Origin of the sequence: Latilactobacillus sp. VITA-14, from assembly GCF_046580785.1 — a bacterium.
Lineage (GTDB): Bacteria > Bacillota > Bacilli > Lactobacillales > Lactobacillaceae > Latilactobacillus > Latilactobacillus curvatus.
Genome location: NZ_JBJKTM010000008.1, coordinates 1 through 57,671 on the forward strand (window position 1 = coordinate 1; position 57,671 = coordinate 57,671).

Genomic DNA, 57,671 nt, shown 5'->3' on the forward strand with positions numbered 1-57,671 from the left:
CAAAAGGTTTCGATTTTAATTCGTTCGGAATAGGTTATACTAGACAAAAGATCAGCTCCTAAAAGATGGGTTTGTGGTAAACACCATTTTAAAGGAAGCTGATCTTTTTTGTCCGAACAGCGTTCGGATTAATTTTACAATCTACCCTAATGGTTTAATTCCTTAAAATTGATGCAACTTTTTTTGAATAGTGCTAATAATTGTCGCTAATCCATTGGCTAAACCAGTCGTAATGAGGTAAATAATCAATAATCGATGTACTTTTTGAACAAAAAAAGACCGCTATCTAAAGTGATAGCGATCCTTTTTTAATCCATAATGCCCGTGGCAGGATTCGAACCTGTACTTGGTTACCCAAACAGCGACCTGAACGCTGCGCGTCTGCCAGTTCCGCCACACGGGCGATTGTGCTACAAGACTATTGTACCAGTGTTACAGAGCCCTGCCAATACCCATTTATTAATATTTCGCTTATAATAATAGTTGATAAGGGAGGGATTCAGATGCAAGTCATCACAAATTCAACCGTTCGTGCGGTCCTGCAGGCACGGCCTGCCATCAGTCATAAAGGCGATTTTGGCCGCGTCTTAATCATTGGTGGTAGTCAGCAATACGGCGGTGCTGCGATTATGAGTGCCTCTGCGGCTGTCTATGCTGGTGCTGGATTAGTTTCCGTTGCTAGTGACTTAAGTGTTCTCAGCGGACTGCATGCGCGCTTACCAGAAGCCATGTTCATTGATTATCAACAACCCTTCGTGCAGTGGTCGTCTGCAGTCCAGGCTGCTGATGTCGTTGTTGTCGGACCTGGTCTTGGCATTACTTCGTTTGCCGTTGAACTGCTGAGAAAAATCTTACAAACCATCCAACCAACACAAACACTGATTATCGATGGTTCAGCACTATCAATCATCGCACATGAAAAACTGACGATCCCGAATACGCAACTCATTTTAACCCCGCATCAAATGGAATGGGCGCGCCTCAGCGGTGTTGCAATCGAGCAGCAAACGGTTGCTGCTAATCAAGCCGCACTCGCTGCTTATCCAAACGCGACTTTAGTGCTTAAAAAACATCACACTGAGGTCTATCATCAGCAACAGGTTCAGCAACTAACCATCGGTGGGCCTTCCATGGCAACTGGCGGTAGCGGCGATACACTGACTGGTATTATTGCCGCATTCTGTGGTCAATTTGGCACCCACTATCAGACGATTTGTGCCGCTGTTTATACCCACAGTGCGATTGCTGATGAACTCGCCAAAACCCAATACGTCACACTTCCTAGCCAAGTGATTCAGACCTTACCACACTATATGGCTAAAATGATTCATCAATCTTAAAAAAACAGCAGTCCTTTTGAAAGGGCTGCTGTTTATTAATTCGCTTTAAGTAATGCAAGTTCTGCATCTGTCAACGCACGGTATTGGCCACGGTCTAAATCATCTGGCAATGCCAGTGGTCCCATCTTAAGCCGTTCTAGCGTCAAGACTTCCTTGCCGACCGCATGAAACATCCGCTTCACTTGATGGAATTTACCTTCATGAATCTCAACGGTAATCTGACTTTCTTGTTGCGCCTCATCAACACTCAGAATTTCAAGCTGTGCTGGTTGTGCAGTAAAATCACTCAACACGAGCCCCGCTTCAAACCGTGCTTGATCCTCTGCCGTGACAATCCCGGCAATCGTGGCGCGATAAACCTTGCTGACGTGTTTTTTAGGACTTAACAAGGCATGGCTTAAATCGCCGTCATTCGTCAACAATAATAAGCCGGTTGTATCTTTATCCAATCGCCCCACTGGAAACAGATCATCCCGCAAGTCCGCTGGTGCCAACAAATCCAACACCGTTTTCTGTGGGTCAGTCGTCGCCGAAATCACACCCGCCGGTTTGTTCATCAGCCAATAAAAATAGGTTTGATAACGCACGGGTTCGTCGTCAACATAGACAACGGTCGCCTCGTTCACTTTGAACTTCGCATCTTTGACCACAGTCCCATCAACGCGCACGCGTCCCGCTTTAAAAAGTACCTTTAATTCTTTGCGTGAAGCCACATTCATATGACTTAAAAAGCGATCAATTCTCATTTGATTCTCAGCTTTCTTCTAAACCGATCCAAGTTACTCCCAATGACATAGTCCGCTAAGCGCGATTTAAGCACCAATGCGGCGTAAACAGCCACACCTAGGCCAACGCTAATCATTAAGACTAGAACGCTCTGAAGACGGCTGTACGGGTTAAAGACAAGGTATAACCCCTTGACTGCCCCCGCCGTTATCAAATACATCACCAATGAGAAGCCTAAAACGCCGATTAAGCGCCGAATGGTTTTGCGTAATGCAAAGTGATAATAGCGATGCAGTGCTGCAATCATTAAAACCGAACTTGTCGCAAAGGCTAAGCCGGTCGATACTAGCGGGCCATAGACCCGGAAAAAATAAATCGCTGGGTACTGCGCCACAATTTTGACGATGAATCCGATGAATAAGTAAAACAATGCCAAGCGGTTCTGATAGAGGCCTTGTAAGACAGCGCCTAAAACCGTAAAGAGGCCGAGCATAATAGAAATGTAAGATGAGAATTGTAAGACACTAATCCCAAGCGTATCATGCGCGTAGAATAACGTGTAAAGCGGACCGGCAACCGCCGCCATCCCAAATGCCGCTGGAATCATCACTAAGTTGAATAATTGCAAAGTACTGCCGATTTGATGTTGCAATTCTTTTTGATTGCCCCGCACATGCGCAGCTGACATCAATGGAATCGCCGTGACCGCCATGGCAGCAGCGAGTGAAACGGTGATTGAAATCAGTTTATTCGCATTAGCTGCAAATAAAGCATACAAGTTATACAACTGATGATCACTGGCAACCACGAAATCATGCATCATCGGATTAAACGTGTATTGGTCGATGATATAGACCAAGTTGACACTTGCGTCGATTACGATGAATGGAATTGATTGGCGCACAATCCCTTTTAACAAGTCAGTCGTTGACACTTCTAATTCGTTGTTACTATTGGCCACTAACTCTGAAATGCGACCGCGTTGTTTCAAATAATAGAAAATCAGTAATAACAAGCCGGCAGCAGCCCCAATGAATGCGGCAAATGTCGCCTGCGTCACAGCATCCACGTAGCTGCCTTTAAACACTTGCATAATCATAAAAGCGGTCACGGTCATGTACAGCACGCGGGCTGCTTGTTCAATAAATTGCGAAATCGCAGACGGCGCCATTTCGGCATAGCCTTGGAAAAAGCCCCGCATAATACTGAGCAATGGAATAATCAATAGCGGCCAGCTTAATGACCGGAAGACCGGTACCATCCGCGGATCACCCGCTGCTAGAACGGGCGCTAACGCAAAGAGTGCGAGCGCTGATAAAACACCCATTGCCAACATTAAAATCAGCGACTTTCTGAAAAGACGCTGACCAATGCCATACTCATTCATTTCGTTATAGCGTGCAATTTGTTTCGATAGCGCCCCTGGAATCCCAGCCGTCGAGATCACTAAAAAGACACTATAAATTTGGTATCCTTTTGCAAATAATGTGTTGGCTTGTAAGAAATTCGCGCCAAACCAGATTGGCCACGGAATTACATAGACGGCGCCCAGAATTCGCGAGAAAATACTCCCAGCAGTCATCCAAGCGGAGCCCCGTAACATCTTACTTTGTGAAGATCTATCCGTCGCCTTTGTTTCAGGTGAATTGGTCATTTCCCATAACTCCCTTATTAAACGTCAAAAAGCATCTTCCTACCATTTTAGAGGATTGCCCTAAGCCTTGCAATTCCTTTAACAAAACTTTATGAAAAAGAGTGCTTCTGATGACGGTTAGCAACTGAGCATTAATACAAAATTCCCAATAATCCAGGTTTTAAGATTATTGGGAATTTTAGATTAAGCGGAAGTTGTTGTCATCAGAAGCACGTTTCAATAAGAGTGCTATTAGCGCTTGCCCAGATTTTGAGCACTAAACTAAAAACGGGAATTATGGCGTACTCGGCCATGATTTCCGTTTTGTAGTTAGGCGCAGAAATCTAGCGCCAATAGCACGTTTCAAAAAAAGAGCCCCGCCTTCGCGGAGCCCTCTGCCATCTCATTATTTAGCTTGTTTATTTTGTTGAATGGCAAATTACAAGTTTAATCCGAACAAGCCCGGAATCTTTCAATGGCAGTCTGTTGATGATGTATTTTTAATGGTCGTTGATTAATTAGTTCAAGTGCTGCTAGGATCTCATCAGTCGTTACTTGGCTAAAATTGGTCTTTTTCGGGAAGAACCAGCGTAACCGTCTATTAAAATATTCATTGGAACCTCGCTCCCATGGTGAATATGGATGGCAAAAATAAACTTTGATCTGATAATCCTGTTCTAAGGCCTGATAATTGGCAAACTCTTTACCATGATCAACAGTAATGGATTTTACTTGGGGACCGAAGGCCCCCATAAACTTGCCAAAGGCGGTGTTTAGAGCCTTAGCCGTTCTATTAGGGGCTTTGATGGCCCATAGAAGTCGGGTCTTACGTTCTACGAATGTAACCAGACATGATCGTGACTCACTTCGACTAGAAAGCACCGTATCTACTTCCCAATGACCAAAAGCTAACCGTTGATTAACAGTTGTTGGCCGTTGTTCGATGGAAGTCCCACTTGTAAATTTCCCACGATTTTCGCTCACTCGGTGCTGGCGGACATTCCGATTGGGTAGATCAGTCAATTTGAAGGGGAGCCAGCCACGATTAAGCCAATTATAAATTGACGCAGTGCTCAAGTTATAAGCGGCTGCAATGGTTTCTGGTGACCAGGTTAATCGTAAGTGATTGGTAATTAAAGTCGCTAATGCTGCCGTCAGCATCGAACGACGACCGCAATTCCGCCTTTTGCGATCTGCATCTCGCTGAGCTAATTCTGGATCATAAGGTTTAACTCGGTCCAACTCATAGCTAATCGTAGCTTTGGCGACGCCTAAGGCGTCAGCCATTACTTGGTAAGATTTATTCCCCTCATTGACCAGTTGTGCTAGTGCGCCACGTTGAAAACGTGATAAAGTAGATGTACCCAAAGTAATCACTCCCTATATTGGTTGGAATTAGCTACTACCATTGTAAGTGATTGCTTTGGGCTTTTTAATTTCTGTTCGGATTAATTATAGAATTTTCCGAATCAAATACCACGTCAACAGGATGCTGACAAAAACCATGATACCGCCAAAGATTGGTGTGCTGCCTAAGCCCCAAGCCGCCGATGCTTGTCCGCCAACTAATGAGCCTATCGTAATGCCGATATTAAAGGCTGAGATATTCAAAGCCGAAGCCAATGGAATATCATTTGGCGTGATTTTTTCAGCCAACTGCACAATGTATAATTGGAGCCCTGGAACGTTCATGAAGGCGAAAAAGCCCATCAATAAAACGTTAATTAAACCGAACCAATGGGCATTTAACGTTAATATGAATAGCAACAAGGTTACTAACAAGCCAACAAACATTTTCAATAGCGCCATCAACGGTTGGTGATTTGACCATTTGCCACCCAACGTATTTCCAAAAGCCACCATCAGACCATAAATAATTAAGATGATCACAACGGCCCTTGGTGACCAACCCATTTTTGATTCTAAAATCGGCGTTACAAAGGTATAAACCGTAAACGTTCCGCCATAACCAAGCGCTGTGATTAATAAGGCTACCACAATTGCTTTATTTTTAAGTACGCGAATGATCCCGCTGAATTGACTGGGTTGTCCCAATAGTAAATCATTAGGCACTAAGAACCAGTTCGCAACAAGGCCTAAGACACCGATTGCTGCGATAAAAATAAACGACATGTACCAAGTTGAAACCTGACCGATGAACGTTCCCAGTGGTACCCCAGTCACGGTCGCCACCGTCAAGCCGGTGAACATCACCGCAATCGCGCTAGCGCGTCGTTCTGGTTCAACAACATCGGCGGCAACCACGGATGCGATTGACATAAAAATCCCATGTGCTAATGATGAAATAATCCGTCCCACCAAGACGACGGCGAAGACTGGCGCAAAAGCGACCGTCAAGTTACCAATGATAAAGACAACCATAATCCCCAACAATAAATTTTTCCGTGGCCAACGACTTGTTAAAATCGCCAAAATCGGTGCCCCAATCGTAATTCCCAAAGCATACATCGATACGGTTAGTCCTGCTTGACTCATCGTAATCCCAAAATCCTTAATCATCAATGGCATTAAGCCGACACTGATGAATTCTGTCGAACCAATCGCAAAAGCACTGATTGCCAATGCTAGTAATGTGAGGTTCGCCCGTTGTTTACTACTCATACTGCCACACTCCTATTAGACTTTTTTTACTGATGTACTATATTATTCAATAGGAGCGTTATTTTCACAATCACGCACTTTTTAGTCAGTAGGTTACTGAAAAGTAATAATTGAGTCTTATCACAATGAAAAGGTGAATCAAAATTAGAAATGAATGAGAAAACATATAACATTGGCGTTGAAGCTACGATGGAAATTATCGGCGGTAAATGGAAACCCGTTATTCTTTGTCATTTGCGCAACCAACCACGGCGATCAAGCGAGCTCTTACAACGCATCCCTAAGATTTCGCAAAAGGTACTCACCGCACAGTTACGTGAACTCGAAAACGATGGCATCATCAATCGTAAAATTTATCAAGAAATTCCGCCCCGCGTTGAATACAGCCTCTCTGAATACGGTCAGTCACTCAATAAAATCTTAAATCTCCTCTGTTTATGGGGCGAAGATAACATTGATCGCCGCCAAACAGCGGGTGAATCAATCACTGTTTTACATCGCGATCAAATCAATCCAATCGAATAAAAAAAAGACAGCCAACTAGGCTGCCTTTTTGCTTGTCATGATTCTTGCCGACCAAATTTCACGAAATAAATAACCACCATAATCATTAAGAAAATTAAACCAACAATGATTGAAATCCGCGTTTCCGGATTAATGAACATGAAGATTAAGGTGATGGCTAGCATCGCCAATGTAATGTAGTTCGAATAAGGTGACCAAGGCATCTTAAATGGATGTTGTGCCATCTTGTCAGCGTGTTGCTTTCTAAAGGCAATTTGGCTGATTAAAATGACGAACCATGGCACCATCCCTGGTAAGACACTTGAGCTATACACGAGCACGAAGACATTGCCGGCTTTAGGATAAACGAGTGGTAAAATGGCGTTTAAAATCACCCCAATTAAAATCCCTAATGAAATCGCACCGACCGCATAAAATGGGACACCGTGGCGGTTTAATTTTAAGAATCGTTTTGGTAACTGCCCATTATTGGCCAACGTAAACGTCATTCGACTGGCACTGTAAATCCCTGAGTTAGCACCCGATAAGGCTGCTGTAATCACTACGAAGTTAATGATTGATGCTGCAGCGGTAATCCCAATTTTAGCAAAGGTTTGCACAAACGGTGACCCGACCTGACTCAATTCGTTCCAAGGATAAATACTCAAGATCACGAAAATCGCCCCAATATAGAAAATCAAAATCCGTGCAACCGTTGATTGAATTGCTTTGACCAATGTTGATTGTGGATTTTCAGCCTCGCCAGCCGTAATTCCAATCAATTCAATCCCTTGGTATGATGCCAAGACAATTGCCAAGGCAAAGATGAAGCCTTTAAAGCCCCCCGTAAAGAAGCCGTGCGTCCATAAATTACTAATGCCGACTGGATGCATATGGTTCCCAATCCCAAAAACAATGAGACCCAGGCCTACCACAATCATCAGAATAATCGTGACGACTTTAATCAGCGCAAACCAAAATTCCAATTCACCAAACATGCTGACTGAAATTAAGTTAGCCGCACATAAGAACGTAATCGCGACCAGTCCCGGTACCCAGCCCGGCAAGTTCGGCCACCAGAATTCTAAGTAACCGCCGATGGCAATCATTTCACTCATCCCCACGACAACGAATTGGAAGACGTTGCTCCACGCTGTTAAGTAACCAAAAATCGGATGCATATATTCCGTTGCAAACTTGGCAAAGGACCCCGTATCTGGATCAACATACAGCATTTCTCCAAGTGCACGCATAATGAGATACAACAATAAACCAGCAATCCCATACGCAATCAGCACAGACGGCCCCGTCCATTTAATTGTCGTGTTGGCCCCCATAAAAAGCCCAACCCCAATTGTCCCGCCAAGTGCAATCATCTGCATCTGACGGGCAGTTAAATTTCGTTTCATAGTCCTCAAACCCCTCTATTTTAGCATCATCATTATTGGTTAACCCCAAAATCTAAATTTACTTATCATCGTATAATAAAAAACACCCAAAAGCAATAGTCGCTCTCATCTTTTTATCATCTTAAAAGCGCTTTAGAATAACCCTTATATTAATTGAAGGATAATTAGGCCCCTAAATATTAATTTTAAATAAGAAAAAGCAGTTACTACGAGAAACAGTAACTGCTTTTTTGAAACATGCTTTTTGGTTGCAACAACCAAACGCACTCTTGTTTGAAACGTGCTTTTCAAGCTAACTTTCTGCGCTTATCCCAGTGAATCAAACAATCGACTACGTCGCTTATTCGCTTCCCTCTGATAATGCTCAAAAGTTGACCGAGCTTGAACCCACTCTTTTTGAAACGCACTCTAATTGGCGACGATATTGACCAATTTATTTGGAATGGCAATCACTTTGCGCACCGTCTTGTCAGCAATGAATTCAGCTACTTTTTCATTTGCCTTAGCCATCGCTTCTAATTCTTCCTTCGGTGTGTCTTTAGCCACTGTTACTTTGGCCTTTAACTTACCGTTAACTTGGAAGATCACTTCTACTTCGTTAGCGACCAATGCTGCTGGGTCAAATGTTGGCCAGTCCACGTAACTGATTGAGTCATCATGACCAAGCATTGCCCATAATTCTTCCATCATATGTGGTGCGATTGGGGCTAGTAACTTCACGAAGCCTTCAGCGTATTCACGTGGTAGTGTGTCAGCCTTATAAGCATCATTGATGAAGACCATCAATTGTGAAATGGCCACGTTAAAGTGCATGCTTTCGAAGTCTTCTGTCACTTTCTTAACAGTTTCGTTGTAACTCTTCTTCAATTGTTCATCATTTTCAGCGACAATCTTGCTTGAAAGTTGGTCGTTTTCGTCGGTATCTTCTTCTGTATATAGACGCCATACCCGGTCCAAGAATTTACGCGCGCCGGCTAAGCCCTTTTCACTCCATGAAATGGAAGCATCTAATGGGCCCATGAACATTTCGTATAAACGTAATGTATCAGCGCCAAAGCGATTGACAACATCATCAGGGTTAACAACGTTCCCTTTTGATTTCGACATTTTTTCGTGGTTATCGCCTAAAATCATGCCTTGGTTATATAGGTGTTGGAATGGTTCCTTCGTTGGCACGACCCCGATATCATACAAGAACTTGTGCCAGAAACGAACATATAATAAATGAAGCACGGCATGTTCAGCACCACCGATGTACATATCAACTGGTAACCAGTCTTTCAACTTATCAAAGTCAGCCAATTTGTCTGGGTTCTTAGGATCGATATAACGAAGGTAATACCATGAGCTACCAGCCCATTGTGGCATTGTATTCGTTTCACGACGGCCTTTGCGCCCATTTTCGTCGGTTACGTTTAACCAGTCCGTTAAGTTCGCAAGTGGACTTTCACCAGTCCCTGAAGGCTTGATATCACTTGTTAATGGTAATTCAAGTGGTAATTGAGCTTCTGGCACCACTGATGTTGTGCCATCTTCCCAATGAATAATTGGAATCGGTTCACCCCAGTAGCGTTGACGTGAGAATAACCAGTCACGCAACTTATAGCTCACTTGTTCATGACCAGCATTATGCGCTACTAACCAATCAATCATCTTGTCGATTGCTGCTTGTTTGTCTAAACCATCAAGGAAATCTGAATTAATCATCACACCAGGTTCTGTGTGAACAGCTTCTTCAGGATTACCACCAGCCACAACCGGTTTCAATGGTAAGTCAAATTTCTTCGCAAATTCCCAATCACGAGGGTCATGTGCAGGGACAGCCATCACAGCACCAGTCCCGTATGAGGCTAGAACGTAATCTGAAATCCAGATTGGTAACCGTTCGCCATTGACTGGATTAATGGCGTAAGCACCTGTAAAGGCCCCTGTTTTATCTTTCGCCAAATCAGTCCGTTCAAGATCACTCTTGTGTTCGATTTCTTTTAAATAAGCATCAACAGCTGCTTTTTGTTCAGGCGTTGTGATATCGGCCACTAATTTATGTTCTGGGGCCATCACGATATAGCTGACACCAAACATTGTGTCGGCACGCGTGGTGAAGACATCAATCTGAGCGTCGTGGTTTTCAACAGCAAATGATACTTCAGCGCCTTTTGAGCGGCCAATCCAGTTGCGTTGCATATCTTTGACACTTTCAGGCCAATCAACTAGGTCTAAGTCGTCGATTAAACGATCAGCATAAGCCGTAATCTTCAACATCCATTGACGCATTGGTTTCCGGTAAACAGGATAGCCACCGCGTTCTGTTTTGCCGTCAATGACTTCTTCATTTGCGACAACGGTCCCTAAATCAGGGCTCCAGTTAACAGCCACTTCAGCTTCATAAGCTAAGCCCTTTTCGTACATTTTTTCAAAAATCCATTGGGTCCATTTGTAGAAATCAGGATCCGTTGTATTCACTTCACGATCCCAATCGTATGAGAAGCCTAATGAATTGATTTGGCGTTTGAACGTATTAATATTGGTTTGCGTGAAATCAGCAGGATTGTTCCCAGTATCCAACGCATATTGTTCAGCAGGTAAGCCGAATGCATCCCAACCCATTGGGTGCAACACGTTGAAGCCTTGCATCCGTTTCATCCGGGCCAAGATATCAGTTGCCGTATAACCTTCAGGATGGCCAACGTGTAAGCCTTGACCTGACGGATATGGGAACATATCTAATGCATAGAAATTTTTCTTATTTTTATCTTCTGTTGTTTTGAACGATTTGTGTGATTGCCAGTAAGCTTGCCACTTTTGTTCAACTGCGCGATGATCATAAGTCATATCAAACACTCCTTTTTTTACGTGCTTTCAAAAGCATGGACACTTTTGACGCACTCTTTTTTAATTCACTTAACGCCAATAAAAAAGTCCTATGGTATTTATACCATAGGACGAATTGACCGCGATGCCACCTAAGTTCTGTCCAATCTATATTGGACAACTCTCTGGCCTTAACGCGGCAGACGTTTCTATCTACTATCAGTTCAATAGAAAACTCAAAGGCGAGTTCGTTATGTTAAACGACGTGTTCACACTAACCACACGCTCTCTAAACGCTTAACGATAACTACTAATCCTTCTCAACGTTAAATAATTGTTCTTAGCATACCAAACTCTTACTTCAATTTCAAGACTTGGCCGACTAAGATTAAATCAGAATGTAAATTGTTCGCTGATTTTAATTGTGCGATACTGGTATTATTTTTTTGTGCGATTGACCAAAGACTATCGCCTGATTTAACCGTATAAGTCTTCCCAGAATTCGTGTTAGGCATCGTTGGCGTTGTAGCGCCAGCCGTTAATTTTAAGACTTGACCTGGGTAGATAAAGTTATTCTTAATATTATTAGCCTTGATTAATTGCGCCATCGAAATACCGTTACGGTTAGCAATTCCCCAGACAGAATCGCCGGCCTTAACCGTATAAGTCTTCCCAGAAGCTTGCCCTGGATTTGTACTATTTGTATTATTGTTGTTTGAATTACCAGTTGTTGCACCTTGGCTAACCACTAATTTTTGACCAGGATAGATAAAGTTGTTCCGGATGTTATTCCATTTAACCAAGTCAGCCATTGAGATGCCGTAACGGTTTGAAATTGCCCAGACAGAATCCCCTGATTTAACCGTATACGTCTTGTTTGAAGTCTGATTACCGTTATTGCTGTTTGAATTATTGTTATTTGTATTGCCAGTTGCGGTTTTTGAAACTGTTAGAACATCGCCAGGGTGAATCATATTATTCTTGATGTTATTCCAACTAATTAAATCGTTCATTGAAATCCCATATTTGTTGGCAATCGCCCAAACAGAGTCGCCGGCTTTAACGGTATACTTATCACCATTAGCTGGTGTTGTTGGATTCGTTGGTGTTGTAGGGTCTGTTGGCGTTGTTGGGTTTGTCGTCCCACCATTGTTGTTGCCAGCTGCACTACTTGAAACAATCAAGACTTGGCCTGGGTGAATCATATTGTTCTTGATGTTATTCCAGCTAATCAAGTCATTTATTGAAATCCCATACCGATTAGCAATCGCCCAAACAGAGTCGCCGGCTTTAACGGTATACTTATTACCATTAGCTGGTGTTGTTGGATTCGTTGGTGTTGTAGGGTCTGTTGGCGTTGTTGGGTTTGTCGTCCCACCATTGTTGTTGCCAGCTGCACTACTTGAAACAATCAAGACTTGGCCTGGGTGAATCATATTGTTCTTGATGTTATTCCAGCTAATCAAGTCATTCATTGAAATCCCATACCGATTAGCAATCGCCCAAACAGAGTCGCCGGCTTTAACGGTGTATTTTGTCCCATTTTCAGGTGTCGTTGGAGTCGTTGGAGTCGTTGTTCCCCCATTATTGTTACCAGTATTGGTCCCTGACGTGTCATATTGCGTTAAATTGTATTGTTGAATCAAACGGTTCAAACTTGACGCATAATTGGTTGCTGTTGCATAACGTCCTTGTAAGTATTGTGTGGCTTGTTGATAGCTACTTGTATGGCTCTTAAATGCCCCTTGATAATAAGGCGTTGCACCAAATGAAGTATTCCGTAGCACATGCACATAATCTTGTAACGATTGGTAGTATGAAGGATATTTTCTAAATGCAGCTTGGATCTGATACATGTTCCCATGACCATCATCTTCCCAAGTCCACATATAAACAGAACTACCATTGTAAGTCCCTTTTACCCCAAACAAGTTATAATTAGGGGCAGAACCTAAACCACTGCTCCCAAATCCTGATTCTAATGATGCTTGGGCAATCATAACAGAGGCGTACAAATCGTTATCACCCGCTAATTGTTGAGCTGAACTAGCAATTGAATTGATGAAATTTTGTGCGCTTGAATTAGCTACTGCCATAACAACGCCAGCGGTTGCGATATTGGCACTCGTACTTTGCACTCCAGAAATTGGTTGCGCTTGAGATGGTGCCGGTTGTGGCGTAGCCACCTTTGTCGCTTCATTTTCAGTCAATTTAGGTTTTACAACAGGTTGTTGTGTTGATTGGGATTCAGTTGTCGTTGTGCTTGAACTAGTTGTTGATGATGTTGCACTACTTGCTGTATTAGCTGTTGTAGCTTGGTCATCATTGTTTGCACTATTTAACACATCTTCAGTGGCTGCTTTGGCCCGATTCGAAAAACTAGGTGCAATTGCTGAACCCATCAAGACGGTTGCCCCTGCAAAAGTCGTCACATTACGAACTTTCTTAATTCTAATTTCCCGCTTCTGCTTATGTAAGCTTACCTTTTGAGCTGCAATTCGCTGTTTTCTAGTTTCTTTCAATTCTAACGCCTCCGAATTTCCATTATTATTGTCTGTGGCACAATTAACTTGAGCTTCACCTGAGCTTTATTATAATATTAATAAAGGAGGAAAACAATCCTATCACGCAACTACTTTTATTAGTTGTCTTATGCTTAATAATTATTGTATCATTTAATAATCTTCTTTGTCTTTAATTACAGCTTATTTTGAAAGGATTTCTTAAAAATGACCAAACGATTTTCGGCTAGTTTATTCATTCTTGGCACAATCAGTTTTCTAATCATTTTAATCAGCGTTGTGCACCATGCCACTTGGGTTATACATTTTGATACCCTTATCAGAACTGGCATCCGGTCGCTTTCCTCCCCATTGATGGATACTGTAAGCATTGCGATTACGTCGATCGGCAATCCCTATAGTATAATGACTTTGACCACCATTGTAACGCTTGGTTTGCTGGGCTTTAAACAGTGGTCAGCAGCTAGCTTTTTAGTCATTAACATGGTCCTTTTTTCAACGCTTAACCACTTTATTAAGATGAGCGTCCAACGACCACGGCCCCCATTTCACCATCTTGTCTACGCAGGCGGCTACAGCTTCCCTAGCGGTCATGCTTCGGGGGCGCTTCTTTTTTTCGGAACTTTAAGCATCCTAGTTTACTACTTAATTCGTCAACGCGTTTGGCGAAAAATAGCGATTGGCACCTGTTTAATATTGGCACTATGCATCGGCCTTAGTCGGATTTACGTACTTGTTCATTATCCGAGTGATGTCTTAGCTGGCTTTTTATTAGCAACGGCGTGTCTCGGCGGTTCATGGTACTGTTTTATTCATTTTAAATTATTGCATCTGAAGGAGTCCTAACACATGATACTTGATCATCCCACTAAATTTGCACATTTTCTATTAGACCAGGCAATTCGGCCCGGCGATGTCGTAATTGATGCCACCGTGGGGCATGGCGATGATACCTTATTTTTAGCAGAACGCGTTGCTGATTTTGGTCAGGTTTACGGTTTCGAAATTCAAAAAGAAGCCATCGAAACCTGCGCGGATCGTCTTACAAAAGCAAACCAAGCAAACCAGGTTACTTTGCTTAATCAAGGACACGAGCGGATTATCACTGCCTTACCACCCGAGTTAAAAGTGCAAGCCGCCATTTTTAGCTTAGGCGCACTCAGTCCTGATTCTTTTGAACACGTGACATTGCCTAACACGACAATCTCTGCCTATCATCAAATTCTCTCACGGCTTAATCGCGGTGGCTTACTGGTATTCGTTGTTGATCCTCGGTTCAATGAAACTCAAGAAGAAATCGACTATCTAATCGCCGACTTAAGTCGCCTAGAACCAACCAATTACCAAGTAACCCACTACAAGGCAATCAACGCCGACCAAGGACAAGTCCTAGCGATAGAAAAAATTTAGAGGGCGTCGTAAGGCGGATGCCTTATAGAGCACGTTTAGAGTGCGTCGTCAGTCGATTATCTCCTATTCAAACATTAAAAAAAGGCCCAGTCATCATTGATGACTGGGCCTTTTACTATCTTATACTGTCCCGACCACTTTTGTACCGTGTGCTTCGGAAATTTGTAAACGTTCTGTTAACGCGTCGACATTGTCGGCTGTAATGCCACCGCCAGGTAAAATCACAATCCGCCCATCAGCAGCTTGAATTAACGTTTTTAAACGGGCTTCGTCGATGGGCGCGTCTAACGGCCCCCCATGCGTTAAAATCCGTTTAACATCATGATCAATCAGCCATTCCATTGCTGCAGCTTGTTGATCAGCCGCAATTTCATCGAAAGCCATATGGAAAATAACTTGCATCCCATTGGCAGCACCAATCAACATTTCCATCGCTTCTTCGTCGATTTGATTGTCAGGTGTTAGGCAACCAAGGACGATGCCGTCAGCGCCTAATTCTTGCGCTGAAAAGATATCAGCTTCCATAATTTTTAATTCTTGATCGTTATAAACAAAGTTGCCGCCACGCGGACGAATCATGACCATCACTGGTACATCGTGTTCATGCGCATAACGCACTGATTCAGCCATCACACCCCGGCTAACCGTTGTGCCTCCGACAGCCAAGTTGTCGTTCAACTCAATTCGTTTAGCACCATTGCGGATTGCTGCCGGAATTTTAGTGAAATTTTCAACACAAACTTCTTTGATTAACATGGATGAACCCTCCAAATTTTAATTTAATCCTTTATGCAAATAGCATTGCACCTAAGACAAGTAGGCCCAAGATAATCCGGTACCAACCGAAGACCTTGAAATCATGTTTCTTGATGTAATCCATCAAGAATTTGATTGAAATAATTGAAACGATGAATGAAACCAACATCCCGACTAATAAAATGATTGATTGATCGCCCGTAAACGTATTGCCTTGGTACAAGAATTTACCAATCTTCAAGATTGCCACGCCAACCATCGTTGGAATCGCCATGAAGAACGAGAATTCCGCACCCACAAACCGTGATGTCCCTAAAATAATTGCCCCTAAAATCGTAGCGCCTGAACGGGATGTCCCAGGAATAATTGATAAGGCTTGGAAACAGCCAATCCAAAAGGCCGTCAACCAAGGTAACGTATTTAAATCAGCAAATTTCGGTGTGGTATGCTTGTTGCGATTTTCGATGACGATGAACAAAACCCCGTATAAAATCAACATGCTGGCCACAATCCAGTTTTTCATCAGATGTTCATCCATCCAGTCATTCAATGGGAATCCAATAATGACTGATGGAATCACCGCCACAATTACCTTAAACCATAACGTCCACGTTTGTTTTTGTTCGAGCTGGTTCTTACGTGGTGAGAAAGGATTCAATTTATGGAAGTATAGAATCACAACCGCCATAATCGCTCCAAATTGAATCACATAATTAAACATATCGATGAATGCTTTTGATTCATCAAGTTTCAAAACACTACCGACCAACACTAAATGGCCGGTTGAACTAATTGGTAGCCATTCTGTAAAACCTTCGACAATTCCTAAAAGGATTGTCTTAATCATATTTAAAGTTAACACAATACTAATCCCTCCGTAATCCATAATCGTTTATTAGTATACTCATTCTAAAGTTAGATTGCGACTCAAATTGAAAGCTTAATCAAATTTTATTCAATTCGCCCGCAGGAAAAGCCAAATGACGTTGATCCATCACTGCTTGAAAATCGGCTGGTAGTTCGCTTTGAACCGTGACATACCGTTCTTCAAATGGATGATAGAACGTTAACTCGCGACAGTGCAATGCTTGACGCGGTAATAAATCATCGGCCACACCGTATAAATTATCACCAATTAAGGGATGCCCCAGTGATGCAAAATGAACCCGAATCTGATGTGTCCGACCTGTTAGTAACTTCAACTTAACTAACGTGGCATCGGTGCCATGGGCTTCTTGCCAATATTCCGTTAATGAGCGTTTGCCACCAACCCCAACGACCCGCCGCATGTAAAAATCATCCGACCGTTTGATTGGCCGATCAATCCACGCATGTTGCGGATAGTCTAACCGCATATCACCACTGGCAATCGCAACATATGTTTTTTGCAATTCTTTAGATTGGAGTTGCTTATCCAACAAACTATGCGCGAAGCCGTGCTTGGTGAACATCATCAAACCACTTGTATCGCGATCGAGGCGCGTTACTACGTGCACTGCCTGGCTCTCAGCATTTTGGTCAATCAAGTATTGTTTGACGAAATTGGCCATTGTGTTGTGCGGATGGTTCGGTGCCGGTAACGACGCCACAAACGCCGGTTTATCGACCACTAAAAAATGGTCGTCTTCAAAAACCACTTTCAAGTCCCCTTTAACTGGGATGACGTGTTCGACGGCCACTTCCGGTGCGAGGTAAACAGTCACCACATCGTTTTGAACCAGTTGGGCATTGGTATGTGCCTCCTGGCCGTTGACGAGGATTGTGCCACCTGCAAATTTAATTTTAGTTAACTGACTGCGAGAAAGCTTATGCCGCCGTAAAAAATTCCGCAACACACAGCCTTCTGCATCTTGATATTGCCATTCAAATTTCATGTTTTGACCCAATAAATGCATCTTCGACACGGTTCCAGAAATGGGTGTGTCGATAACGTGCAAACTGTATTCTTTCCTTTGCAATTTTAAATTGCATCGAGGCAATTGGTCGATCCTTAAATGTGAATTGATCAATTGTCACAACGTAATCACTTGTCTTAGAAGGCTTCAGGAGCAACCATTCATCCGATGGTAACACGATTGGTGCCGATAGTGTTCGATATACGCGATTATTAATCGACGCAATTTCGGTCATCTGCATCGCGTCTAAGCGTGGATGTAAAACCGCGCCACCAATCGACTTACTATAAGCTGTCGACCCAGTTGGTGTGGAAATACAGAGCCCATCGCCCCTAAAACTTTCAAAAAAATTCTCTTTAATGTAAACGTCCGTCCGCAAAGTCGCTGCATACCGACGTAACGTCACTTCATTGAGCGCCAAACTGCGACTGATTTCGTGCGTATCCGCATATTCGATTTTAATTTCTAATAACGGATAGCTAATACTCTGCCCGAGATCTTCTTGCAAGGCGACGACTAGATCATCGACTTCAAAATCGCGCCAGTCAGTGTAAAACCCTAAATGTCCCGTGTGCACGCCAATAAACCGGATGTGCGCTAAATCGTGGGCGTACCGATGAAAGGCAGATAAAAGCGTCCCATCTCCACCAACTGAAATGACCACATCGGGCGTTTGATCATCAATGACAAACCCCGTATTGATCAATTTTTGCGTTAAGCGATTGGCAACTTGAATGGAAGAACTACCGTCATTGCTAAATACCGTTACTTTCAATCTGGCGTCTCTCCTTCAGAATCATTTTCAGTTGCCTTTTCAAGTGCGTTTTGCCATTTTCCATATGAGAAGAGTTGTTGTGCTTCTTGAATTTCTTCACGAATTTCAGACATTTCTTTATCTAACATAAAGGATGCTTCGGCCGCTCTTTTAAGCCGCGCCTTCAGCGTTTCAGGAAATTCCCCTTGATATTTATAATTTAATGAATGTTCAATGGTTGCCCAAAAGTTCATCGACATTGTTCGAATCTGAATCTCGGCCAAAATCAATTTTTCACCACTGATTAGTTGGACTGGATATTCAATTACAATATGATATGACCGGTAACCACTTGGTTTAACATTTGAAACGTAATCCCGTTCTTCAACAATTTTCATATCAGTCCGTTGGTGCAAAAGGCCCACAATTTCATGGATATCTTCCACAAACTGACACATAATCCGCAAACCAGCGATATCTTGCATATCTTGTTCGAGTAAATCTTCTGTAATGTAGCGGCGTTGCATCTTTTCTTTGATACTATCGATTGGTTTAACGCGCCCAGTTACAAATTCGATGGGTGCATGTTCATTATTTTGTTGGTATTGCTTGCGCATCCCACGTAATTTAATTTTTAATTCGCTAACGGCCTGTTCATAAGGCATTAAAAACTTCTTCCAATTTTCGACCATTATAAACCCCTCATTCACTCTGTCACATACAGCACTATTTTAACATAGATTAGAATTGAATAAATAATAATCGTCTGAAATACAAATTTCATTACAAGTCTGCTTTTTTGTGCTAGGATAATAACATTGCTTTTTTAAAAAGGAGCTCAACCGATGTCACAAACGATTGAACGCGAATTTAAGACGATGCTAACGGCGGCGCAATTCTCGCAACTAAAAGCGGACTATCCATTTGCAGCGCCGTTTGTGCAAACCAATTATTACTTCGAACTGCCTAACCAGAGATTGGCTAAACGTCACTGGGGGTTGCGTATTCGACTCTTTGACACCTATGCCGAACAGACGCTAAAGGTGCCAACCGTAGAAAATGCTCATAGTCTGATTGAAATCACTGATCGCCTAACACTTGAGCAGGCTACTCACTTAATTGAGCACCAAACCGTATTATCGTCTGGTCAGATCGCTGTCTATTTTGCAGCACAAGCCGTGATTATCAAAGAATTGTTCATCTGGGGACAGGCAACAACGCACCGCCAGACCGCGTCTTTAGTTGCTGGCCTGTTAACGCTTGATGTTACCCAATACCCTGACGAAACCCAGGATTATGAAGTCGAAATTGAAGTCACCAACGTCCAAGAAGGGGCAACTTGGTTTAAATCATTTGTCACCCGCTATCAATTAAGTGAACAAATACCACCCAATAAAATTGTGCGCGCCCTTATCCATCAAGCTTAAACTTTGTCAAGCTAACTTATTGCATAATTTTAAAATTTTGTTAGAGTAGACAGTACAAGCGCGTCGAGCAGTATATACAATTATAGAAAGTTTGGAGGAACCAACTTGTTAGAAGTGTTTTTATTTATCAACCCAATCGGGCAACTTTGTTTACGTTCCGAAGAGGCACTTTTAAAGATTATCGGCGAAACCGATGCAAATATTCATTTTAAGTTTATTCCAGTCTTAAACTTAAAAAACGTCGAGCATTACATGCAGTTTCAGCAACAAAATAGTCATGATTTAAACTTACGTAATCACGTTTTCAGCACCATTTATGAAGCAGTACTCGCTTATAAGGCAGCAACGTTCCAGGGGGGCAAGAAGAGCCAATCATTTTTAATGCAACTGCAACAAGCATTCCGTGAACCAGATATGGAACTTAACAACGAATTAGTCCTTACAATTGCTAAACGCGTAGGACTTGATACCGAAATGTTACTTGAAGATTGGCACAGTCCACTTACTAAACAGGCATTTGATTCAGATCAACAATTATCTTGTGAGATGAACATTCAGATGACCCCTTCAGCAGTAGTCTTCAACTATTCAAAAGGTGAAAGCGAATCAGGCTTATTGATTGAAAATTGCGATTCCTATGAACTCTTGAAACAAGCCTGTTGTGCTGGAACAACACCTGAACAGACTTTCCAAGCACTTCAAAAACAAAAAAGCACCCTCTCACGGGTTGCTTTGCATGTTATTTCTTAATCTTAGAACCGGTGGTCAACCGACCCCCGGTTCTTTTTTAATGCTTGTTTCAAAGCTATTTGCCCCCATTGTGCAAATAAGGATTGCTTTAGTAGTGGTTGTTGGAGTAAGGGCGTTACCGCTAAAAAAAGATCAATTGGTTGGGCACTCAACCACCACGTTACCCGACTTTCAAACTGACTGAGCTGATAAATGGGTGGTACATTACGTGTGCAGTAACACCAGTCCGGAACGGCTTGCAAGCGTTCATGGTGTGCATAACAATCCGCCTGTAACGCAACATAATGTGCGTCTTGCAGCCCTAATCGACGGTCAATAATTTGTTGCTGCATAGGCTGTGACTTGCCCTTATAATGATTGGCTGGCAGTCTTGTTTGTGCTACAAGCAAGCGCACAAACGCCTTAGTTGTCAATCGCAGGGTTTGCCAAGCATAACCAGCAAAATCACGGGCGACAATATGGTGATATAACACCCATTGCCCCCACTTTGGCAAATAACTTACCACATAAAAGCCCCACTGCCGCCGATAGTTGATAAACCCCAACTGTTGCTGGCTTAAATAATGGTTAGTAAAACAATACCGTTCACCAACCACCCATAATACAGGTAATCGGTGCTGCTGATAGCCGATTGTTCGTTGGTTTAACTTATCTGGCGTCAATGGGCTGCATTGGTATTCAATAATTAATGGTTGCTGATTCCGCGTTAACCATACATCAGCGCGCTGTGTCTCGCCGACAGGTACTTCAAAGGTAGCATGCCAGCCCAACGCATGTGCTAATTCAGCAATCGCCTGTTTTCCCGCCAGATGGGCTGGACTCTCACCACCACCAGATACACGTTCTGCGATATGTGCGAAATATGGTGCTTTATGCACCCCACGATGCAACTGAACCAGTTGTTGACAATGTGGACAGAAATACCGCGCTACTTGCTGTTGTTTGGCTGCTTGATCGGCGCGAATTAAGCACCCGTTAGTGGTCTGTGCAACTTTCATTATTTATCACCCCACCGAAAATACGCAAAAAAATAACGGGTTCTCCTAAATTTAGGAAAACCCGTTATTTTTAATGTTTGAAGTAGTAGCGTGTTAACTCAAGCGCACTATTATCCATGACTTTTTCACCGAATTCACTTAAAAAAGCTGCTGTGTATTCTGACTTCTGCCCGTATTCATTAGCGACCGCTAAATCATCCCGTGCGAACGCTTCGGTCGTATTCTCCATAAAAATAATAATCTGTGCATAGTACTGATGTTTGTAAAGAAATAGGTTCGACACACCACTTTCGATGTGTAGCTGTTGTGCCAAAGCAATCCAATCGTCAAATGACTTAAACGATAACACAATCTGTTTCATTGGATTGTCCGCTTGATTCATATAAGCGGTCATTTCATCCTCTTCCTCAGTCGCATCATCTTGGACCGTATCTCGTTTCAACAGTTGTTCTTTAATGTATTCAGTAATACCGTCTTTGCCTTGCACCATTTCTGATTGACCTTTACCACCGTCAAAGTTTGGCATATTCTTACTAATCAGTAATTCTAACCCTTGATCGTTAGGCAACACTTGGAACGTTACTGCATCGTTGTTCGCAAATGTGTGTTCACTGTCCACTTCTTCCAGAATTGAATAGAAGAACCGCTCAATCTTTTTATGATTGCTCAACAAATCAAGTCCAGTAATCCCGCGTTCTTCTAAATCATCATTTTCTAATAGAACCCGAATTGTGTTCTCGTCGATTTTTTCCATTCTCATGGGACAACGCCCCTTTCTAACGCGCTTCTTATAGCGTCGTAATTCACTTTCTTTGACCTACCATACCAGTATCTGGCGTAATATTCAAGTATCTACATCGCAGCAATTAATTTTTTAACCCATCAAAAAAGTCGAGGCTGTTAACAGCCCCGACTCTCCTCTAGAATCCTGCTAGTAATTGTGCTTGTTGTAATTCCAATGCCCGTACTTCACGTGGTAAGAAACGACGAATTTCATCTTCGTTATAACCAACCTGAAGTCGTTTTTCATCCAAAATAATTGGACGACGTAATAGCCCTGGGTTCTTTTGAACTAAATCTAATAATTCGTTGATTGATAAGTCATCAATTTTAATGTTTAATTCTTGGAAAACCTTAGAACGCGTTGAGATAATTTCTTCCGTGCCATCTTCGGTCATGCGTAAGATTGTTTTAATTTCATTTTTATTGAGAGGCTCCGAAAAGATATTGCGTTCTTGGTATGGAATATTGTGTTCCTCTAACCACGCCCGGGCTTTACGACAAGATGTACAACTTGGTGATGTATATAACGTAACCATATGTCTCTCTCCTTTATTAACATGACACCTTACTTAACAATAAGACAATCATTTTCTCTCTTACAAATTTTATTATACGCGAGTCAGCACTAGAAAACTACCCTAAAATTAAATTTATTAATTATTTTTTAATAATTAATAAATAGACATTTGAACATAAAACGTATAATTAAAACGGTTTATTGTTAAATTTTCCCACTCACCATTAATTTTTATGTTTTTAAATTTATATTTATCATTCAAAAAAATTATAGTAGTTTCTACTTTCTAATGAAAATTCACTTATTTTTTGTAAGTTTCATCAACGCCGCCTATATTACACGCTCCGACATCAATTATCAAATCCTGTTGGGCAACTATCACGGGTACGTCCCCAACAGTCGCTTGTGCTTGTGCCTGTAGCGTTTCTGCCGAAACCCCTTGTGGTAAATGCGTTAATAGAATTTTAGCTGCGCCACTTTCTTGTGCCAAGTTACCGGATTGCGTTGTTGTCATATGCGCCATTTTACCAGTGCGATCTTCAAGAAAATTCGTATCAGTCATCAGTAAATCTGCAGACTGACAAAAAGCAGCTAATTCTGGGAAATACGCCGTATCTGCAGTAAAGACCAAGACCTGCCCCGTCGTTTGTTCTTCAATTCGAACAGCGAATGCTGGGACAGGATGCACTGTCCGTTTGAAAGTTACTTTCAACGGCCCCAGGGTCAGCTCTGTGTCTTCTTGATAACCAAAGCCCTGCGTCACACCCGGTTGTGTCAAACTGCCAAAGTGGAGTGGATCTTGCAGATGCCCGTAAATAGGTAAAATGGGTTCCTTTTTGGTTCCTTGATGCAGTTGCCAATAATATTGTAAAACCCCCACATCAGCAATGTGATCGTGATGATAGTGCGTGAGAAGGACCACATCTAGTTGCAATGGGTCAAATTGTTTCTCAAGCGCTAATAAAGCGCCACTCCCACAATCTAGCAATAAATGATACGCCCCACTTGTTAATAAATAACTACTAGTCCCAACACCGGCATATGGATATCCACCGTAATAACCTAAGACTGTTAATTGCATTTTTAAATGACCACCTTTCTAATTTCTATAGTAGCGCATTCCGGGTATCGCGCGCACTATATTTACTAACTAAATAAAAAAAGACCGCCACCCAAATGGATGACGGCCCTAATGCTATTGAATGACTTGGACTTTCTTAGCTTTAACTTCTTGATAGAAAATCGTAACGCTCATAATTAAGTATGGATAGAACCACAAGAGACCTAGTCCAGCAGTCATATAGACGACCAGTTCCCATCCGATAAATGATAAAGTAAGCCCGAGTAATTTCAGCCAGTTCCCTTTTAAAATCACCCATGAAAGGCTAAAGATTAATTTGAGTGGTGCTTGTGGTAAATCAAACTTCAACAGTACTAAAATCTGATAATACGTTAAAATCACGGGTTGCAGCAGTGACAAAACCAACATCACCGTCACAAACAATAAGACAGTTTCAGAAATTGTCCCCTGCTGGCTAATGTTTAGCAAATAAGGCGCAACGGAATCTAATCCATTAAAAGTGAATTGAAATACACGATCCCAACCGAGTAACCGATAAAACGGCGCCAACCCAATTAATAGTAAGATCCAGTTTAACACTTGTTGAATAAGATTCAATACCACAAGATGGGTATACAACGGTTGCCGGAATAACAATAAGGTATCCCGGTAATAGCTGGGCTTATTCTGGCTAACTTTATAAACACCTAAGAAAACAGCATTTAAAAAGATAAAGTATAAGAAATAATTGGCAAAGGTGTTGAGCATTTGATAACCAAATGAACTGGCGCCAAACACGCCTTCAATCATCGAGTCGACTACTATCTCAACTAACAACCAAAGCGCGACTAAAGCGGCCATTTTCTGCCAGTTTCCTTTTAATAATTGACGCGCTTTTGCGCGGTACATAGCTAATTGCAAAAACTTTCCCTCCGAGTTTAGTAGAACACATCACTATTGAGCGGTGCATTCACAATTCGATTGTAGATATTGGCCGTAATTAGATAGAAAACAAAGTAAATGATGATAAACAGGCCGCAAACGATATAGGCTAATTGTAACCCAGGATTATCTAAAAACAAACCCAATAACCGAATTGCAAAGAAGGCGTGCATCGATCCCAAAATAATTGGCAGTAAAAAGAGCATCAAAATTTGGAAATAAATCGTGCGCTTAATCTCACCGTCACTCATCCCAATTTTTTTCAATGTTTTATACTGCAAAATCTCTTCTTGTGCTTCTGACAATTGTTTCAACATGATGATACTACCAGTGGCTAACATGAAGATTAACGCAATAAAAATGGCGACATACATATAAAATCCGAAGTTTGCGTTAGCAATATCTCGGTTAGGTTTTTTCAAAAGCACAGAATAGCGGCTTAACTCTTCTAGCCGTTGATCAGTGGTTTTAATTTCATAATGGGTTTGCCCGGCTTTTTTGTGCGTCATTAAATAATCCCATTGTTTGGGCTTTTGAGATAGACGGAATAAATCGCGCATTAATCGTTTTTGCTTTTGTTGGGCAGCGGAGAGCTGAACTGCATAGATTTGATCAACTGAAGTTGCTTGGACTTGTTGATATTCAGCATCATTGGCCACAATCACGTTTAAGTCACCATCAAAGAAGACATCAGAACCGTTGGGAAATAGCTTACGAATGTGTACAATCCGAAAATCTGAAAGCCCAGACTGTTTTAATTGCAACGGGATTCCAGCTCTTTTCGGTGGCAAACCTGCACCTGCTCTGCGAGGCATCTTCAGCATTGTTAATGGCAAGTTAATGATGGTCACCACAGTATTTTTCTTCAATTTAGTTGCTGGTGACTTAAATTGTTGCGCCATTACTTGGTTGTATTGGGATAATGGCATGACAACAGCTGCTCCATCCATTTTGATGCCTTCCCGATTTAACGGTGAATTGACCTTAAATCGAGCATCCACCAATTTAAACGAAGACATTGTTTGACTCACCGGCTGAACATGATATTGCGTTAAAATTTTGTCGACCGCTGCTTTTTGACTTTGTGTATAAACCAAATCCACCGGAATGTTCTGCCGTAATGTATCTTGACCGTGCGTATAAATCATCGCCGCACTTCCGATTGCGGTAATAGTGACTGCACTTAAAATCGTAATCATCCACAACATCTTTGCATTCTTTTTAAAACGAAAACTCAAATTCGTAACGTTTAACAAATGTGTCCCACGATAATAAAGCCGTTTCCAGTGCCGTTCTAACTGTAGCCAAATTTGCGTATAGGCCTGAAAAAAAGCCAGTGTGCCAAAAATTTCAAGTAATAAAATGGTTAGTAAATAAACCAAATCAATCCCAAAACCATAACGCCGCTCTAAGCTCGGCATCAAAGCCAGTGTTTGGTCTGCCAAATAATAGCCGCTGATAATCAATACAGGTGCAATAATCCCCCATAAATAAGTCAGCCAGTTCGGTCGGCGCACTTTCCGACTGACTGCAGATGGTTGCAGCAATGTCACTAATTGATACCGATAAATCATCGTACTGTTTAAAAAACCAGTTAATAGGAACAACCCGCCAAAGGTGAATGTCGTTTGTTCAATGGCCCGCCATGATATTAAAAACGGCATGGCAACCGCAATCCCCATCATGCGTAATAATAACATCGCGAATAATTTCGAAAAAAGAATCCCGAATAACAACCCGATAATCAGGGCAATCACACCGATAATCAAACTTTCAAAGAAGAAGAGTAAGCTAATCTGAAATTTAGTCACCCCGATGACACTTAAAACACCAATCTCCCGCCGACGCCTTTTAATGAAAAATAAATTAGCATATGCCAAGAAAAAAGCGGCAAACAGCAAAATAATTAAACCTGCTACTTGGATCATCCGGCCAAAAGCTAAAGATTCACCAGCCATCTTGAGGTGCCTAAAGATTGGCGCAGTTTGAATCGACGTAAAGCAGAAATAAACCACAATCGCGGCAACACAGGCAATCACATAAGCCGCATAGTCGCGCGCATGATTAATCGCATTTCTAACGGTTAGGTGTAACAGCATTGAAACGGCCTCCTCCACCTATGGTTGCTTGCATATCAATAATTTGATTGAAGAATTGTTGCCGATCACCATTGCGAACAATTTCCGAGAATAATTGACCATCTTTAATGAAAAGAATTCGCCGACAGTAACTAGCTGTAAAGGCATCATGCGTGACCAATAAAATTGTCGTCTTTTCCTGACGATTAATCACGGTTAAATATTGTAAAAGCTCCGTAGCTGATTTTGAATCTAAACTTCCAGTTGGTTCGTCGGCCAATAACAAAGTGGGATTGGTAATCATTGCGCGCCCACATGCCACTCGTTGGCGCTGTCCAATTGAAACTTCATCCGGATAACGATCCAACAAACTACTAATGCCCAAGACTCGGCTAACTTTATCCAACCGTTTTTCAATCACTGGCACACTTAACTTATCAAGCGCTAATGGCAGTAACATGTTTTCGCGAACCGTCAGTGAATCTAGTAAGTTAAAATCTTGAAAAATAAAGCCCAAATCTTGCCGCCTAAAATTAGCAAGCTTAGCTTCCCGCATCCGACTCACAACTTGATCCTTAATTAACACTTGACCATGCGTCGGCCGATCAATGGTCGCAATCATATTTAATAAGGTCGTTTTCCCAGCGCCTGAAGGGCCCATAATACCGACAAACTCCCACGGTTCAATATCAAATGAAATATTATTAAGCGCATTGACCAGACTAAACCGATGCCCGTAGACTTTCGAAACTTGTTGGACTGATACGACTGCCATTTTTTCACATCCCTTAACTAATTGGTATTCATTTTAGCAGAGTTGACCGCAAAAGCCCATTTTATAACTACGACCTTAGTTGGTTGTCTTTTCTAGTGAAAGTGGTTAATATTAGTCTATCTATGTATGAGGAGAATTCATTATGTTTGAAATTATGATTGTTGAAGACGATCCAACGATTGCCAACTTAATCGCTGAGAACTTAAATAAGTGGCAATTACACGCAAATATTACGACCGATTTCGATACCATTTTCGACCAATTTTTAACCAATAAACCCCATCTGATTTTACTCGATATCAACCTGCCCGTTTATGACGGGTTCTACTGGTGTCGCAAAATTCGTGAAGTATCTAAAGTCCCCATAATCTTCATTTCTAGTCGCAGTACCAACATGGACATGGTGATGTCGATGAACATGGGCGGCGATGACTTCGTCAATAAGCCTTTTTCGATGGAAGTTTTAATTGCCAAAATTAACGCCCTCTTACGACGGACTTACAACTACGTCGACCAAAATGCCGATATCATCGAACATAACGACCTAATGATTAACCTCCAAAGCGGCGGAGCTCAGGTGGGTGAGACTACCATTGATCTTTCCAAAAACGAATATAAGCTCCTCCAATTTCTGATGCGTCAACACGGCCAGATTGTCAGTCGCGAAAAGTTATTGCGTGCCCTCTGGGACGATGAACGGTTTGTCGACGACAACACACTAACCGTTAACATCAATCGGCTTCGCAAAAAAATTGAAAGTGCTGGTTTAGAAGACTACATTCAGACGAAAATTGGCCAAGGCTATATCATCCCCTAAGGAGTTATTATGACGTTTAAAAAATTCTTACGTGATCATTTATTTCATATCGCTTTTTTCTTCGGCGGTATGATTGTTCTGGATATCGTCCTATGGCTCGACCCTAGTATGCGCTTTGCTAAGGCGACACTTTTATACCTCGATTTATTGCTGGCGCTTTTTTTCTGCGCCTTTTTGGTTGGCTTATACGTCTACCATCTCAAGTGGTACCGCACAATCCAAACACGCTTAGATGCTAAAGAAGATAGCCTCAACTGGCCACTTACAGGCGCTACCTCGGCTGAAAAACAATTCATTCAACACTACGTGAATCAACTGCTAGCCTATCATCAACAAAGCATCGAGCGACTAATCTCAGCGCAACAAGATCAAAAGAATTTCATTGATGGCTGGGTGCACGAAAGCAAGGTCCCCCTGGCAGCTACTCAATTGCTCATTGAATCCATCGAAGACCAGATTCCAGAAGACAAATTCAATCAATTAACCGATGAACTGATTCAAATTGAACACTACGTTGAACAAGTGCTCTACTACTCGCGTCTCGATAGTTTTTCTAAGGATTACTTGGTGCAGGAATACGATTTAAAACCTTTAGTCAACCAAATCATCCGCCAAAATCGCAATTATTTTATTCAAAAACACATCCAATTTAAACTGCTTGGTGCCGATCAAACCGTCTTAACCGATGCTAAATGGCTGGCTTTTATTTTGAATCAAATCATTTCCAATGCGTTAAAGTATACCCCCGACGGCGCACAAATTACGGTACAGATTGAACGTGACGAACAAGGCGTTTGGTTAAGTGTCATCGATACAGGGATTGGGATTCCGGCTGAAGACCTACCCCGGATTTTTGATAAAGGGTTCACCGGTCAAAATGGGCGCTATTCTAACCAACGTTCAACCGGTTTAGGGCTCTACCTTGCACGTGTCTTAAGTGAAAAGCTCGGTCACGAACTCACCGTTAGCTCCCAACAAGGCAGTGGTTCCACTTTTAAATTACTCTTTCCTTTTTTAAGTTACTACAACACGGATGACGATGACGGCTTATTCGGCAAAACCCATCCTGCAGACAAATGAAACGGAGCTTCAAAATGCGTAAAACACTTTTAATCACTACCCTTTTAACAATAACACTCCTAGCAGGTTGCCAAGCTAAAAAACCGGCTTCATCAACCACATCCCGCGCGTAGCCAACTACGACGACCTACGCCAACCCGACAACAACTAAAAAAGCCCTCGCGGCCGATTCACAGACTTGGTTGTTTAACAAACAACTCCTTTCTAAGCAAACTAAAAACGGTCTTTCTGATGACATCACCGTTTCAAATATTGCTCAAATGACCACTCCTAAAAGTTGGCTGACCTCTAAAAGCACCTTCACAAGTCAGCCGATTAATTATCAACAAATTTCGTTTAAAAAATGGCAACAAGATAGCCGCAGTCATCTGATGAAGAGCTATCAAAAGACACTCCATCTGATGACTGTGGCACAAGTCAACGCTGCATTACACAAATTGGGGGCTGACTTTAAGATTAAACACCTCTCAGATCTCGTCTTTCTTGAGACTAAGACTGGGAAAAATACAATTGACCAAGGATTCGTTGCCAAAGGAAATCATCTATACGCAATTACAGCTCATTACAGAGATCTACAAGAACCCACCAATTTTGACCGCGGACAGTTATTCGTCAGTTAAAAAGCAACCGCCAAAACAACCGCCAGTCCTGTTGCCCTCGACCAACTCAATGGCACTTGGATTGCGGCCGTAACAACGACGAGTGCTAATGACACCGGAAAACTGATGGTCAAAGATGGCTTCATGTACCAAAAATGTTATGATAGTATTGAACGTTCTGCCATTCAAGATCTTGCCAAATACACTTTAGTAACGCTCAATCAAAACACAATCTATGCTGCTCAAAAAAGGGATGCAGCACAAGCTGGTTATCAATTAACCCCTAAGTCGATTGCTAGTGGTGATAGTATCGGTTATCTCTACCTCTTCATGAATGATCATGAACTGCTACGCATCGGTGCTGGTCAAGTAACAAGCTATCAAAAGACGGATTCACTAGTAGCTGCTGCCGATTTATCACAGACTGATCAAACCATTTTTGAGCAACTTGATCAACAAAAGACTGGTGAATCAGCTTCAACCATTACGGTCAAAGCAGGTCCCGCTGTTGTCGGGATGAGTGATAGTGTCAACTATCTAACCGATGCAACCGCTGACCAGATTTCGAACAATATCGTCATTGGTAGCGTTCAAAACGGGCACGTCACCATTGCAAGTGAGTCAACTCATTAATTATAGGCACAAAAAAAGTCCGACATTCATGTCGGACCTTTTTTTGTGCTTAAGCCGCTTGATCGCGGGCTGCTTCTTCTTTTAAAGCCATGTCTGTGGCGATCTTGATGAATGGTAGGTAAATGAGCACTGAAACAAGTAAGTTCACTGCTGCTAATACCCCACCTTGCCAACTAACCGTTGCGATGACCCCACCGATAATTGGTGGTGTTACCCAAGGTGGCATAACCGTTGCAGCGGGCACTAACCCGGTGCTAGTTGCAAAGTATGCAATTGTAACGATCACCATTGGTGTGGCAATATATGGGATGAATAAAATTGGGTTCAATACGATTGCAAGCCAAATGTTAATGGTTCGTTAATATTGAAGACCCCAGGAGCGGCACTCAAATTCCCAACGATTAAATATTGTTTATTCTTTCGACCCACTAACCAGATTGCAATGATTAAGCCTAAAGTAGCACCAGTCCCACCTAAGTTAACAAATGAATCAAAGAATGGTTTGTTAACAATATATGGTGCTGCTTTACCAGCTTTAATCGCATTTAAGTTAGCTGTAATTGCAGGTGCATTGATTGTTTGCATGAATGGTTCGATCATGTTAGCACCGTGTAACCCGAAGAACCATAAGAATGGTGTGATGAATGCTAATAATAATGCTGAAGGATAGCTGTTTGCAAGTCCTTGGAATGGTTCTTGGACAGCTTTGTAGAATGATGTCACAATATTTTCAACACCAAAGCCTAATAGAATTGTTGCAAATAATGAGAAGACTGCGATGGTAATCATTGATGGCAATAATGCCGCGAATGATTGTGAAACTGCAGGTGGTACCCCATCAGGCATCTTAATGACTAAGTGTTTATTACCCAATAAACGTCTGAGAATTTCTGTTGAAATCATCGCAACGATTAAAGCAACGAACAAGCCCATTGAGTCCATCCCTGCAAGACCGCCAGCAGCAAAGAATGACCCTAATGCTGTTACGCCGACTGCTAGTGGATTGATATTATATGACTTACCTAAATTGTAAGCAACTAGGAAGACGATAAACACAGAAAGAATCGCAAATGTCCCGCTCCAAGCATTGCCCCCGAATTTAGTCCAGATATAAGCCTTTTCAGCGCCCTTACCAACTGTCTTTGAGAACACACTATCCATGAAATTGGTATATGCCGGAATTGGTAAATTATTAATCAAGGTTGCAAAAGCACCCAAGATCATCAATGGCATCGTTGTTACGAAGGCGTCACGAATGGCAAATGTCGTTGATTCCCAACTTTTGCCGCAACTGGTAAAAAGCGTTTCTCCATGAAACTGATAAATGAATCCATTAACCTCACTCCTTTTCCTGAATCATAATTAAAAAATAATTGCTATTACAAGTATTATGTTACAGAAAGCGTTGTCAAACGATAACCCCGTTCATTACCTATGAATGTCCAGTTTTTCACAAAAACTAAAAAAAGCGCCAACCCATTCTAATCATGGATTGACGCTCTTCTTTATCCGTGTTAGGTATATACCAATGACGGAAAATGAAAATTAAATTTTTAATAACTTTATTTTACATATTACTTTCAATGAACAAGCTTTGCCCATATAACGGGCTTTTTAGCGGCTAATGATTTTTTGACATCGATAATCCGTTGATTGGCACTCCCTCTGAACTGCAATGTCAGATCCATTTGGTCCTTCATGAAGCGCCCATCAACTAAGATATCAATCTTAGACAGCAACTCGAGTTTATCATCTGATTCTTGCATCAGTTCTTCCCACGTATATCCCGTCCATGACCAGACGTCCTTTGTCTGCCCATAAGTGGCGCGAATTCGGTCTACTAGCGATAAACAAGTCTTGGTATTCAAGAACGGTTCGCCACCTAATAACGTCAGTCCTTGGACATAAGATTGCCCTAAATCAGCAATAATTTTGTCCTCTAATTCAGTTGTATAAGGGCGGCCATAGCGAAAATTCTGCGCCACTCGATTGTAACAACCGGGGCAAGCAAACATGCAACCACTCACATATAGGCTACAGCGCACCCCTTCGCCATCAACAAAGTTAAACGGTTTATAATCTGCAATATAATCCTGGCTTAGTGTTTCAGAAAGCCATTCTTTGGGCGCCGGATTCTTCGGGCCTTGTTGTTTTACTGCCATCTTCAAAAACTCCTTCAAATCCCGTATTCACAATTACTGCCGTGCAACGTTGTTATTATCGTTGCCAATGGTAATATGCATGTGCTTAACTCGACTGGCGATTTCCTTATGCCGACCATGCACCATTGGACGTTGTTGTGGATTACCTAGATAACCACAAGTCCGCTTAACGACGTCACATGTAGCAGCATCCGTGTTCCCACATTGTGGGCATTGGAACCCGCGTTCTGTCGGCTTAAAGTCCCCTTTAAACCCACATTTAAAGCATTGATCAATTGGCGTATTTGTGCCTAAGTAGCCGACACGATCGTAAGCATAATCCCAGACAGCTTCTAAAGCCTTTGGATTTTGACGCAGATTTGGGTATTCACAGTAATGAATGAACCCACCAGAACAGTATTTTGGATAATCTTTTTCAAAATCTAATTTTTCAAATGGGGTTGGTGCTTTACGCACATCGTAGTGGAAACTATTTGTGTAGTATTCTTTGTCTGTAATATTTTCGACAATCCCAAATTTTTGCGTATCTTTTTGACAGAACGTATTTGTTAAACTTTCTGCTGGTGTGCTGTAAACAGAGAAGTGATAGCCGTATTCCTTTTCCCAATCAACGCAGTGATTATAGAGGTCTTTAACGACGTCTACCGTAAAGGCTTTTGCCTTGGCATCCTTTTCCCAGTCTGGCCCAAAGAAGGCTGTACCGACTTCATAAAGGCCAATATAGCCCAATGAAACAGTTGCGCGTGAATTTTTAAAGACTTCATCAACACTATCGGTTTTCTTCAAACGCTTGCCAAAGGCACCATATTCATAAAGAATCGGCGCATTTTCTGGCTTCGCTTCTTTAGCGCGTTCCACTTTAAAGACCAGGGCTTCCTTGCAGACTTGCAACCGTTGTTCTAGAATTTCCCAGAACTTAGCTTGGTTGCCATCGGCTTCAAGTGCAATCCGTGGTAAATTGATTGTCACCACGCCGAGATTCATCCGGCCACTATTCACTTCTTCACCATGTTCGTTTTTCCAGCCTTGTAAGAAGCTTCGACAACCCATTGGTGCTTTGAAAGAACCCGTTAATTCCACCAACTTGTCATACATTAAAACATCGGGATACATCCGTTTTGTGGCACATTCAACAGCTAATTGTTTGATGTCATAATTTGGATCAGTTGGATTTAAGTTTAAGCCGCGTTTTACTGCAAAAACTAATTTAGGGAAGATGGCAGTCCGTTTTTCTTTACCTAATCCTTCAATTCGAATTGAAAGAATTGCTTTTTGAATCGCACGTTCAATCCAGTTACTGCCTAATCCAAAACCAAGCGTTGTAAATGGTGTTTGGCCTTGGGATGAATATAAAGTATTGATTTCATATTCCAACGCTTGCATGGCGTCATAAATATCTTTTTCAGTCTTGGTTTGCGCATAATCCTTTTGTTTTGCTTCGCCATCAATCCAATTCTTGGCATCTGCTAAATGTTTGGCATAATTCTTTTCGGCAAATGGTGCCAATAATTCATCCACCCGATCAGCAGAACAACCACCATATTGGCTAGAAGCAACGTTAGCAATAATTTGTGACATTTGTGCCGTAGCAGTTTGAATCGAATGTGGCGCTTCAACTTCGGCATTCCCAATCTTAAAGCCATGATTCAACATTTCTTTAAAATCGATTAAACAACAATTGGTCATTGGACTATATGGTTGGTAATCCAAATCGTGCCAATGAATCTCGCCTTTTAAATGGGCGTTCGCCACTTTATCAGGCAACATCTTAAGCCCCATCGCTTTAGCAACTGTCCCTGCCGTTAGGTCCCGCTGTGTATTAAAAACATGACTATCTTTATTCGCATTTTCATTGACCACAGTTTGGTCTTTTTTCAATAATTTTTGAATGGTAAAGTTGATATCAGTTGCCTTATTCCGGGCAAAGTCCCGTTGCGTCCGGTAGTTAATGTATTCTTGGGCAATATCATATTGGTGATGTTCTAAAAGTTTATGTTCCACAATATTTTGCAGTTCATAGATTTTAACATCTTTATCAAATCGGCTGCCGACTTCACTCACAACATCTAGTGCGACTGTGTTTAACACTTGATAGTCTAATGGCTCTAATTCCGTCTTCACATTTTTAGCGGCTTTAATAATTGCTTGTTCGATTTTATCCGCAGAAAAAGGCATGATTCGCCCATCTCTTTTAATCACTTTAATTTGCAAGTCTGCTTCTGAAGCAATTTTCATATCCATCTTAGCACCAGTCTCCTTTTTAATCAGTAACCCCATCATAGCGGATTAAAAATTCGGATTCAACCTATATATAGTAGATAAACCAACAAAAAGACGCACTGCAACTATATGTTGTGTGCGTCTAATTGTGTGCGATATTTTCTTTCGCCCGTCCTTATCGAAATCTACTTCATACTGCTTAAAAAAAGATTGACATCATGCATCTCGTTTTAATTTCAAAGTCATTGCATTAATAGCCACAACAATTGTTGAGAGTGACATTAAGATTGCACCAACTGCTGGACTTAATACTAACCCAATTCCGGCAAATAGCCCCCCAGCTAATGGAATCGCTAAAATATTATAACCAGCGCCCCACCAGAGATTTTGCGTCATTTTGCGGTTAGTTGCGTGCGATAAATTCAAGAAATGCATAATATCGTTTGGATTACTCTTCACGAGGATCACATCTGCTGAATCGATTGCAACATCCGTCCCAGCACCAATTGCGATTCCGATATCAGCCCGCGTTAAACCTGGTGCATCATTAACACCATCCCCAACCATCAGGACGACTTCGCCTTTAGCTTGGTAATCTTTGACGATTGCTTCTTTATCTTCTGGTTTCAAGTTCGCTTGAACCGTCATACCGCCCAATTGTGCAGCCACTTTTTCGGCAACTTGTTGATTATCACCGGTTAACATGACCGGTTGGATATGCCGTTTCTTTAATGCTTGGATGAAAGCTGGCGCTTCTGGTTTAATCTGATCACCTTGTGCGACTAGTCCTAAAACCGTTCGATCTTGTAATAGATAACTGATGGAATTCCCTTTTTCTGCTAAAGTTTGGAAAAGAGCTTGATCAAATTTAATATGCTGGGCTTGTAAATAAGTTGCCGTCACTATTTGATAACTTTGCCCTGCAACCGTTCCAGACAAACCGACGCCTTGAATCGTTTGAACATTGTCTGCCTGTAAATCAGGAATAGTTTGTGCTTGGTTATACTCTAGAATCCCAGTGGCCAATGGATGACTTGAATGGCGTTCTAACGCACCAAAGAGTTGCATGAGTCGTTGTTCATCAAGTGCTGTATCGAAAACTTCGACAGCATTCACTTTGAATGCGCCTTGTGTCAAAGTCCCCGTCTTATCCATCAAAACAACGGTAACCTTATCTGACAATTCGATTGCTTCACGGTTACGAATGAGCAAGCCGTTTGTAGCCGCAATCGCTGTACTTCTGGCAACCACCAATGGAATGGCCAATCCAAGTGCATGCGGACAAGCAATAATAAAGACGGTTACCATCCGTTCAAAAGCCGTATTCAGATCGGCCAAGAACACCCAACTAATGAAGGCGATAATCCCAGCAACCAATGCAGCATAGAAAAGATACTTCGCAACTTTATCTGCTAACCCTTCAACTTTTGATTTTTCTTGTTGTGCTTGTTTAATTAATTTCATGACTTGCGCTAAGTAACCACTTTCGCCAGTCCCGGTCACTTGCACGGTTAACGTCCCATTTCCGTTGACTGTCCCACCGATTACTTGATCGCCTTCAGCCTTCGCAACAGCCTTTGATTCACCTGTCACTAAGGATTCATTGACTTGGCTTTGACCGGCGATAATTAACCCATCCGCGGGTACTTTTTCACCAGCTGCGACTAATACAGTTTGTCCTTTTTTCAAGTCCTTTAAATCAACCGCGTGTTGATGCCCTGCTTGATCAATTACTTGTGCTTGGCCGGGTAACAAAGCAGCCATTTTTTCTAAAGCACTCCCTGCACTCATTACCGCATTCATTTCAATCCAGTGTCCCAACAACATAATAACGATTAACGTTGCAAGCTCCCAGAAAAAGTCCATCACGTGGCCTTGTGGGTTCAAGAAATGGTTCGCAACAAAGGCGTATAAACTATATAGATAAGAAACACTGATCCCCATTGCAATTAAGGTCATCATCGCTGGGCTCTTAGCAGATAATTCTCCTTGAGCGCCCTTTAAAAACGGTGCCCCACCGTAAAAGAAGAGAAATGTTGCTAAAATCAATACTAGCCAATCTGAACCTGGGAAAGTCGTTTGAAAAGGTAACTGCATGCCCATAAATGGTGAGAGAATTAGAATTGGTACCGTTGCAATTAATGAAATCCAGAATTTTTGTTTCAGATTTCCCATGTGCATCATATGACCACCATGCATCATCATATCGCCGTCGCCCATGTCATGGTGCATCCCATGCATATCGTGATTCATATGCCCCATATCATGATCCATCATCTCATGGTCATGATGCATGTCGTGCATGCTGTGATCCATTTGGTGCTCGTGATGCATCTCTTTCATATCGTATCCTTCATGTTCATGGTGCATTTCATCGTGTTTCATTTTACTTCCTCCTCTATGCAATCACAATTGGCTGGTAAACAATCACATTCAATCATTGTTGGTGCACTAGGTAATTTAGCCGCTAACACCGTTTGTAATGTCTGAATATCATTTTGACTGAGCGTTGTTTGCTCGATTAAAGTGGCTAATGTGCGGCCTTTTTTCATCCCACATAATTGGTTAAACAGCGACTGCGTGGCATGGTTCATCGCTTCATCTTCTACGATATTAGCCGTATATATAAATCGGCGTCCTTCTTTAGTGGCAATTAGATAGTCTTTTTTTACCAACCGACCTAGCAAAGTCTTAACAGTCGACGCTTGCCAATCACGCTTTTGCTGAACGAGTTCAATTAAATGACTGCTGTTGACTTGCCCAAGTGACCAAACCATCCGCATAATTGCCCATTCCGCATCCGTAATAACCCCTATTTTTTCAGTCATTCGCGGTTTTCTCCCTTTCGTTTACATTTGTAATCATTAGTTACAGTTTACATTTGTAATCGATAACTGTCAATCTTTTTTGCTCATCCAAATTTTACGCACAAAAAAAAGACCGCCACAGTGGGCGGTCTTTTACCATTTAATTAAAGATTTTGCATAAAATCTTCAACTAATTTTTGGTTTTCTTCATTACTTGTATTCACATTAACAGCGGTTTCAACTAAATCAGTTAATTGAGTTGTATCTAAACGTTTCATCAAGCTCCGAACCCGAAGGACCGAAGTTGCGCTCATTGAAAATTCATCTAAGCCCATTCCAACAAGGAGTGGTGCCATGACTGAATCGCCAGCGGCTTCCCCACACATTCCAGTCCACTTACCTTCTTTATGGGAAGCGTCAATAACGTTCTTAATTAAACGTAAGATTGCTGGATTGTATGGTTGATAAAGGTATGATACACGTTCATTCATCCGATCAGCAGCCATTGTGTATTGAATCAAGTCGTTTGTTCCGATACTAAAGAAGTCAACTTCCTTAGCGAATTGATTTGCCAAGACGGCGCTGGCTGGAATTTCAACCATCATCCCAACTTGTAAATCATCAGAAACAGTTTGACCATCAGCAATTAATTTAGCTTTTTCTTCTTCAAGAATGCCTTTTGCTTGACGGAATTCTGCGATAGTTGCGATCATTGGGAACATGATACGTAACTTACCGTAGTTTGAAGCACGGAGTAAAGCACGCAATTGTGTTCTGAAAATATCATCACGATCTAAACTAATCCGCACAGCACGGTAGCCTAAGAATGGATTCATTTCTTCGGGTAATGGCAAGTAAGGTAATTTCTTATCCCCACCAATGTCCATTGTCCGCACAACAACTGGTTTACCAGCCATACCTTCCAAAACAGTCTTATAAGCTTCGAACTGATCATCTTCACTAGGTAATTCAGATGAGTCCATGTATAAGAATTCTGTCCGGTATAAGCCGATTGCTTCAGCACCGTTATCGATAACACCATCTAAATCTTTAGGTGTCCCGATATTTGCAGCAACTGTGAATGTTTTTCCGTCTTTTGTAACGGATTTTTCATTCTTTAACTTTTCCCATTCTGCTTTTTGATCAGCGAAAGCTTGTGCCTTCTTATCGTATTCAGCAATGTCTGCATCTGTAGGATTGATAATAACATCCCCGTTAATCCCGTCGACAATTAGTTGTTCGCCGGCTTTAACAGAAGTTGTGATATTTTCAGTTCCAACAATTGCAGGAATTTCTAAAGAACGAGCCATAATAGCAGAGTGAGAAGTCCGACCACCAATATCAGTCACAAAAGCCTTAACGAATTTACCGTTTAATTGGGCTGTGTCACTTGGTGTCAAGTCATGAGCAATCACAATTACTTCTTCATCAATTAACGCTGGGTTAGGGAGTGTTACCCCTAATAAATGACTGAGAACTCGCTTAGTAACATCCTTGATGTCAGCAGCGCGTTCTTGCATGTATGCGTTATCAGTCATAGCCTCAAAAGTGGCCACAAATAAATCCGCGACCTCTTTAAGCGCTTGCTCAGCATTAACCTTGTCATCATTGATTTTACCTTCGATAGCGCCGGTAAATTCTGGGTCTGCTAAAATCATCATGTGGGCATCAAAAACTTGTGCTTCTTCTTCCCCTAATGATTCAGCAGCAATCTTCCGAATGGTCTCTAGATCATTCGTGGAAGCTTGTAAGGCATTATGCAAACGATTAATCTCTTTTTCTGAATCTGAAATAGTTGATTTCGAAAATGACAAATCGGGTTGCACTAACATATAGGCTTTCGCCGTAGCGATACCATCACTGGCAGCAATCCCTTTTAGTTTTGTCATTATTCAGATAAACCTTCCTTTTTCATTGTTTCTTCAATTGCGTTGATTGCGTCTGCTTCGTCAGCACCTTCAGCTGAGATAGTAACGTCAGCACCTTGGCCAACACCGAGTGACATAACACCCATGATTGACTTCAAGTTTACAGATTTACCTTTGTATTCTAAGTTAACATCTGAGTTAAATTTGCTTGCTGTTTGTACTAATAATGTAGCTGGACGTGCGTGGATACCTGTGTCTGCTACTACGTGAAAATCGCGTTTTTCCATATTAATCGATCCCCTTTTATCTAATTATAGATTTAGTTTTTAACGAAATGAGTGGTCACTAGTAGTGGCTACCCTTCCGATATTTAAGATTACCATTTTTTTTAAAATACTACAACAGTTTCGCTAACAAAATTAGTAGCCGTCTACACTATACCGCTTTCAGACTTGCGGTAGATTACCGCACCATTTCGTTGTGCTTCGCCCACAATTTCTTTTCGATGGTCATAGTTGACCCATACTTTCTGAAAATCTAAAAATTCGGACTGAGCAACCTCAATCTCAGTTTGTTCGTTATTTATTAAGGCATCCATCTCTGCTAAAAAATCACGCATCTGCCATTCTGCCTCCTTTGCAATTCTTTTATCGTGGCTTGAAAAATTCGTTTTCATTCCATCTGCGAAATAAAACGATGACCTCATACTACCGCATACCGCCCATACCTGACAAGAAACTTTTATTTTCGAGTTGCCTGACTTGCAACTTTTTTTAGAGATGATTATAATTTGGATAAAGGTCAAAGATAGTCAAGAACACTTTGACGCTTCTATTATTAATGAAAGGTTGTGACAGATTAATGCTTTGTCAAAACTGCCAGAAGAATCCTGCAACGATTCATCTCTATACAAGCACCAATGGTCAACGACAAGAAATCGATCTTTGTCAAAACTGTTACCAACTCTTGAAACAACAAAACAGTAATGGCCAAGCACCACAAGGGCAATATGCAGATCCATTTGGCTTTGGAAGCCTGGATAGTTTCTTCCGAGCAATGGGCGCAACTCCCGATGATCAATCACAAGCAAACCAAGGGCCACAAACCCAAAGTGGCGGCCAAGGTGGCGGCAACAACGGGCAAAACGGCGAAAGTCTGCTCAGTCAATACGGTGTAAACCTAACCAACTTAGCTAAAGCTGGCCAAATTGATCCAGTGATCGGTCGCGATGCTGAAATCGATCGTGTTATTGAAATTCTAAACCGTCGGACAAAAAACAATCCCGTATTAATTGGTGAAGCTGGGGTCGGTAAAACCGCCGTTGTCGAAGGCTTAGCTCAAAAAATTGCCGACGATGACGTTCCTGCCAAACTTAAGGATAAACAAGTCATTCGCTTAGATGTTGTTTCACTTGTTCAAGGGACCGGTATTCGTGGTCAATTCGAACAACGGATGCAACAACTGATGACTGAATTGAAGCAGAATAAGCAATACATTCTCTTCATTGATGAAATTCATGAAATTGTGGGCGCCGGTAATGCCGAAGGTGGCATGGACGCCGGTAACGTGTTAAAACCCGCCCTCGCCCGTGGTGAACTCCAACTAGTAGGGGCCACAACGAATAATGAATTCCGACAAATTGAAAAAGACGCGGCCCTCGCCCGTCGTCTCCAACCCGTTTCAGTCAATGAACCTTCTGTTGACGAAACAGTCCAAATTCTAAAAGGACTCCAAGATAAATACGAAGCCTATCACCAAGTCCACTACACAGACGAGGCACTTAAGGCGGCTGCAACCCTTTCTAATCGTTATATCCAGGATCGTTTCTTACCAGATAAGGCCATCGACTTACTTGATGAAACCGGCTCTAAGAAGAACTTGACGATTACCGTTGTCGATCCAAAAGAAATCGAAAAGAAATTACAAAATGCGGAAGCTGAAAAGCAAAGTGCGTTAAAGGACGAGGATTACGAAAAGGCCGCTTATTACCGCGATCAAGTCACAAAATTGACCAAGATGCGCGAAACAAGTGCCATTGACCAATCTGAAATGCCAACCGTCACCGACAAAGATATGGAAAAAATCGTTGAAGAAAAAACCCACATTCCAGTTGGTGAGTTAAAGGCACAAGAACAAGCACAGTTGAAGAACCTTGCTGAAAATCTTGAAGCGCACGTAATTGGTCAAGATTCAGCAGTCGATAAGGTTGCCCGTTCCATTCGTCGCAACCGAATTGGTTTCAACAAATCCGGTCGACCAATCGGTTCTTTCCTATTCGTTGGACCAACCGGGGTCGGGAAAACTGAATTAGCAAAACAAATCGCCAAAGAACTTTTCGGTAGCACAGATGCTATGATTCGTTTTGATATGAGCGAATATATGGAGAAATTCAGTGTGTCAAAATTGATTGGATCGCCTCCTGGCTATGTTGGCTATGAAGAAGCGGGTCAATTAACCGAACAAGTTCGGCGCAACCCATACAGCTTGATCTTACTGGATGAAGTTGAAAAAGCACATCCAGACGTCATGCATATGTTCCTACAAATCTTAGACGATGGTCGTCTGACGGATTCACAAGGACGGACGGTCAGCTTCAAAGACACCATCATCATCATGACTTCAAATGCCGGCCAAACTGATGCCGAAGCCAATGTTGGTTTCGGGGCAGCCCTTTCTGGTCAGACACACTCGATTTTAAACCAACTACAAAACTACTTTAAACCTGAATTTTTAAACCGGTTTGATGATATCATCGAGTTCCAACCATTAAGCAAAGAAAATCTCTTGAAGATTGTCAGTCTGATGCTCGATCAAACAAATGCGATGATTGCTGACCAAGGGTTACACATTGCCGTAACTGAACCAGTCAAATCACGGCTTGTCGATCTTGGTTACAATCCAGAGATGGGTGCGCGTCCATTACGACGTGTTATTCAAGAACAAATTGAAGATCGCGTGGCTGACTATTATCTCGATCACCCAGAACATAAACAATTGACGGCTCGGTTGGTGGAAGATCAGATTCAAATCACCGATGCTAAAGATTCACAGGTCACAGATTAAAAGGCTTTATTATCTCAAGTCAAAACGAATCGCGTGCCAAATGAAGCGTTTTCAGTTATAATAGTGGTAAGACTTAAACATCCAGGGAGTGATTTAGATGCGCTTAATCAATGTAACCAATTCTTATAAGCGACTTGTTTCACAACAACTTGCTGCAACAGCCGCAACCTACGTTAAGGTTTATTCACTTGGTAAAACAACGGTTCTTGACTCGCGTTCATCGAAGGAACGTGAGCTCCTTTTAAAAAATGATCATCGACATGTCCAACAAGCCGAGATCGATTTTGTATTGAAGGAACTCGCCGGTTTAGATTCCACAGATGGCCTTGAAGTCTTGAATGATGGTCCATTAGTCGAAATTACAATTCCAACACCTTCAAAAACAGTGAGTTAATCATTCGAACCGCCCCGACATTTCATTTTGTGGGGGCGGTTTTTTACATAGGCAAAATAATGGCAATTGAATAGGTCGTATCGTATAATAACTTTCAACCTAATTTAGGAGGATTAATGACGCGATGAAGACTTTTCAAAAAGAGCACCAAATTATTTGCCGGTTAGAAGTGGGCGACGAAATCCTAACAGAACTTAAATATTTGGCCGCAACCTTCCCCAACCAACTGGGAACTATCACGGGGATTGGTGCCTGTGATGAAGTTACCGTCAGCGTTTATTCACCAGAAACGGATCAATATATTGCCACTTCCAGTCAAGAGCAAGTAGAACTGCTGGCCCTTAGTGGGAATGTCGAAAATGCAAATGGCACGATTGATGTCCATCTACATGCAAGCTTTGCCCGTTTAGATACAAGCGTTTTTGGTGGGCATCTAGAACGCGCCGTCATTTCACGTACAGGAGAATTAATCATTTCCTTAATTCCCGTTTCCATCGGCCGCGTCACCCATACTGCAACTAAATTACAAGTATTAGATATTTAAACGATTAGAATCACTGCTATTTTTGCAGGGGTTCTTTTTTATACCCACTTGACGCGTTAATTATCAACCACACTTTTTGTAATTTATGATAGACTAGTAGTAATAAGTAATGCGCTACAAGGAGTCCGTATGAATCTGATTAACCTGCTTCAATCGTTATTGAAATGGCGCCCGAAAAAAGCAGCTCCTCTACCGAACAGTCATGTACGCCAAACTGTCTCTGAGCAAGAGCCCATCCGTCAAGCGCCTCAATCGTCACAGAAACAGCCGGTCGTTCCCGTTAGTCAGGACGCAACGCCACTGCTGGCTACGATGTCCACACAACCGCGCCATAGCACAGTTACCATTCACTACCTCAATCATCATCGGGTCCCTTTACGACCAACGATGACCCTGACAGGTGAAGTGGGTACCGTGCTCAATTTGCCATGGCTAAAATTTGCCGGTTATTACTTGGCAGCTATTACCAATTTAAAACAACAGTTTCCTGAAGAAAACACCACTATCTGGCTTTTTTATAAACCGCAACTCGCAGCACCAGTAATGGTGTTACACCAGAATTTAGAAGGTGGCTTGTTGATTAAGCCCCAATTTTTATCAGGTGCTTTGAACGAACACTATCAAGCCAATCCACTAGAAGGTGGTGCTAACTTCGTGCACCACACCTCAGCTAATCAGACTGGTCGCTTTACAACTAAGACACAGTTTGTCCATTTTAAATATGATCCGCTGAATTTAAAACACAGCGATGCACCTGAACAGCCCTTCATCGAACTTCTTGAGCCAACGGATACCTATCAGCAACCAAGTGAAGAAGCGCTGACTGCTGCTCGCTTGCCAAAGCACGCGGTTTGGAAGATTTATAGCTGTGCAACTGCTCCATCTGGCAAACAATGGTTCAATCTTGGCAGTTCTTGGATTACCCCTACGCGTTATCAATTACATGCCACTAATCCTAAAGGCAGTGATGAATCATACCAAGTACCAAAGTTCACCTACCATTACGCAGTTATCGAAACAACCCCTCTAAACCTCAGTGCAAGTCTGAACAACAATACCGTAACATTTTGGCAAGCACCGTATGACCAACCCACAACATATCAGATAGTGCCTAAAACACGGGTAGTCGTTAAGCAAGTCGTTGTACTCGATAATCAAAGTCGCTGGTGTCAACTTAAAACAGGTCAATGGTTAATGGAAGGCCTCCTAACTTTTGACTAAATACCCCCCTAAAAAAAATAAGCCGCCGATTCAGACAACAGTTAGTGTGTCTGAATCGACGGCTTATTTTTGTTTGACTCTTTATATTATAGTTTTGCGGTTAATTCAACGTCTGGATACTTATCTTGGAACCAACGTTCTGCAAATTGATTTTCAAATAAGAATAATGGTTCGTCATGAATATCTTTTACCAATAGATTTCGTGAGGATGACATCCGTTCATCCAATTGTTCTGGATTGATCCACCGCGCAGTTCTTGAACCGATTGGATCCATCAATACTTCAGAATTATATTCGTGTTGCATCCGATATTGGAACACTTCAAATTGTAATTGACCAACGGCGCCTAAGATATAATCGCCAGTTGTGTAAGTCTTATACAACTGAATCGCCCCTTCTTGAACCAACTGTTGAATCCCTTTATGGAAGGACTTTTGTTTCATCACGTTCTTAGCAGTGACGCGCATGAATAATTCAGGGGTAAATTGAGGGAGTTTCTCAAATGAAACAGCCTCTTTACCCGTGTGAATCGTATCCCCAATTTGGAAATTCCCGGTATCATATAATCCAACAATATCGCCAGCAACAGCGCTTGTCACTTGTTCCCGTGTGTCTGCCATGAATTCAGTTGAATTGTTCAACCGCATCTTCTTGCCTGTTCGCGTCAATGTGACATCAATTCCGCGTTGGAATTCACCCGAACAAATTCGTACGAACGCAATCCGGTCACGATGAGCTGGATTCATATTGGCTTGAATCTTGAAGATGAACCCTGAGAAATCAGGAGAGGTTGGTTCAACCAACGTTTCTTCTTGTGTTTTGTGTGCTTCTGGGGCAGGCGCTAAGTTAACGAATGATTCTAAGAACGTCTTAACCCCAAAGTTAGTCAAAGCAGAGCCAAAGAAGATTGGTGTTTGTTCACCCGTTGCAATCTTATCAGCATCATAGGCATTGCCTGCTTCACCGATCAATTCGATATCATCAAGGGCTTGTGTGTAAACAGAATCTTCTTTCAATGGATTATCATCGGCAATCCGACCTGCTTCATCAAGGGCCAAATAAGGGTTGGCTTCGTCTTCTGGTCGATAAAGTTCGATTCGACGGTTGGCGATATCATAAAGGCCACGGAGGTCTTTTCCCATCCCGATTGGCCAGTTCATAGCACAGCCTTCGATGTCCAATAGTTCTTCCAATTCAGCAATCAAATCAAGTGGTTCACGACCATCGCGATCCAACTTATTCATGAAGGTGAAAATCGGAATCCCCCGCATTTTGCAGACTTTGAATAATTTCTTGGTCTGTGGTTCAATCCCTTTAGCAGAATCAATGACCATGACCGCCGCATCAACAGCCATCAAAGTCCGATACGTATCTTCTGAGAAATCTTCATGTCCCGGTGTATCCAAAATATTAATCCGCTTGTCGTCATAATCAAATTGCATCACAGAACTGGTAACGGAAATCCCACGTTGCTTTTCAATTTCCATCCAATCGGACTTAGCAAATTGGCCACTCTTTTTCCCTTTAACTGTTCCGGCTTGACGAATCACGCCCCCGAAAAGTAAGAGTTGTTCCGTAATCGTTGTTTTACCAGCATCCGGATGAGAAATAATTGCAAAAGTACGACGACGATCAACCGCCGTTTTTAATTCAGTAGGTGTCATTATAAAATCCTTTCCGTTATTCCAATATAATGCGCTTGGGACAAAGAATTGCGCAACCATTGCGTCACCCTTTGTCCCATTGATTGTGCTCATTTAATTTAGTCGACTTCTTCTGGTGCATCGGTCTCTGGTTCTGGTAACGTTAATTGTAAATCAATCAACCGTGAACCGGAAACCGACCCCGTCGTTAAGCTCATGCCACCTGGCAGCTCAATTGTTTCCGGATGACCACTGACTGGAATGGCACCAATTTCAGTAATCACGAACCCGGCAATTGTATCCACATCAGTGACTTGAATATCTGTATTGAAGGCACTGTTAAATTCATTGATTGGCATACTTCCCATAACGGTGTAATGCTGCGCATCAATTTTTTGGTACAATTCTTCAGCTTTATCAGATTCATCATCGATTTCACCAACAATTTCTTCCAATAAATCTTCAATCGTGGCTAAGCCAACAATGCCACCGTATTCATCCAACAGAATTGCCATTTGTTGCTGTGTGCGTTTCATTTCAAATAATAAATCATCAATTGTAATCGTTTCGGGAACAAAAAGAGGTTCTTTCATTACCGCTTCGATTTGCATGGCCTGAAAACCTTTTTGGCGTGCTTCTTTCAAGAGATTCTTGATATGCACGACCCCCACCACTTGATCCTTATCATCCCGATAAACCGGAATGCGGGAGAATGGTTGGGCTAAGATGGCATCGATGTTTTGATCGTTGTCTGCACAAATATCAATCATAAATGCATCAGTCCGCGGTACCATGACTTCGCGCGCCATCTTCTTATTGAGGGTAATAATCCCCTCTAACATTTCGTATTCATCGGTTTCCAGAACACCGGCACTCTTCCCAGATTCAATCATGTGGACCATTTCTTCTCGGGTGAGCTTCGGTTCTGTTTCTGAAAAATCAATTGGTGTCAACTTCATTAAGAGCGAGGTCGACATTGATAGCAACCACACGAATGGTCGCAGTAAGATGCCGACGATCCGCACGGGTTGCACCGTTATTTTAGCAATTGCTTCTGCACGATGCAGTGCAACTTGCTTAGGATATAATTCCCCAAAAACCAGGGATACATAGGATAAGACAATCGTCACAATTAATACGGCCGCTTCCTTTGTCCAAGCCGCATTTCCTAAAAGGGGTGCTAATCTACCCGCAATGGTTGTGGCAGCACTCGCTGAAGATAAGAAGCCCGCAAACGTAATCGCAACTTGAATTGTTGCTAAAAACTGATTGGAATGACCTAAGACTTGAACTAATACTCGCGCCTTCTTGTCACCTTTATTGGCTTGCTCCTCCATCTTCACACGACTTAGTGACACAAGTGCAATTTCTGCCGCAGCAAAAAAAGCATTCACTAAGGTCAAAATTAATATCAACAGTAACTGTCCCCACACCGAACTTCCAGGGTCAGGATTCATCGTCACATCCACTACCTTTCATTATCTAAATAAGTACATTTAGCCGAATATGGCCTACCTTGCAGTATAGCATAGTCAAAAATGGAAATTCAACCTGCATCTTTTAAAGGTCGGTCCCTTTTTTAGCTTTAGTCCGTAACGCTTGAATATCATATAAATAAGTAATCACTGTCTTGGTAACAGCATAAAACGGAATCGCTAAAATCATGCCTAAAATCCCATAAATATTCCCAGCGACCAATAAGATAATGATGATGGTTAGCGGATGAATATCTAATGAACGGCCAATCACGTTAGGATAAATCAAGTTCCCATCGATTTGTTGAACAACAATGACGACAACAATCACCATGATTGTTTTGGGAATCGAAATTGATAAACTGATAATCAACGCGGGCGCAATCCCAATATAAGGCCCTAAGTATGGAATTACGTTAGAAACGCCAGCAATAAATCCTAACAAATAAGCGTATGGCATCCCGATAATGAGATAACCGATAAATGTAAAGACGCCAACGAATAAACACTCTAGAGCTTGACCACCGATATAAGCTGAAATCGTCGCCCCCATTTTCCGAAGCAAGTCCGCCACTTGGTCGTTATAACGATCAGGTAACATCTTTTGAATATTAGGCACTAAACGGTGTCCGTCTTTTAACATATAGAACAACATAATTGGAATCGTGAAGACACTAACTGTAACGCTCGTAATCGCACCAATCATACTACCAAAACTAGATGTGAAACTCTTCATAACTTTTTCAGCAATCTTCGATGGTTTTAAATCTAACTGATTGACGTATTTATTGAAGTCAATGTTTTTCAAGCGCGGATTGCTAGATAAATCATCCGCTACTTTTTGCAGTCGATGAGCAAAATCTGGTAGGTTCGTCACAAGCTGTGTGATTTGTTTAATCAAGTTAGGAATCACAGTGGCTACAATGAAAATTAAACCGCCAAAAAAGACGATGAAGATAATCGTAATCGCCCAGTTGCGTGATATTTTGAGTTTACCTAACAGATTGATTAGCGGGTTAAACAGGTAAAATAATAATCCCGCGCCAATAATTGGCCCAAATAAAGTTGAAATAAAGGTGCCAATTGGATCAAATAAGAAGCTAATTTTGGTGCAAACAAAGATTAACACAGCCAAAATCAAAAGCTCAATTGACCAAAATAATAGTTTTGATTGGCGTAAACGATCAAACATGCAGTATCCCCCCAGTGTGCCTGTGTCACACAAAACGCATTTTATGCTATCATAGTGTAACGATTATTGTTATTGTACCAAATTTTATAGTGATACACATTGATTATTCCTTTTGAAGAGGTGGTTTTTTAATGTTAGTGAAACAAACTCGTGATTTAAAAAGTACGGTTTATCAAGATAGTTTGGCAATTCGGCAAGCCGTATTCATTGTTGAACAACACGTGCCTGCTGAACTTGAGATTGATGAATTCGAAGACCAAGCGATTTATTTTGTCGGCTACGTTGCTGATCAAGCCGTTGTGACGTTGCGGCTCATCGAAGCGGACTCAGATTATCATGTTCAACGTGTCGCAGTTAGCCGTTCAGCACGGCATCATGGTTATGGTCAAGAACTGATGCGTGCCGCTGAAGTTTTTGCTCGTGAATCAGGCAAAGCAACGCTCACTTTAAATGCTCAATTAAGTGCAGTACCGTTCTATACGCAACTTAATTTTCAAGCAACCGCCAAACCACAGTTCCTAGATGCCGGGATTATGCATCAAGAAATGGTTAAAAAATTAACTGACTAATTGTCATTTCACCACTAAATGACTTATAATGAACACAGCTTAATAACAGAAAGGACGTTACCATGCCTAAGCAAAAATCACTTCTTGTCCACTTATTTTTCTTCATTATCCCTTATCTACTCGTCATTACGATTGCCGCAACGGCTTACGACAGTCTTGTGATTCACAGTGCCACTTGGGATCGCACCTTGTTCAGTGCTCTAATCAGCAGCACCCTAATGTTATTTATTAAAGTTCCAATCGAACGACCGTTGACGATTATGGCTGACTTAGCCCCTAACCAAACACTTAAAATGGTAACAAGTTTCTTCCTAGTAGAACGTTCACTTGGTATTAAGATTGCTAACTTCATTTTTGATGGCATCCTTTTCTGTCTTGCAACTTATCTATTACGCCACTTCTTGCCACTCAACATCATTGCTGGTAGTTTACTCGGCTGGTGCGTCTTCGCGCTTTTGCTATCCATCAGCATCGGTGCTGGCATCGGCTTTAAAACATTAACGATTCAACAAGATACTTCAGTCGAAAACGATTAACCCATACAAAAAAGCCCCAGTCAATCAATGACTGGGGCTTTTTTGCTTGAGACTAAATAGTGTTCTAACGACGGTGCGCCAATTCTTGATACCGGTTATACCAAATATCAATGTATTCCTTCGAAAAGGGCCCTTTGCCATTGTTGATCCAATCAACCAAAACCTTAACGTTGGCTTTTAAAATCCGATCAGTTTCGGCGGAATAATACCATTGCGCACTGTGCGCTTCATATTCATCGACATCTAGAAGCCGTTTTTCACCATTGGGGAAAACCTTCACATCTAAATCATAATCGATATACTTAAGCGCCTCTTGATCCATGACATGCGGCGATGCCAAATTACAATAATAAGAAACGCCGCCTTCACGAATCATTGCCACCACGTTAAACCAATACTTCTTATGGAAATAAATAAGTGCCGGCTCCCGCGTGACCCACTTTCTGCCGTCTGACTCTGTAACTAAGGTATGATCGTTACAACCAATGACTGCGTTCTCGCTGGTTTTCAAAACCATCGTATCGCGCCAAGTGCGGTGTAAACTCCCATCGTGTTTATAACTTTGAATCGCTATATAGTCGCCTTCTTTGGGAATACTCATCGACATACCCAGCTTTCCAAGGTTATTATTCATAATCACCTATCATTATAGCAAAGACTCGCAAATTTACCTAAAACTTTCTACCATTAATTGGTTGACAAACGTGCCGCTAACTTCTTTTGCACAGTCGGTAATGCAACGTCAGCTAATTGTGCCTCGGTATACCATTGGCCTGGGAAAAAGGCGAGGTCGGCATCTGCTGCAAGTTGTGCTTCTAAAAGGGTAATTGTCCATTTAAGATGCGTAAAAACGTGCACCACGGGTTTTAAACCTGATTCATGTAATTGCTGCAATTCTAGCGCAAAAGCCTCTTTAAAATAAGCCTCGATACGAGCTAGTTGTTCTTCCGGTGTCAATAATTCATCGTCGGTTGCTTGCAAGTCTTCCGCAGCGACTAATGGATAAGTGGACAGGTTCGCTAATAAACCGGTACTCGGTCGTTTTTGAAATAATAAGCCCTTTTGCGAGCGAATCACAACTGCAAACATCGCAACCGGTTTTTGTTTTGCTTTCTTCGTCTTGACTGGATAATCCAATAAGGTGCCATCTTGATAACTCTGGAAAAACGGTGCTAACGCCGTCTCACCAACCGTTGGATTCTTTGCCGTACAAACTTGCGAACCAAAATCCATCACGGCTTGGTTAAAGTCACCTGGGCGATCTTTGGGAATCAGCGGTAAAATCGCATCGTAAAAAATGTGGCGGTTCTTTGGATTGGCAATATCAGCATCGATTTTCAATAACCGACTGAACACCCGAAAAGCATTGCCATCGATTGCTGGGACAACTTCGCCAAAACAAATACTGGCGATAGCGCCCGCTGTGTACGGTCCAATCCCGGCTAACTTTTCTAATTCAGCCGCGGTTATTGGCCACTGGCCATTGTAGTCGTCGACGACTTGGCGCGCTGCTTTTTGTAAGTTACGCGCGCGCGAATAATAACCAAGTCCCTCCCACGTTTTCATTAATAAGTCCTCTGGAGCGGCCGCTAAGTCTGCCACCGTTGGAAAAGTCGCCAAGAACCTTTCATAGTACGGAATCACTGTTTGAACCTGCGTTTGCTGAAGCATAATTTCAGATAGCCAGACACGATAGGGCTCTTGATTCTGGCGCCAAGGCAAGTCCCGGCGGTTTTCATCATACCAAGTCATAAACGCGGTTTGAAACGCGTCCCGTTCACTCGGTGTCATCTGATAGTTCTTGTTCGTCGATGAAGTGGTTGATTGCATCAATATTAAATCCTTTCCGATACAACGCTTGTTGCATCTTCATCCGGCGTTTTCGTGGTTCGAGTAATCGATAACGGCGCCATTTTTTTGCACCAAGTTCAGCAAGCGCGTCAGCTTCACTATCTTCATCGGCTTCAAGGGCCAACGCTTCAATAATTAAACTAAGGCTGTCACCGCCAAACCCTTTTTGCATTAAACCTTGTTTGACTTTTTGCTGCTGTTCAAAGAATGAACTATGGCGGTATTTCTTCGCCAACTTCTTAGCAGCTGCTAACCCAACCGCAACTTGATCATCCACTGAATAATGACTAAGTGCTTGATCGATATGGGCAGCACTAACACCTTTTTGGATTAATTTCTGGCGGACTACTTTGGGGCCCTTATCCGCGGTATTAATCACAGTACGAACGTAGCTATCGGCGTAATCCTGATCGTCGATATAATGTAACTCGCGTAATTTTGCCAAGCTAGTCTGGATCCCTTCTGGAGTGATCTCGTGTTCGCGTAAATATTGCGTTAGTTCCTTTTCCGTCCGCAATTGGTGACTCAGATAATTGAGCGCCAATTGATAAGCTTTGGCATTATCATCGTCTTTTTGAATGTCGCGTTGCAGTTGACTATCAATCTCTAAATCCTTCGCTAAACGGTATTTAATCAAGACACTCTCGGTCACGCCGAAAGCGAATTGCTCATCGATAAAAATATTATAGCGGCCTGATTTTTTCTGTGCCGTTATTTTGGTAATCTTCGGCATGTTATTCTCCCTTGTTACGTGTTGCTTTGATGTTTAAATAGACTTTAAATCCAATGACCACGACGGCGAGCACTAAAGTCCCGATGATCAGTGGTAAGCTCTTGTGTTGGAAGGCATAAACGCCAATTCCGAGTACAATCAGCATGGCGATTAAAAATTGATTTCGTTCCCAAAAATTCATGTGGCTTCGCTCCTTACTTTGACTTCCTGTAGCATAGCATAAATGGCGCACCCGGACAAAAGTCACTGCTTAATTCCCACTATTGAAGCGATTTTTCAGTGCTAAGTCTGTTATACTGAATGCAATAAGAAAAACGAGTATCATTATTTTATATTAATAGGAGCGGATTAAATGCCAGAACAAACAAACCAAGTCGAAGTCGGCCAACGTTTTCCATTGACGATTAAACGAATCGGTATCAATGGTGAAGGGATTGGCTATTACAAACGCAAAATTGTCTTTATTCCAGGCGCACTTCCTGAAGAAGTAGTTGTCGCAGAAGTCACCAACGTTGCCCCTCGTTTCATTGAAGCAAAAGTCCACAAACTTCGCCAAGCTTCACCACAACGGGTTACCCCTAAGGATGCCACTTACGGCCAAGTCGGTGGGATTGAGCTTGAACACTTAAGCTATCCTGGCCAACTTGCCTTCAAAAAAGACGTCGTCGTCCAAGCGCTTGAAAAATTCAAACCACAAGGCTACGCAAAATACAATATTACCGATACAGTCGGAATGGAAACCCCCTGGCATTATCGCAACAAAGCACAATTCCAAGTCCGCGAAATCGACGGTCATTTAGCAGCTGGCTTATACGCTCCAAGTAGCCATACTTTAATTGATTTGCCTGAATTCGCAACCCAAACCGATTTAACAATGAAAATCATCCGAACCGTCTTGAAATTAGTCGAATCACTCGGAATTCCCGTCTTTGATGAAACTAAGAATGCTGGGATTTTAAAAACATTGGTCGTTCGCGAATCTTTTTCAACCGGTGAAGCGCAACTGACCTTCATTACCAACTCCCCTAAACTACCGCAAAAACACGCATTGATTACAGCCATCCAAGCTGAATTGCCCGAAGTGGTTTCAATCATGCAAAATATCAACAAAGGGAAAAACGTGCTCGTTTGGGGCGACCAAACGATTCATCTGGCTGGTCAAGAAACGATTATGGAAACTTTAAACGGCGTTCACTTCGAATTGACTGCCCGCGCCTTTTTCCAATTGAATCCAGTTCAAACGGCTAAGATGTATAACTTAGTTCAAGATGCACTTGATCTCACACCTGAAGATCGCCTCGTCGATGCTTATTGTGGGGTGGGTACAATTGGCTTGAGTCTTGCCAATCAAGTCGCAGAAGTGCGCGGCATGGACACGATTGCCGATTCAATTGAAGCGGCTAAACACAACGCCGCCATCAACGACATTCAAAACGTTGACTATGCCGTAGGGGCTGCCGAAGACCTCCTCCCAGAATGGTTGGATAATGGCTTCGTCCCAACTGCCTTGGTGGTTGACCCACCACGCACTGGCTTAGATCAAAAATTAATTGATGCCATTCTAGACAGTCGGCCATTGAAATTTGTCTACGTCTCATGCAATCCATCAACCCTTGCACGGGATTTAAAAGCCCTCGTGCATACGTACCAAGTGGAAAAAATCCAACCATTGGACATGTTCCCTCAAACGGCACGAGTTGAAGCAGTTGTAACATTAACACTAAAACGCGACCTATAACGCAAAAAAGCGGTCCATCAACATGTGTTTGTTGATGGACCGCTTTTTTATTTGGACTTTAATCGCCTAAACGTGTTCTATAAGTCATATCCTTCCGGTTAACCCTGAATGGCAAACGATTGCTTCACAATCATTCGCCAAACTTCGTTAATGCTCAGACCGTTTCGGTTGTGACGCACTCTTTTTGAAACGTGCTTTCATAACCACTTTCTTCCGCTTAACGCCGAAATTAGCGTCCATGCGCGCCCCTGATTGCCCGATGTAAAACGGGATGCAAACCCGTTCAATAACCACAATACAACTGCTCCGCGACCATTTAACCCAGCATCCCGATAACGCCGTACACTAAGCGCCAACGTTGGAATAAACGTGAGTACCCCAAGCAATCCGATAACGATTATGTACAGCACTAATGCACCGCTCATCTTCAGCTGCACCTTTGCAGCTTGTGTAAATAGCAAAGCGAAAAATGGCATGAACCAAACAATCATTAAAATCAACATCGCTCACCAATAACCCGTACGTGTTGTTCGCCCCGTAAAATCAAAATAACCTTTAAAATAATCTCACCAAGCTAACTTAAATGTTACTTACCCTGGTGTTTCTTGAATCTCGCGCATTGTGAATCCCCTTCCAAAACTGATTAACTTAATTGTACCGTATTTCACCACTAATTTGATACAATAAAGGAAATCAACTTGGAGGAATTCTTATGAAAATTTATTTCGCAAACGCTCTATTCTCAGCAGCAGACTTTGATTATAACGCTAAGGTTGTTGCTCAACTGCGCCAAGTAATTCATGGTATCGATATCTATCTTCCACAAGAAAACGCCGCAATTAACGACAAGAATGCTTATGCCAGCTCTGAAATGATCGCACAAGCCGATACAGACGAACTCGTTGCTAGCGATCTCGTCATTGCTGTTTTGGATGGTCCTACCATCGATGTTGGCGTTGCTAGTGAAATCGGTGTGGCATACGGTCGCCAAATTCCAATGATCGGATTATACACCGACAGCCGCCAACAAGGTGCTACAAATCCGCAAAAACTAGCGGCTTTACAAGAGATCGCCGAAAACCAATTCCATTACTTAAACCTTTACACAACCGGCTTAATTAAACAAAACGGCACGATTGTGAATAATTTAGACACGTTGATTGAGGCAGTGCAAGCCCACGCCTAATTAAAAATAAAGCCATTCATTTGTTATCTATAGTGAATGGCTATTTATATTGTATTTTGAGCATAAAAAAAAGGATTCAAGCTTTGATATGCTTGAATCCCCTAGGTTGAGGTTGATAGCTTGGTTGTTACGAGCTGATTCTGTTTTACATTCTGGATAATGTTACACCTCATACTTTATTCAATTGTTTTTAATCGTTGGTCTAGCCCACTGCTAATCGTTTCACTCGATCTAGTTTGGTCGTCTATCTTTGACCCGCATGTGCAGTTTTAGCGATGACGATTAAATTCGTGTTTACTACTTGAGCGATATTCTTTAACAGACATCAGCCTCCGATATACTTAGATCTTAATACTACGAAGAGTTACACTTATGTTTCCATTGGAACCACGCCTTGCAATTTCTTTTTCGTACTTTAAATCTTGATGTGTCGTACATTCAAATCTGGTGCTTGTGTTTTAAAGTGGTAAATCTATTTAAAGCTAACTTGGTTTCACTTACCAAGCTATCTTTCCTCACCATTAATATAGCACCTTCTGTGACCGGATACAATCAAAATGCTCTTAAATTTAAAAAAGTTTTTCCATCATTTCTGACTTGTTATTTTTATCAGAAATAGCTAAAAAAACTGCCATTAACAATACTGTTAATGGCAGTTTTTAGGATACATAGCTGTTTTTTTATTAATCTCTAACTTGATAATTGCGTTCGTGTTCCTTAACACCTTTTAAAATGATTGGCGCGTTGTCCATTGCCAAATCAATTTCATATTCGCTACCGTCTTCTGGTAGTTCTGCTTGGAATTGATTTTCGTATTCAGCCATCGTCAATTGACGTCGTGCAGCAAGCATTGCTTTGTGGTCCGCACCGGCTAATTGTTTTTCAAATCCGGGTTGCAAAATACCGGTGAAGAATTCACTGATCGCACCTGAACCGTAACTGAATAAACCAATTCGATCGCCGGCTGCCAATTGCGTTGATTGTTCCAATAATGAAAGGAAGCCTAGATATAACGCACCGGTGTAGATATTACCAATTTGACGGCTATACAATGTACTTTCTTGATAACGGTCTAATAAATGTGCTTGTTCTGCTTCCGTTGCTTCTGGCAGGATTGTCCGCAATGCCTTCAAACCCATCTTTGTGTATGGTAAATGGAACGTTAAGGCTTTGAAATCTGAGATTGTGCGGCCAGTTTGAGCGCGATAGTCTGCCCAAGTTGCTTGGAAAAATTCGATGTATTGTTCAGTTGAATATTTGCCACGCGCAAAAGCTTCTTTTGAATAATTAGGGCGCCAGAAATCTTGAATGTCATCACTGTGGATGGCCGTTGCCGGTTCTAACGCCAACAAACGTGGTGCTGCACTAACGATCATTGCAACCGCGCCAGCACCTTGTGTCACTTCACCTGGTGTATCCAGCCCATAACGGGCGATATCGGAACCGATGACTAATGCTTTTTGCTCTGGATGCGCCGCTACAAAGTCATAAGCGGTCATCAAACCAGCGGTTGCCCCGTAACAAGCTTCTTTAATTTCAAAAGCACGGGCATTTTTTAATCCTAATAAGCGTTGCACATAAAGGGCACCGGCTTTTGACTGATCGATTCCTGATTCAGTGCCTAAAAT

General features: G+C 42.0%; 54 protein-coding genes, 1 tRNA gene, 1 pseudogene and 1 other annotated feature (1 of these 57 running past the window's edge). Of the genes and pseudogenes, 18 read left to right on the forward strand and 38 right to left on the reverse strand.

The genetic code is table 11. From position 1 onward, the window contains the following. Nucleotides 1-319 precede the first annotated feature (319 nt). Nucleotides 320-403, reverse strand: a tRNA-Leu gene (locus ACF1X7_RS04760). Between the two features lie 100 nt (nucleotides 404-503). Here ACF1X7_RS04760 and ACF1X7_RS04765 point away from each other — a divergent pair. Continuing rightward, complete coding sequence (locus ACF1X7_RS04765) at nucleotides 504-1,340, forward strand: NAD(P)H-hydrate dehydratase (RefSeq protein WP_069467992.1); 837 nt, start codon at nucleotides 504-506, stop codon at nucleotides 1,338-1,340. Between the two features lie 35 nt (nucleotides 1,341-1,375). On the opposite strand, the gene ACF1X7_RS04770 is transcribed toward ACF1X7_RS04765, so the two are convergent. The 4 genes from ACF1X7_RS04770 to ACF1X7_RS04785 form a co-directional block, all read right to left on the reverse strand. Then, the gene (locus ACF1X7_RS04770) at nucleotides 1,376-2,086 is read right to left on the reverse strand and encodes a pseudouridine synthase (RefSeq protein ID WP_004265707.1); all 711 of its coding nucleotides are present in this window, start codon (nucleotides 2,084-2,086) and stop codon (nucleotides 1,376-1,378) included. Beyond that, complete coding sequence (locus ACF1X7_RS04775) at nucleotides 2,083-3,720, reverse strand: polysaccharide biosynthesis protein (protein ID WP_069467991.1); 1,638 nt, start codon at nucleotides 3,718-3,720, stop codon at nucleotides 2,083-2,085. The genes ACF1X7_RS04770 and ACF1X7_RS04775 overlap by 4 nt, the downstream gene beginning before the upstream one ends. A gap of 426 nt (nucleotides 3,721-4,146) precedes the next feature. Further along, complete coding sequence (locus ACF1X7_RS04780; protein WP_069467910.1) at nucleotides 4,147-5,067, reverse strand: IS30-like element ISLsa1 family transposase; 921 nt, start codon at nucleotides 5,065-5,067, stop codon at nucleotides 4,147-4,149. Between the two features lie 84 nt (nucleotides 5,068-5,151). Then, nucleotides 5,152-6,321 carry an MFS transporter gene (locus tag ACF1X7_RS04785; RefSeq protein ID WP_411162469.1) on the reverse strand — a complete coding sequence of 390 codons (1,170 nt, stop codon included), beginning with the start codon at nucleotides 6,319-6,321 and terminating at the stop codon, nucleotides 5,152-5,154. A gap of 150 nt (nucleotides 6,322-6,471) precedes the next feature. Here ACF1X7_RS04785 and ACF1X7_RS04790 point away from each other — a divergent pair, with 150 nt between their 5' ends. Then, nucleotides 6,472-6,846, forward strand: a complete 375-nt coding sequence (locus tag ACF1X7_RS04790) for a winged helix-turn-helix transcriptional regulator (protein WP_039099103.1) — start codon at nucleotides 6,472-6,474, stop codon at nucleotides 6,844-6,846. A 35-nt stretch (nucleotides 6,847-6,881) separates the two neighbouring features. Here ACF1X7_RS04790 and ACF1X7_RS04795 read toward each other — a convergent pair whose 3' ends face one another. The 3 genes from ACF1X7_RS04795 to ACF1X7_RS04805 form a co-directional block, all read right to left on the reverse strand. Then, a complete protein-coding gene (locus ACF1X7_RS04795; protein ID WP_411162470.1) occupies nucleotides 6,882-8,234 on the reverse strand; it encodes an amino acid permease in 1,353 nt (450 codons plus the stop codon). Nucleotides 8,235-8,642: 408 nt separating this feature from the next. After that, a complete protein-coding gene (gene leuS / locus ACF1X7_RS04800; RefSeq protein ID WP_064777363.1) occupies nucleotides 8,643-11,066 on the reverse strand; it encodes a leucine--tRNA ligase in 2,424 nt (807 codons plus the stop codon). Nucleotides 11,067-11,169: 103 nt separating this feature from the next. After that, nucleotides 11,170-11,378 (reverse strand) — a binding site (T-box leader). Nucleotides 11,379-11,401: 23 nt separating this feature from the next. Continuing rightward, nucleotides 11,402-13,567, reverse strand: a complete 2,166-nt coding sequence (locus ACF1X7_RS04805; protein ID WP_411162471.1) for a LysM peptidoglycan-binding domain-containing protein — start codon at nucleotides 13,565-13,567, stop codon at nucleotides 11,402-11,404. A 354-nt stretch (nucleotides 13,568-13,921) separates the two neighbouring features. On the opposite strand from ACF1X7_RS04805, the gene ACF1X7_RS04810 reads away from it, so the two are divergent. Together ACF1X7_RS04810 and ACF1X7_RS04815 are read left to right on the forward strand one after the other, a co-directional pair. Beyond that, on the forward strand, nucleotides 13,922-14,413 hold the full coding sequence (locus tag ACF1X7_RS04810; protein WP_235601666.1) for a phosphatase PAP2 family protein: 492 nt from the start codon (nucleotides 13,922-13,924) through the stop codon (nucleotides 14,411-14,413). Between the two features lie 3 nt (nucleotides 14,414-14,416). Further along, nucleotides 14,417-14,977 (forward strand): class I SAM-dependent methyltransferase, encoded by a 561-nt coding sequence (locus ACF1X7_RS04815; protein WP_004265743.1) that lies wholly within the window; start codon nucleotides 14,417-14,419, stop codon nucleotides 14,975-14,977. A 120-nt stretch (nucleotides 14,978-15,097) separates the two neighbouring features. Here ACF1X7_RS04815 and ACF1X7_RS04820 read toward each other — a convergent pair whose 3' ends face one another. From ACF1X7_RS04820 to ACF1X7_RS04840, 5 genes are read right to left on the reverse strand one after another with little or no spacing between them, the layout of a single operon-like run. Beyond that, on the reverse strand, nucleotides 15,098-15,733 hold the full coding sequence (locus ACF1X7_RS04820) for a copper homeostasis protein CutC (RefSeq protein WP_039098953.1): 636 nt from the start codon (nucleotides 15,731-15,733) through the stop codon (nucleotides 15,098-15,100). Nucleotides 15,734-15,764: 31 nt separating this feature from the next. After that, nucleotides 15,765-16,619: an undecaprenyl-diphosphate phosphatase gene (locus ACF1X7_RS04825; RefSeq protein ID WP_411162472.1), complete on the reverse strand. Its 855-nt coding sequence runs from the start codon at nucleotides 16,617-16,619 to the stop codon at nucleotides 15,765-15,767. A 58-nt stretch (nucleotides 16,620-16,677) separates the two neighbouring features. After that, a complete protein-coding gene (locus ACF1X7_RS04830; RefSeq protein ID WP_039098979.1) occupies nucleotides 16,678-17,607 on the reverse strand; it encodes an RluA family pseudouridine synthase in 930 nt (309 codons plus the stop codon). Then, nucleotides 17,597-18,403, reverse strand: a complete 807-nt coding sequence (locus tag ACF1X7_RS04835; protein ID WP_284182887.1) for an NAD kinase — start codon at nucleotides 18,401-18,403, stop codon at nucleotides 17,597-17,599. Before ACF1X7_RS04835 ends, ACF1X7_RS04830 begins: the two co-directional genes overlap by 11 nt. Beyond that, the gene (locus ACF1X7_RS04840; RefSeq protein WP_004265740.1) at nucleotides 18,400-19,074 is read right to left on the reverse strand and encodes a GTP pyrophosphokinase family protein; all 675 of its coding nucleotides are present in this window, start codon (nucleotides 19,072-19,074) and stop codon (nucleotides 18,400-18,402) included. The genes ACF1X7_RS04835 and ACF1X7_RS04840 overlap by 4 nt, the downstream gene beginning before the upstream one ends. Nucleotides 19,075-19,227: 153 nt before the next feature. Between ACF1X7_RS04840 and ACF1X7_RS04845 the strand changes: the two genes are divergently transcribed. Together ACF1X7_RS04845 and ACF1X7_RS04850 are read left to right on the forward strand one after the other, a co-directional pair. Next, nucleotides 19,228-19,809 (forward strand): CYTH domain-containing protein, encoded by a 582-nt coding sequence (locus tag ACF1X7_RS04845; protein ID WP_064777365.1) that lies wholly within the window; start codon nucleotides 19,228-19,230, stop codon nucleotides 19,807-19,809. Nucleotides 19,810-19,923: 114 nt separating this feature from the next. After that, complete coding sequence (locus ACF1X7_RS04850; RefSeq protein WP_235601723.1) at nucleotides 19,924-20,559, forward strand: DsbA family protein; 636 nt, start codon at nucleotides 19,924-19,926, stop codon at nucleotides 20,557-20,559. A 2-nt stretch (nucleotides 20,560-20,561) separates the two neighbouring features. Here ACF1X7_RS04850 and ACF1X7_RS04855 read toward each other — a convergent pair whose 3' ends face one another. The 7 genes from ACF1X7_RS04855 to ACF1X7_RS04885 form a co-directional block, all read right to left on the reverse strand. Further along, a complete protein-coding gene (locus ACF1X7_RS04855; RefSeq protein ID WP_039098958.1) occupies nucleotides 20,562-21,557 on the reverse strand; it encodes a competence protein CoiA in 996 nt (331 codons plus the stop codon). Between the two features lie 70 nt (nucleotides 21,558-21,627). After that, on the reverse strand, nucleotides 21,628-22,317 hold the full coding sequence (locus tag ACF1X7_RS04860) for an adaptor protein MecA (protein WP_004265698.1): 690 nt from the start codon (nucleotides 22,315-22,317) through the stop codon (nucleotides 21,628-21,630). Between the two features lie 160 nt (nucleotides 22,318-22,477). Then, a complete protein-coding gene (gene spxA / locus ACF1X7_RS04865; protein WP_039098959.1) occupies nucleotides 22,478-22,876 on the reverse strand; it encodes a transcriptional regulator SpxA in 399 nt (132 codons plus the stop codon). Between the two features lie 282 nt (nucleotides 22,877-23,158). Further along, the gene (locus tag ACF1X7_RS04870; RefSeq protein WP_146954970.1) at nucleotides 23,159-23,938 is read right to left on the reverse strand and encodes an MBL fold metallo-hydrolase; all 780 of its coding nucleotides are present in this window, start codon (nucleotides 23,936-23,938) and stop codon (nucleotides 23,159-23,161) included. Nucleotides 23,939-24,052: 114 nt separating this feature from the next. Then, nucleotides 24,053-24,838 (reverse strand): DUF975 family protein, encoded by a 786-nt coding sequence (locus ACF1X7_RS04875; RefSeq protein WP_284182885.1) that lies wholly within the window; start codon nucleotides 24,836-24,838, stop codon nucleotides 24,053-24,055. Nucleotides 24,839-24,855: 17 nt separating this feature from the next. Continuing rightward, nucleotides 24,856-26,958 (reverse strand): ABC transporter permease, encoded by a 2,103-nt coding sequence (locus ACF1X7_RS04880; protein ID WP_146954971.1) that lies wholly within the window; start codon nucleotides 26,956-26,958, stop codon nucleotides 24,856-24,858. Continuing rightward, nucleotides 26,936-27,712: an ABC transporter ATP-binding protein gene (locus ACF1X7_RS04885; protein WP_004265660.1), complete on the reverse strand. Its 777-nt coding sequence runs from the start codon at nucleotides 27,710-27,712 to the stop codon at nucleotides 26,936-26,938. The genes ACF1X7_RS04880 and ACF1X7_RS04885 overlap by 23 nt, the downstream gene beginning before the upstream one ends. 142 nt (nucleotides 27,713-27,854) lie before the next feature. Here ACF1X7_RS04885 and ACF1X7_RS04890 point away from each other — a divergent pair, with 142 nt between their 5' ends. The 3 genes from ACF1X7_RS04890 to ACF1X7_RS04900 all read left to right on the forward strand — a co-directional run bounded on the left by ACF1X7_RS04890 (nucleotide 27,855) and on the right by ACF1X7_RS04900 (nucleotide 30,229). Continuing rightward, nucleotides 27,855-28,529, forward strand: a complete 675-nt coding sequence (locus tag ACF1X7_RS04890; RefSeq protein ID WP_271260115.1) for a response regulator transcription factor — start codon at nucleotides 27,855-27,857, stop codon at nucleotides 28,527-28,529. A 9-nt stretch (nucleotides 28,530-28,538) separates the two neighbouring features. After that, a complete protein-coding gene (locus tag ACF1X7_RS04895; RefSeq protein ID WP_284182884.1) occupies nucleotides 28,539-29,609 on the forward strand; it encodes a sensor histidine kinase in 1,071 nt (356 codons plus the stop codon). Between the two features lie 182 nt (nucleotides 29,610-29,791). Then, on the forward strand, nucleotides 29,792-30,229 hold the full coding sequence (locus ACF1X7_RS04900) for a hypothetical protein (protein WP_411162473.1): 438 nt from the start codon (nucleotides 29,792-29,794) through the stop codon (nucleotides 30,227-30,229). Here the strand turns inward: ACF1X7_RS04900 and ACF1X7_RS04905 are convergent. Continuing rightward, nucleotides 30,226-30,354, reverse strand: coding sequence for a hypothetical protein (locus ACF1X7_RS04905; protein WP_411162474.1), 129 nt, complete (start codon nucleotides 30,352-30,354; stop codon nucleotides 30,226-30,228). The genes ACF1X7_RS04900 and ACF1X7_RS04905 overlap by 4 nt on opposite strands. Between ACF1X7_RS04905 and ACF1X7_RS04910 the strand changes: the two genes are divergently transcribed. Continuing rightward, nucleotides 30,353-30,841, forward strand: coding sequence for a hypothetical protein (locus ACF1X7_RS04910; RefSeq protein ID WP_284182883.1), 489 nt, complete (start codon nucleotides 30,353-30,355; stop codon nucleotides 30,839-30,841). The genes ACF1X7_RS04905 and ACF1X7_RS04910 overlap by 2 nt on opposite strands. A 49-nt stretch (nucleotides 30,842-30,890) precedes the next feature. Here ACF1X7_RS04910 and ACF1X7_RS04915 read toward each other — a convergent pair. The 8 genes and pseudogenes from ACF1X7_RS04915 to ACF1X7_RS04950 form a co-directional block, all read right to left on the reverse strand. Further along, nucleotides 30,891-32,175 (reverse strand): annotated as a pseudogene (locus ACF1X7_RS04915) (PTS sugar transporter subunit IIC). 246 nt (nucleotides 32,176-32,421) lie between these two features. After that, nucleotides 32,422-33,003, reverse strand: a complete 582-nt coding sequence (gene nrdG / locus ACF1X7_RS04920) for an anaerobic ribonucleoside-triphosphate reductase activating protein (protein WP_146954974.1) — start codon at nucleotides 33,001-33,003, stop codon at nucleotides 32,422-32,424. Nucleotides 33,004-33,036: 33 nt separating this feature from the next. Then, nucleotides 33,037-35,244 carry an anaerobic ribonucleoside-triphosphate reductase gene (gene nrdD, locus ACF1X7_RS04925; protein ID WP_050802263.1) on the reverse strand — a complete coding sequence of 736 codons (2,208 nt, stop codon included), beginning with the start codon at nucleotides 35,242-35,244 and terminating at the stop codon, nucleotides 33,037-33,039. A 195-nt stretch (nucleotides 35,245-35,439) separates the two neighbouring features. Beyond that, complete coding sequence (locus ACF1X7_RS04930; RefSeq protein WP_271260113.1) at nucleotides 35,440-37,608, reverse strand: heavy metal translocating P-type ATPase; 2,169 nt, start codon at nucleotides 37,606-37,608, stop codon at nucleotides 35,440-35,442. After that, nucleotides 37,605-38,051 carry a CopY/TcrY family copper transport repressor gene (locus tag ACF1X7_RS04935; protein WP_146954977.1) on the reverse strand — a complete coding sequence of 149 codons (447 nt, stop codon included), beginning with the start codon at nucleotides 38,049-38,051 and terminating at the stop codon, nucleotides 37,605-37,607. The genes ACF1X7_RS04930 and ACF1X7_RS04935 overlap by 4 nt, the downstream gene beginning before the upstream one ends. A gap of 143 nt (nucleotides 38,052-38,194) precedes the next feature. After that, complete coding sequence (gene ptsP, locus ACF1X7_RS04940) at nucleotides 38,195-39,922, reverse strand: phosphoenolpyruvate--protein phosphotransferase (RefSeq protein WP_172821864.1); 1,728 nt, start codon at nucleotides 39,920-39,922, stop codon at nucleotides 38,195-38,197. Further along, on the reverse strand, nucleotides 39,919-40,185 hold the full coding sequence (locus tag ACF1X7_RS04945; protein ID WP_004265632.1) for a phosphocarrier protein HPr: 267 nt from the start codon (nucleotides 40,183-40,185) through the stop codon (nucleotides 39,919-39,921). Before ACF1X7_RS04945 ends, ptsP begins: the two co-directional genes overlap by 4 nt. A 143-nt stretch (nucleotides 40,186-40,328) precedes the next feature. Further along, nucleotides 40,329-40,574, reverse strand: a complete 246-nt coding sequence (locus ACF1X7_RS04950) for a hypothetical protein (protein ID WP_235601670.1) — start codon at nucleotides 40,572-40,574, stop codon at nucleotides 40,329-40,331. A gap of 185 nt (nucleotides 40,575-40,759) precedes the next feature. Here ACF1X7_RS04950 and ACF1X7_RS04955 point away from each other — a divergent pair, with 185 nt between their 5' ends. From ACF1X7_RS04955 to ACF1X7_RS04970, 4 genes are all read left to right on the forward strand, one after another. Then, nucleotides 40,760-42,961, forward strand: coding sequence for an ATP-dependent Clp protease ATP-binding subunit (locus tag ACF1X7_RS04955; protein ID WP_069467982.1), 2,202 nt, complete (start codon nucleotides 40,760-40,762; stop codon nucleotides 42,959-42,961). A gap of 97 nt (nucleotides 42,962-43,058) precedes the next feature. After that, nucleotides 43,059-43,355 carry a DUF1827 family protein gene (locus ACF1X7_RS04960; protein WP_004265700.1) on the forward strand — a complete coding sequence of 99 codons (297 nt, stop codon included), beginning with the start codon at nucleotides 43,059-43,061 and terminating at the stop codon, nucleotides 43,353-43,355. Between the two features lie 124 nt (nucleotides 43,356-43,479). Then, the gene (locus tag ACF1X7_RS04965) at nucleotides 43,480-43,899 is read left to right on the forward strand and encodes a PPC domain-containing DNA-binding protein (RefSeq protein WP_411162475.1); all 420 of its coding nucleotides are present in this window, start codon (nucleotides 43,480-43,482) and stop codon (nucleotides 43,897-43,899) included. A 129-nt stretch (nucleotides 43,900-44,028) separates the two neighbouring features. Beyond that, entirely contained in the window at nucleotides 44,029-45,120 is a 1,092-nt protein-coding gene (locus ACF1X7_RS04970) for a MucBP domain-containing protein (protein WP_039098971.1), read from the forward strand. A gap of 86 nt (nucleotides 45,121-45,206) precedes the next feature. Here the strand turns inward: ACF1X7_RS04970 and ACF1X7_RS04975 are convergent, their stop codons facing one another. From ACF1X7_RS04975 to ACF1X7_RS04985, 3 genes are all read right to left on the reverse strand, one after another. After that, on the reverse strand, nucleotides 45,207-46,784 hold the full coding sequence (locus ACF1X7_RS04975; protein ID WP_411162496.1) for a peptide chain release factor 3: 1,578 nt from the start codon (nucleotides 46,782-46,784) through the stop codon (nucleotides 45,207-45,209). A gap of 98 nt (nucleotides 46,785-46,882) precedes the next feature. After that, nucleotides 46,883-48,220, reverse strand: a complete 1,338-nt coding sequence (locus ACF1X7_RS04980; RefSeq protein ID WP_411162476.1) for a hemolysin family protein — start codon at nucleotides 48,218-48,220, stop codon at nucleotides 46,883-46,885. A gap of 103 nt (nucleotides 48,221-48,323) precedes the next feature. Next, entirely contained in the window at nucleotides 48,324-49,430 is a 1,107-nt protein-coding gene (locus tag ACF1X7_RS04985; RefSeq protein WP_004265766.1) for an AI-2E family transporter, read from the reverse strand. 131 nt (nucleotides 49,431-49,561) lie between these two features. On the opposite strand from ACF1X7_RS04985, the gene ACF1X7_RS04990 reads away from it, so the two are divergent. Continuing rightward, nucleotides 49,562-49,999 carry a GNAT family N-acetyltransferase gene (locus ACF1X7_RS04990; protein ID WP_039098973.1) on the forward strand — a complete coding sequence of 146 codons (438 nt, stop codon included), beginning with the start codon at nucleotides 49,562-49,564 and terminating at the stop codon, nucleotides 49,997-49,999. 62 nt (nucleotides 50,000-50,061) lie between these two features. Next, entirely contained in the window at nucleotides 50,062-50,535 is a 474-nt protein-coding gene (locus tag ACF1X7_RS04995; protein WP_004265668.1) for a hypothetical protein, read from the forward strand. Between the two features lie 64 nt (nucleotides 50,536-50,599). On the opposite strand, the gene ACF1X7_RS05000 is transcribed toward ACF1X7_RS04995, so the two are convergent. From ACF1X7_RS05000 to ACF1X7_RS05015, 4 genes are all read right to left on the reverse strand, one after another. Further along, nucleotides 50,600-51,142 (reverse strand): DUF402 domain-containing protein, encoded by a 543-nt coding sequence (locus ACF1X7_RS05000; protein WP_411162477.1) that lies wholly within the window; start codon nucleotides 51,140-51,142, stop codon nucleotides 50,600-50,602. Nucleotides 51,143-51,222: 80 nt separating this feature from the next. Continuing rightward, nucleotides 51,223-52,326, reverse strand: coding sequence for an A/G-specific adenine glycosylase (mutY, locus tag ACF1X7_RS05005; protein WP_411162497.1), 1,104 nt, complete (start codon nucleotides 52,324-52,326; stop codon nucleotides 51,223-51,225). After that, on the reverse strand, nucleotides 52,313-53,119 hold the full coding sequence (recX, locus tag ACF1X7_RS05010; RefSeq protein WP_411162478.1) for a recombination regulator RecX: 807 nt from the start codon (nucleotides 53,117-53,119) through the stop codon (nucleotides 52,313-52,315). The genes mutY and recX overlap by 14 nt, the downstream gene beginning before the upstream one ends. A 1-nt stretch (nucleotide 53,120) precedes the next feature. Continuing rightward, nucleotides 53,121-53,300 carry a hypothetical protein gene (locus ACF1X7_RS05015; protein WP_004271245.1) on the reverse strand — a complete coding sequence of 60 codons (180 nt, stop codon included), beginning with the start codon at nucleotides 53,298-53,300 and terminating at the stop codon, nucleotides 53,121-53,123. A 171-nt stretch (nucleotides 53,301-53,471) separates the two neighbouring features. Between ACF1X7_RS05015 and rlmD the strand changes: the two genes are divergently transcribed. Beyond that, entirely contained in the window at nucleotides 53,472-54,857 is a 1,386-nt protein-coding gene (gene rlmD / locus ACF1X7_RS05020) for a 23S rRNA (uracil(1939)-C(5))-methyltransferase RlmD (RefSeq protein WP_116843483.1), read from the forward strand. Between the two features lie 197 nt (nucleotides 54,858-55,054). Here rlmD and ACF1X7_RS05025 read toward each other — a convergent pair whose 3' ends face one another. Beyond that, nucleotides 55,055-55,360, reverse strand: coding sequence for a hypothetical protein (locus ACF1X7_RS05025; RefSeq protein WP_411162479.1), 306 nt, complete (start codon nucleotides 55,358-55,360; stop codon nucleotides 55,055-55,057). Between the two features lie 209 nt (nucleotides 55,361-55,569). Between ACF1X7_RS05025 and ACF1X7_RS05030 the strand changes: the two genes are divergently transcribed. Continuing rightward, nucleotides 55,570-56,043: a nucleoside 2-deoxyribosyltransferase gene (locus ACF1X7_RS05030; RefSeq protein WP_411162480.1), complete on the forward strand. Its 474-nt coding sequence runs from the start codon at nucleotides 55,570-55,572 to the stop codon at nucleotides 56,041-56,043. 683 nt (nucleotides 56,044-56,726) lie between these two features. Here the strand turns inward: ACF1X7_RS05030 and ACF1X7_RS05035 are convergent. Then, a protein-coding gene (locus ACF1X7_RS05035) for a hydroxymethylglutaryl-CoA synthase (protein WP_076790039.1) crosses the window boundary here: on the reverse strand, nucleotides 56,727-57,671 show its 3' portion. 222 nt of this gene lie beyond the right edge of the window; the window shows 945 of its 1,167 coding nt (coding positions 223-1,167); its start codon lies off the right edge, out of view — the gene reads right to left on this strand; the stop codon is at nucleotides 56,727-56,729.

Coding starts and splice junctions, on each gene's coding strand:
- ACF1X7_RS04995 (WP_004265668.1), top strand. CDS start 50,062: ATGCCTAAGCAAAAATCACTTCTTGTCCACTTATTTTTCTTCATTATC.
- nrdG (WP_146954974.1), bottom strand. CDS start 33,003: ATGGCAGTAAAACAACAAGGCCCGAAGAATCCGGCGCCCAAAGAATGG.
- ACF1X7_RS04860 (WP_004265698.1), bottom strand. CDS start 22,317: ATGAGAATGGAAAAAATCGACGAGAACACAATTCGGGTTCTATTAGAA.
- ACF1X7_RS04830 (WP_039098979.1), bottom strand. CDS start 17,607: ATGAAATTTGAATGGCAATATCAAGATGCAGAAGGCTGTGTGTTGCGG.
- ACF1X7_RS04880 (WP_146954971.1), bottom strand. CDS start 26,958: ATGCTGTTACACCTAACCGTTAGAAATGCGATTAATCATGCGCGCGAC.
- ACF1X7_RS05000 (WP_411162477.1), bottom strand. CDS start 51,142: ATGTCGATGAGTATTCCCAAAGAAGGCGACTATATAGCGATTCAAAGT.
- ACF1X7_RS04950 (WP_235601670.1), bottom strand. CDS start 40,574: ATGAAAACGAATTTTTCAAGCCACGATAAAAGAATTGCAAAGGAGGCA.
- ACF1X7_RS04960 (WP_004265700.1), top strand. CDS start 43,059: ATGCGCTTAATCAATGTAACCAATTCTTATAAGCGACTTGTTTCACAA.
- ACF1X7_RS04785 (WP_411162469.1), bottom strand. CDS start 6,321: ATGAGTAGTAAACAACGGGCGAACCTCACATTACTAGCATTGGCAATC.
- nrdD (WP_050802263.1), bottom strand. CDS start 35,244: ATGGATATGAAAATTGCTTCAGAAGCAGACTTGCAAATTAAAGTGATT.
- ACF1X7_RS04905 (WP_411162474.1), bottom strand. CDS start 30,354: ATGAAGCCATCTTTGACCATCAGTTTTCCGGTGTCATTAGCACTCGTC.
- ACF1X7_RS04810 (WP_235601666.1), top strand. CDS start 13,922: ATGGATACTGTAAGCATTGCGATTACGTCGATCGGCAATCCCTATAGT.
- ACF1X7_RS04895 (WP_284182884.1), top strand. CDS start 28,539: ATGACGTTTAAAAAATTCTTACGTGATCATTTATTTCATATCGCTTTT.
- ACF1X7_RS04990 (WP_039098973.1), top strand. CDS start 49,562: ATGTTAGTGAAACAAACTCGTGATTTAAAAAGTACGGTTTATCAAGAT.
- ACF1X7_RS04975 (WP_411162496.1), bottom strand. CDS start 46,784: ATGACACCTACTGAATTAAAAACGGCGGTTGATCGTCGTCGTACTTTT.
- ACF1X7_RS04945 (WP_004265632.1), bottom strand. CDS start 40,185: ATGGAAAAACGCGATTTTCACGTAGTAGCAGACACAGGTATCCACGCA.
- ACF1X7_RS04825 (WP_411162472.1), bottom strand. CDS start 16,619: ATGGATTACGGAGGGATTAGTATTGTGTTAACTTTAAATATGATTAAG.
- ACF1X7_RS04795 (WP_411162470.1), bottom strand. CDS start 8,234: ATGAAACGAAATTTAACTGCCCGTCAGATGCAGATGATTGCACTTGGC.
- ACF1X7_RS04930 (WP_271260113.1), bottom strand. CDS start 37,608: ATGAAACACGATGAAATGCACCATGAACATGAAGGATACGATATGAAA.
- ACF1X7_RS05025 (WP_411162479.1), bottom strand. CDS start 55,360: ATGTTGATTTTAATGATTGTTTGGTTCATGCCATTTTTCGCTTTGCTA.
- ACF1X7_RS04980 (WP_411162476.1), bottom strand. CDS start 48,220: ATGAATCCTGACCCTGGAAGTTCGGTGTGGGGACAGTTACTGTTGATA.
- ACF1X7_RS05030 (WP_411162480.1), top strand. CDS start 55,570: ATGAAAATTTATTTCGCAAACGCTCTATTCTCAGCAGCAGACTTTGAT.
- ACF1X7_RS04775 (WP_069467991.1), bottom strand. CDS start 3,720: ATGACCAATTCACCTGAAACAAAGGCGACGGATAGATCTTCACAAAGT.
- mutY (WP_411162497.1), bottom strand. CDS start 52,326: ATGACACCGAGTGAACGGGACGCGTTTCAAACCGCGTTTATGACTTGG.
- ACF1X7_RS04985 (WP_004265766.1), bottom strand. CDS start 49,430: ATGTTTGATCGTTTACGCCAATCAAAACTATTATTTTGGTCAATTGAG.
- ACF1X7_RS04935 (WP_146954977.1), bottom strand. CDS start 38,051: ATGACTGAAAAAATAGGGGTTATTACGGATGCGGAATGGGCAATTATG.
- ACF1X7_RS04955 (WP_069467982.1), top strand. CDS start 40,760: ATGCTTTGTCAAAACTGCCAGAAGAATCCTGCAACGATTCATCTCTAT.
- ACF1X7_RS04870 (WP_146954970.1), bottom strand. CDS start 23,938: ATGCAATTAACAGTCTTAGGTTATTACGGTGGATATCCATATGCCGGT.
- ACF1X7_RS04885 (WP_004265660.1), bottom strand. CDS start 27,712: ATGGCAGTCGTATCAGTCCAACAAGTTTCGAAAGTCTACGGGCATCGG.
- ACF1X7_RS04890 (WP_271260115.1), top strand. CDS start 27,855: ATGTTTGAAATTATGATTGTTGAAGACGATCCAACGATTGCCAACTTA.
- ACF1X7_RS04815 (WP_004265743.1), top strand. CDS start 14,417: ATGATACTTGATCATCCCACTAAATTTGCACATTTTCTATTAGACCAG.
- ACF1X7_RS04965 (WP_411162475.1), top strand. CDS start 43,480: ATGAAGACTTTTCAAAAAGAGCACCAAATTATTTGCCGGTTAGAAGTG.
- rlmD (WP_116843483.1), top strand. CDS start 53,472: ATGCCAGAACAAACAAACCAAGTCGAAGTCGGCCAACGTTTTCCATTG.
- ACF1X7_RS04855 (WP_039098958.1), bottom strand. CDS start 21,557: ATGAAAGTTGCACAGACCACTAACGGGTGCTTAATTCGCGCCGATCAA.
- ACF1X7_RS04790 (WP_039099103.1), top strand. CDS start 6,472: ATGAATGAGAAAACATATAACATTGGCGTTGAAGCTACGATGGAAATT.
- ACF1X7_RS04765 (WP_069467992.1), top strand. CDS start 504: ATGCAAGTCATCACAAATTCAACCGTTCGTGCGGTCCTGCAGGCACGG.
- ACF1X7_RS04910 (WP_284182883.1), top strand. CDS start 30,353: ATGTACCAAAAATGTTATGATAGTATTGAACGTTCTGCCATTCAAGAT.
- ACF1X7_RS04845 (WP_064777365.1), top strand. CDS start 19,228: ATGTCACAAACGATTGAACGCGAATTTAAGACGATGCTAACGGCGGCG.
- ACF1X7_RS04820 (WP_039098953.1), bottom strand. CDS start 15,733: ATGTTAATCAAAGAAGTTTGTGTTGAAAATTTCACTAAAATTCCGGCA.
- ACF1X7_RS04770 (WP_004265707.1), bottom strand. CDS start 2,086: ATGAGAATTGATCGCTTTTTAAGTCATATGAATGTGGCTTCACGCAAA.
- spxA (WP_039098959.1), bottom strand. CDS start 22,876: ATGGTTACGTTATATACATCACCAAGTTGTACATCTTGTCGTAAAGCC.
- ACF1X7_RS04840 (WP_004265740.1), bottom strand. CDS start 19,074: ATGGTCGAAAATTGGAAGAAGTTTTTAATGCCTTATGAACAGGCCGTT.
- leuS (WP_064777363.1), bottom strand. CDS start 11,066: ATGACTTATGATCATCGCGCAGTTGAACAAAAGTGGCAAGCTTACTGG.
- recX (WP_411162478.1), bottom strand. CDS start 53,119: ATGCCGAAGATTACCAAAATAACGGCACAGAAAAAATCAGGCCGCTAT.
- ACF1X7_RS05015 (WP_004271245.1), bottom strand. CDS start 53,300: ATGAATTTTTGGGAACGAAATCAATTTTTAATCGCCATGCTGATTGTA.
- ACF1X7_RS04970 (WP_039098971.1), top strand. CDS start 44,029: ATGAATCTGATTAACCTGCTTCAATCGTTATTGAAATGGCGCCCGAAA.